This window comes from Brevundimonas sp. EAKA, from assembly GCF_000698025.1.
GTDB lineage: Bacteria > Pseudomonadota > Alphaproteobacteria > Caulobacterales > Caulobacteraceae > Brevundimonas > Brevundimonas mediterranea_A.
In genome coordinates, this window is the sequence record NZ_JMQR01000011.1 from 1 (window position 1) to 45,440 (window position 45,440).

At 67.2% G+C, this 45,440-nt stretch carries 38 protein-coding genes; 21 read left to right on the plus strand and 17 right to left on the minus strand.

The genetic code is table 11. The features are described from left to right. The first annotated feature begins 112 nt into the window (after nucleotides 1-112). The 3 genes from ER13_RS03040 to ER13_RS03050 all read left to right on the plus strand — a co-directional run bounded on the left by ER13_RS03040 (nucleotide 113) and on the right by ER13_RS03050 (nucleotide 2,802). Entirely contained in the window at nucleotides 113-1,651 is a 1,539-nt protein-coding gene (locus ER13_RS03040) for a von Willebrand factor type A domain-containing protein (RefSeq protein WP_231492457.1), read from the plus strand. An 89-nt stretch (nucleotides 1,652-1,740) separates the two neighbouring features. Next, entirely contained in the window at nucleotides 1,741-2,148 is a 408-nt protein-coding gene (locus ER13_RS03045) for a CBS domain-containing protein (RefSeq protein ID WP_008259009.1), read from the plus strand. Between the two features lie 66 nt (nucleotides 2,149-2,214). Next, nucleotides 2,215-2,802: a hypothetical protein gene (locus ER13_RS03050; RefSeq protein WP_008261883.1), complete on the plus strand. Its 588-nt coding sequence runs from the start codon at nucleotides 2,215-2,217 to the stop codon at nucleotides 2,800-2,802. Between the two features lie 179 nt (nucleotides 2,803-2,981). Here ER13_RS03050 and ER13_RS03055 read toward each other — a convergent pair whose 3' ends face one another. The 8 genes from ER13_RS03055 to ER13_RS03090 form a co-directional block, all read right to left on the minus strand. Then, the gene (locus ER13_RS03055; RefSeq protein WP_035306338.1) at nucleotides 2,982-4,166 is read right to left on the minus strand and encodes an acetyl-CoA C-acyltransferase; all 1,185 of its coding nucleotides are present in this window, start codon (nucleotides 4,164-4,166) and stop codon (nucleotides 2,982-2,984) included. 74 nt (nucleotides 4,167-4,240) lie between these two features. After that, entirely contained in the window at nucleotides 4,241-5,197 is a 957-nt protein-coding gene (locus tag ER13_RS17880; protein ID WP_081836105.1) for a flavin reductase family protein, read from the minus strand. Between the two features lie 94 nt (nucleotides 5,198-5,291). Further along, nucleotides 5,292-6,194: a 3-hydroxyisobutyrate dehydrogenase gene (gene mmsB / locus ER13_RS03065; RefSeq protein ID WP_035306397.1), complete on the minus strand. Its 903-nt coding sequence runs from the start codon at nucleotides 6,192-6,194 to the stop codon at nucleotides 5,292-5,294. 29 nt (nucleotides 6,195-6,223) lie between these two features. Further along, on the minus strand, nucleotides 6,224-7,279 hold the full coding sequence (locus tag ER13_RS03070; protein WP_035306340.1) for an enoyl-CoA hydratase/isomerase family protein: 1,056 nt from the start codon (nucleotides 7,277-7,279) through the stop codon (nucleotides 6,224-6,226). Beyond that, complete coding sequence (locus ER13_RS03075) at nucleotides 7,276-7,704, minus strand: PIN domain-containing protein (protein ID WP_035306343.1); 429 nt, start codon at nucleotides 7,702-7,704, stop codon at nucleotides 7,276-7,278. Before ER13_RS03075 ends, ER13_RS03070 begins: the two co-directional genes overlap by 4 nt. After that, nucleotides 7,685-7,954: a type II toxin-antitoxin system Phd/YefM family antitoxin gene (locus ER13_RS03080; protein WP_035306346.1), complete on the minus strand. Its 270-nt coding sequence runs from the start codon at nucleotides 7,952-7,954 to the stop codon at nucleotides 7,685-7,687. The genes ER13_RS03075 and ER13_RS03080 overlap by 20 nt, the downstream gene beginning before the upstream one ends. Nucleotides 7,955-8,011: 57 nt before the next feature. Further along, nucleotides 8,012-9,151, minus strand: a complete 1,140-nt coding sequence (locus tag ER13_RS03085; RefSeq protein ID WP_008264099.1) for an isobutyryl-CoA dehydrogenase — start codon at nucleotides 9,149-9,151, stop codon at nucleotides 8,012-8,014. 7 nt (nucleotides 9,152-9,158) lie between these two features. Then, nucleotides 9,159-10,661, minus strand: a complete 1,503-nt coding sequence (locus ER13_RS03090; protein ID WP_035306400.1) for a CoA-acylating methylmalonate-semialdehyde dehydrogenase — start codon at nucleotides 10,659-10,661, stop codon at nucleotides 9,159-9,161. Between the two features lie 712 nt (nucleotides 10,662-11,373). On the opposite strand from ER13_RS03090, the gene ER13_RS03095 reads away from it, so the two are divergent. The 3 genes from ER13_RS03095 to ER13_RS03105 all read left to right on the plus strand — a co-directional run bounded on the left by ER13_RS03095 (nucleotide 11,374) and on the right by ER13_RS03105 (nucleotide 14,627). Further along, the gene (locus ER13_RS03095; protein ID WP_231492459.1) at nucleotides 11,374-12,270 is read left to right on the plus strand and encodes a sensor histidine kinase; all 897 of its coding nucleotides are present in this window, start codon (nucleotides 11,374-11,376) and stop codon (nucleotides 12,268-12,270) included. A 162-nt stretch (nucleotides 12,271-12,432) separates the two neighbouring features. Then, nucleotides 12,433-12,921, plus strand: coding sequence for a MarR family winged helix-turn-helix transcriptional regulator (locus tag ER13_RS03100; RefSeq protein WP_008260756.1), 489 nt, complete (start codon nucleotides 12,433-12,435; stop codon nucleotides 12,919-12,921). A gap of 110 nt (nucleotides 12,922-13,031) precedes the next feature. Beyond that, nucleotides 13,032-14,627: a methyl-accepting chemotaxis protein gene (locus ER13_RS03105; protein WP_008264158.1), complete on the plus strand. Its 1,596-nt coding sequence runs from the start codon at nucleotides 13,032-13,034 to the stop codon at nucleotides 14,625-14,627. Between the two features lie 30 nt (nucleotides 14,628-14,657). Here ER13_RS03105 and ER13_RS03110 read toward each other — a convergent pair whose 3' ends face one another. Beyond that, nucleotides 14,658-17,264, minus strand: coding sequence for a PAS domain-containing protein (locus ER13_RS03110; protein WP_035306351.1), 2,607 nt, complete (start codon nucleotides 17,262-17,264; stop codon nucleotides 14,658-14,660). A 373-nt stretch (nucleotides 17,265-17,637) separates the two neighbouring features. Between ER13_RS03110 and ER13_RS03115 the strand changes: the two genes are divergently transcribed. The 5 genes from ER13_RS03115 (at nucleotide 17,638) to ER13_RS03135 (ending at nucleotide 23,202) form a co-directional block, all read left to right on the plus strand. Beyond that, the gene (locus tag ER13_RS03115; RefSeq protein ID WP_035306402.1) at nucleotides 17,638-18,753 is read left to right on the plus strand and encodes a glycosyltransferase family 4 protein; all 1,116 of its coding nucleotides are present in this window, start codon (nucleotides 17,638-17,640) and stop codon (nucleotides 18,751-18,753) included. A gap of 148 nt (nucleotides 18,754-18,901) precedes the next feature. After that, nucleotides 18,902-21,049: an amylo-alpha-1,6-glucosidase gene (locus tag ER13_RS03120; protein ID WP_008264242.1), complete on the plus strand. Its 2,148-nt coding sequence runs from the start codon at nucleotides 18,902-18,904 to the stop codon at nucleotides 21,047-21,049. 7 nt (nucleotides 21,050-21,056) lie between these two features. Continuing rightward, nucleotides 21,057-21,884 (plus strand): TIGR02587 family membrane protein, encoded by an 828-nt coding sequence (locus ER13_RS03125; protein WP_035306354.1) that lies wholly within the window; start codon nucleotides 21,057-21,059, stop codon nucleotides 21,882-21,884. Nucleotides 21,885-21,887: 3 nt separating this feature from the next. Then, complete coding sequence (locus tag ER13_RS03130; RefSeq protein ID WP_231492461.1) at nucleotides 21,888-22,259, plus strand: hypothetical protein; 372 nt, start codon at nucleotides 21,888-21,890, stop codon at nucleotides 22,257-22,259. Nucleotides 22,260-22,344: 85 nt separating this feature from the next. After that, complete coding sequence (locus ER13_RS03135; RefSeq protein ID WP_035306359.1) at nucleotides 22,345-23,202, plus strand: Ku protein; 858 nt, start codon at nucleotides 22,345-22,347, stop codon at nucleotides 23,200-23,202. Nucleotides 23,203-23,211: 9 nt separating this feature from the next. Here the strand turns inward: ER13_RS03135 and ligD are convergent, their stop codons facing one another. From ligD to ER13_RS03155, 4 genes are all read right to left on the minus strand, one after another. Next, nucleotides 23,212-25,767, minus strand: coding sequence for a DNA ligase D (gene ligD / locus ER13_RS03140; protein ID WP_035306362.1), 2,556 nt, complete (start codon nucleotides 25,765-25,767; stop codon nucleotides 23,212-23,214). Between the two features lie 22 nt (nucleotides 25,768-25,789). Next, nucleotides 25,790-27,082 carry a sorbosone dehydrogenase family protein gene (locus ER13_RS03145; protein ID WP_008262358.1) on the minus strand — a complete coding sequence of 431 codons (1,293 nt, stop codon included), beginning with the start codon at nucleotides 27,080-27,082 and terminating at the stop codon, nucleotides 25,790-25,792. After that, complete coding sequence (locus ER13_RS03150) at nucleotides 27,082-27,513, minus strand: DUF2231 domain-containing protein (protein WP_035306365.1); 432 nt, start codon at nucleotides 27,511-27,513, stop codon at nucleotides 27,082-27,084. Before ER13_RS03150 ends, ER13_RS03145 begins: the two co-directional genes overlap by 1 nt. Before the next feature lie 140 nt (nucleotides 27,514-27,653). Beyond that, entirely contained in the window at nucleotides 27,654-29,891 is a 2,238-nt protein-coding gene (locus tag ER13_RS03155; RefSeq protein WP_035306368.1) for a TonB-dependent receptor, read from the minus strand. A gap of 250 nt (nucleotides 29,892-30,141) precedes the next feature. On the opposite strand from ER13_RS03155, the gene ER13_RS03160 reads away from it, so the two are divergent. Next, a complete protein-coding gene (locus ER13_RS03160; protein WP_035306370.1) occupies nucleotides 30,142-31,527 on the plus strand; it encodes a metallophosphoesterase in 1,386 nt (461 codons plus the stop codon). Between the two features lie 49 nt (nucleotides 31,528-31,576). Here the strand turns inward: ER13_RS03160 and ER13_RS03165 are convergent, their stop codons facing one another. Further along, entirely contained in the window at nucleotides 31,577-31,894 is a 318-nt protein-coding gene (locus ER13_RS03165; protein ID WP_035306373.1) for a hypothetical protein, read from the minus strand. Between the two features lie 165 nt (nucleotides 31,895-32,059). Between ER13_RS03165 and ER13_RS03170 the strand changes: the two genes are divergently transcribed. The 6 genes from ER13_RS03170 to ER13_RS03190 all read left to right on the plus strand — a co-directional run bounded on the left by ER13_RS03170 (nucleotide 32,060) and on the right by ER13_RS03190 (nucleotide 36,523). Beyond that, the gene (locus ER13_RS03170) at nucleotides 32,060-33,100 is read left to right on the plus strand and encodes a sensor histidine kinase (RefSeq protein WP_035306376.1); all 1,041 of its coding nucleotides are present in this window, start codon (nucleotides 32,060-32,062) and stop codon (nucleotides 33,098-33,100) included. Between the two features lie 11 nt (nucleotides 33,101-33,111). Beyond that, nucleotides 33,112-33,831: an alternative oxidase gene (locus tag ER13_RS03175; RefSeq protein ID WP_008263938.1), complete on the plus strand. Its 720-nt coding sequence runs from the start codon at nucleotides 33,112-33,114 to the stop codon at nucleotides 33,829-33,831. A 146-nt stretch (nucleotides 33,832-33,977) separates the two neighbouring features. Further along, nucleotides 33,978-34,142 carry a hypothetical protein gene (locus tag ER13_RS18245; RefSeq protein ID WP_154725741.1) on the plus strand — a complete coding sequence of 55 codons (165 nt, stop codon included), beginning with the start codon at nucleotides 33,978-33,980 and terminating at the stop codon, nucleotides 34,140-34,142. Then, a complete protein-coding gene (locus ER13_RS03180; RefSeq protein WP_035306406.1) occupies nucleotides 34,123-34,800 on the plus strand; it encodes a response regulator transcription factor in 678 nt (225 codons plus the stop codon). Before ER13_RS18245 ends, ER13_RS03180 begins: the two co-directional genes overlap by 20 nt. 47 nt (nucleotides 34,801-34,847) lie before the next feature. Next, a complete protein-coding gene (locus ER13_RS03185) occupies nucleotides 34,848-35,825 on the plus strand; it encodes a HAMP domain-containing sensor histidine kinase (protein ID WP_197019708.1) in 978 nt (325 codons plus the stop codon). After that, complete coding sequence (locus tag ER13_RS03190; RefSeq protein WP_008258991.1) at nucleotides 35,822-36,523, plus strand: VIT family protein; 702 nt, start codon at nucleotides 35,822-35,824, stop codon at nucleotides 36,521-36,523. The genes ER13_RS03185 and ER13_RS03190 overlap by 4 nt, the downstream gene beginning before the upstream one ends. 28 nt (nucleotides 36,524-36,551) lie before the next feature. Here ER13_RS03190 and ER13_RS03195 read toward each other — a convergent pair whose 3' ends face one another. Next, on the minus strand, nucleotides 36,552-37,280 hold the full coding sequence (locus tag ER13_RS03195) for a cytochrome b/b6 domain-containing protein (protein ID WP_081836106.1): 729 nt from the start codon (nucleotides 37,278-37,280) through the stop codon (nucleotides 36,552-36,554). Between the two features lie 292 nt (nucleotides 37,281-37,572). Here ER13_RS03195 and ER13_RS03200 point away from each other — a divergent pair, with 292 nt between their 5' ends. Together ER13_RS03200 and ER13_RS17610 are read left to right on the plus strand one after the other, a co-directional pair. Continuing rightward, entirely contained in the window at nucleotides 37,573-40,287 is a 2,715-nt protein-coding gene (locus ER13_RS03200; RefSeq protein WP_230307578.1) for a TonB-dependent receptor, read from the plus strand. A gap of 63 nt (nucleotides 40,288-40,350) precedes the next feature. After that, nucleotides 40,351-41,373, plus strand: a complete 1,023-nt coding sequence (locus tag ER13_RS17610) for a hypothetical protein (protein WP_008262380.1) — start codon at nucleotides 40,351-40,353, stop codon at nucleotides 41,371-41,373. Here ER13_RS17610 and ER13_RS03210 read toward each other — a convergent pair. Both ER13_RS03210 and ER13_RS03215 read right to left on the minus strand, forming a co-directional pair. Then, a complete protein-coding gene (locus tag ER13_RS03210; RefSeq protein ID WP_035306384.1) occupies nucleotides 41,370-42,368 on the minus strand; it encodes a TonB-dependent receptor in 999 nt (332 codons plus the stop codon). The two genes, ER13_RS17610 and ER13_RS03210, sit on opposite strands and share 4 nt — an antisense overlap. Continuing rightward, the gene (locus ER13_RS03215) at nucleotides 42,365-43,699 is read right to left on the minus strand and encodes a nitrogen regulation protein NR(II) (protein ID WP_008259907.1); all 1,335 of its coding nucleotides are present in this window, start codon (nucleotides 43,697-43,699) and stop codon (nucleotides 42,365-42,367) included. Before ER13_RS03215 ends, ER13_RS03210 begins: the two co-directional genes overlap by 4 nt. 562 nt (nucleotides 43,700-44,261) lie before the next feature. On the opposite strand from ER13_RS03215, the gene ER13_RS19230 reads away from it, so the two are divergent. After that, the coding region (locus tag ER13_RS19230) for a methyl-accepting chemotaxis protein (RefSeq protein WP_304412773.1) at nucleotides 44,262-45,440 on the plus strand (1,179 nt) is incomplete at its 3' end.

Sequence of the window (45,440 nt, forward strand, 5' to 3'; positions counted from 1 at the left end):
CCCAAGTTTTGTTAGCAGGGTTAAGCGCCTCGCTACGCCCAAAGTGAGAGTAAGCCGCGGGCCGCGTCGAAGGGGAATAAGAACCACCCCCCCACCGGCCCCGCCGGCACCCATGCGTCCGGCGTTGGTCGCCGCCGCCCCGGGGCAGGCTCCGCTCAACGCCGTGGTCGTGACCGGATCGCGCATCATGCCCGGCGCCCCAGCCCCGTCCGACACCGAAACCTATCCCGACGCCACGCCCAATCCGGTCAAGCGGACGGCGGACCAGCCGGTCTCCACCTTCTCGATCGACGTGGACACGGCCGCCTATTCCAATGTCCGCCGCTTCATCGACGAGGGCCGCAGCCCTCCGGCGGACGCGGTGCGGGTCGAGGAACTGATCAACGCCTTCGACTATGGCTACGCCCGCCCGACGTCCCTGGCCCGCCCGTTTGCGATCACCACGGCCGTCGTCGCCTCGCCCTGGGCGCCCCGAACCGAAAGAGGGGGCCGCCAGATCGTCCACATCGGCTTGCAGGGTTATGAGCTCCCGCAGGGCGAGCAGCGGCCGCTGAACCTGACCTTCCTGGTTGATGTCTCGGGCTCGATGCGCAGCCCGGACAAGCTGGACCTGGCCAAACAGGCGATGAACCTGGCCATCGACCGGTTGCGGCCACAGGACACCCTGTCGGTCACCTATTACGCCGAGGGTGCGGGCACGACCCTGCAGCCCACGCCCGGCGACCAGAAGCTGAAAATGCGCTGCGCCGTCGCCAGCCTTCGCGCCTCGGGCGGCACGGCCGGCGCGACCGGCATGACCAACGCCTATGACCAGGCCCAGGCCAGTTTCGCCCGTGACAAGGTCAACCGCATCCTGATGTTCACCGACGGCGACTTCAACGTCGGCGTCACCGACAACAAGCGGCTGGAAGACTATGTCGCCGAAAAGCGCGGAACCGGCGTCTATCTGTCGGTCTATGGCTTCGGACGCGGCAACTACCAGGACGCCCGGATGCAGACCATCGCCCAGGCGGGCAACGGCGTGGCGGCCTATGTGGGCGACCTGCGCGACGCGCGGCGCCTGTTCGGCCCGATGTTCGACAAGGGCGCCTTCCCCATCGCCGACGACGTCAAGATCCAGGTCGAGTTCAATCCCGCCCGCGTCGCCGAATGGCGGTTGATCGGCTATGAGACCCGGCTGCTGAACGAGGCGGACTTCGCCAACGACCGCATCGACGCGGGCGAGGTCGGATCGGGCGCCAGCGTCACGGCCCTGTACGAGATCACCCCGGTCGGCGGACCGACCCAGGTTCCCGAGCGCCGCTATCCGGACAACCGGATCGGCGTGGGCGGCGGCGATCCGAACGGTGAGATCGGCTTCATTCAGGTCCGCTACAAACAGCCGGGCGGCAGCCGGTCGGACCTAATCCAGCAGCCTCTGACCAGCCGCGCCGCCGGCGCCCAGCCGCCCGAGGCCACGCGCTGGGCCCTGGCCGTCGCCGCGTTCGGCCAGAAGCTCCGCAACGACCCGTGGATGAGCGCCGACTACGGCTGGGATCAGGTGCTGGCCCAGGCCCAGGGCGCGCGCGGCGAGGATCCCTGGGGCGACCGGGCCGAGTTCGTCCAGTTGGTGCGCGCGGCCAGGGACCTGCCTGAACGTCGCGCGCCTTAAGGCCGAGCGGCGCCAAGCGGGCGCACGGCGGCGGAACCCCGCCGTGCGCGGCGGGTTTTCACGGTGACGCTACACCCCAGGAGACCGCCATGAAGATCCGCGACGTCATGACCAAGGATGTCCACCTCGCCCGCCCCGGCGACACGCTTCAGGAGGTCGCCGCCCGGATGGCCAAGGGGGATTTCGGCTTCGTGCCCGTGGCGGACGGCGACCAGTTGATCGGCGCCATCACCGACCGCGACATCGTCGTGCGCGCCCTGGCGGCCGGCGCCGCCCCGTCCGCGCCCGTGGTCGAATACATCACCCGCGACCCGCAGACGGTGCTGGACACCGACGACCTGAAATCCGTGCTGGATCTGATGGGGTCGCGCCAGATTCGCCGCGCCCCGGTGGTGGACAAGCATGGCCGCATCGTCGGGGTCATCTCGCTGGGCGACCTGTCGACCCGGGTGAAGGAGAAATACGCCGGCGAGACGCTGGAGAGCATCTCGCGTTAACCCTCCCCCCTCACCACGCGCTAACCGGCGCCTGCCATTCTGCACCCTGAACGGTGGGAGATCAGAATGGCGCGCGCGCAGTTCCAGAAGGGTCAGAAAGTCTGGGTCGAGTGCGTGGGCGCCTGGGCCACCATCGAGAAGGTTCAGCCGGTCTGGGCCAAGGGTTTCGACGAGCCGGTGCGCGTCACCTACGACGTCGGCCTGGGACGTGAGTTCGCCGCCGCCGAACTGATGATGGCCGCCGCGGACGCCGCCGGGGCCGAGGTCGGCGACTGGCGCGTGCTGCGGGCCCGCAACAAGTGGCAGGCGGAAGAGGACTGCCTGCACCACCCCCAGCCCGGCACCTATCCCGTCGTCGTCACTGACACGGCCGACTGGGGCGGCTGGCGCGTGCCCGGCGCGGAATATGACCGCGACCCCCAGCGCATTGAATTCCAGTCCCGGCTGATCGCCGCCGCGCCGCGTCTGATGCAGTTGGCTGAAAGCCTGATGGACCTCGTGGCCGAGAGCCCCGACGACGCGCCGCCCGCCGTTCTGGCCCTGGCGCGCCAGGCCCGCGACACGCTTCAACCTGTGACGGAAATTCTGGAAGCGGCGCCGGCCCGGGCGAGCGGCGTCATGCCGGGTGCGGACGCCAGCCTGGCGGAACGCTGAACAGGCGGAGCCGCGCAACTTTCAAGTCGCGCGGCGGGTCGGCCTGCTGCGGTCAGGCTCGCGGCATAGGCTCAGGATAGGGCAGCCGAGCGTGGAGTGACGGCGGCTGTCGCTGTCGTCGTCCGTCCACGTCGATGACTTCTGACGCGCGTGACCGAGATCGAAAAACAGGTTTCGCCTCAGATCAGTTCGACGCCCATGGCGGTGGCCTCGCCACCGCCGATGCACAGGGCGGCCATGCCCCTGGTCTTGCCGCGCGCCTTGAGCGCGGACAGCAGGGTGGTCAGCACACGCGCGCCCGAGGCGCCCAGCGGGTGTCCCAGGGCGCAGGCGCCGCCGTTGACGTTGATCTTGTCATGGGGGACGCCCAGCTCCTGCATGGCGATCATCGGCACGATGGCGAAGGCCTCGTTGACCTCCCACAGATCGACGTCGTCGGCGGTCCAGCCCGCCCTGGCCAGGGCCTTCTTCAGGGCGAAGACCGGCGCGGTGGTGAACAGGCTGGGCTCATGGGCGTGGGCGGCCTGGGCGACGACGCGGGCGACCGGGGTCAGGCCCAGGGCCTGGGCCGTCGATTGGCGCATCATGACCAAGGCGGCGGCGCCGTCCGAGATCGAGGCGGCCGAGGCGGCGGTGATGGTGCCGTCCTTGCCGAAGGCGGGCTTCAGATTGGGGATCTTGGACGGGTCGGACTTGGTCGGCTGTTCGTCGCGATCGACCACAACCACGCCCTTGCGGGTCTTGACCTCGACCGGCGTGATCTCGGCGTCGAAGGCGCCGCTGTCCTGGGCGCGTTTGGCGCGACCGGCGCTTTCGGTCGCATAGGCGTCCTGCTGCTCGCGGGTGAACTGATAGGCCTTGGCCGTGTCCTCGGCGAACTGCCCCATCAATTTGCCGGGCTCATAGGCGTCTTCCAGACCGTCCAGATACATGCTGTCGGAGATGACGTCGTGGCCGATCCGGGCGCCGCCCCGGTGCTTCTGCATCAGATAGGGCGCATTGGTCATGGACTCCATGCCGCCCGCCACGATCACCTCGGCCGAACCGGCCAGCAGGGCGTCATGCGCCATCATCGCGGCCTGCATGCCCGAGCCGCACATCTTGTTGATCGTGGTCGCCTCGGTCGAGATCGGCAGGCCCGCGCCCATCCCGGCCTGACGGGCCGGGGCCTGGCCCAGGCCGGCGGGCAGGACGCAGCCCATGATGATCTGTTCGACCTTGTTGGGGTCCAGGCCGGCTCGCTCGAGCGCCGCCTTCACCGCCGTCGCGCCCAGGGCGGTGGACTTGGCGTCGGACAGCGCGCCCTGGAAACCGCCCATCGGCGTGCGGGCGTAGGAGACGATGACGACGGGATCGGCGGACATGGCGGGTTTCCTCTTGCTTTGGGCTCTGAGATAGCGATCCGACCGCCCGATGTGAACCGGGCGCCCTGCTGCAATCAGGCGAAGTGAAGTCGACGGTAGCGGCCTCGGAAATAGAGCAGCGGGTCGCGGCGCGGCTCGAACCGGGCGCGCGTGACCCGGCCGATGAAGACCAGATGGTCCCCGGCCTCGACCACCTGATGGGTCGCGCATTCGAAACTGGCCAGCGAGCCGGACAGGATCGGCGCGCCGGTGTCCCAGGTCTCCCAGGCCACGCCGTCGAACCGTTCGGCCGAGGACCGGGCGAAGGCGCCCGACATCGGCTGCTGGCCGATGTGCAGCACATTGATGGCGAAATGCGCCGCCCGCTGGAACCGCTCCAGATTGGACGAACTGCGGGCCAGGCAGAACAGGATCAGCGGCGGATCGAGTGACACCGAGGAGAACGAGTTGGCCGTCAGGCCCACCGGCTGCCCCGCCTCGTCCTGGGTCGTCACCACCGTCACCCCAGTGGCGAAACAGCCCAGGGCGTCGCGCAGGGTGCGGGGATCGGAACCGGCCTGGTAATACAGGGCCTCGCGCGGGGCCTGGCGTTCCAGGAAGGCCAGGATGACGGCGTCGGCCGTCTCGCCCGGATCGGCGGGAGCGTCGGGATCCAGCGTCAGGATCGGCAGGCCGTCCAGCGGCGCGGTCGCCTCGACCGGCGCCTCGCCCGCCACGATCAGGCAACTGGCCAGGGCCGGGCCGGTGACGACCAGAGCCGGGACGGCGGCGGCCAGGGTCTGGGCCGAACACAGGATGGCGGGCCGCGACGAGATATCGGTCAGCAGGCGGCGCAGGCCGGCCGCTTCGTCGCCCGCTTCCAGAGCGTCGGCCAGCAGGACGTGCCGCCCGGCCTCGACCAGGGCCCGCACCCACCGCCGCCAATCGGGCGACAGGCCCTGGGGCGCGCCGATCAGCAGGACGACCGGATCCTGGGGATCGCCCCAGCTCTGGACGTCCAGACCTCCGATCCGGGGCGGCGATGCGATCATGAGGCGGGACGGTCCAGTGCGGAGGGGAAGAGGCGTCTCATAGAGGAAGTCCGCCCCTTGAGACCATGGCTTACGATCTCGGGGCGGCGTCGGATCATCCGGCGTCCAGATCCGCCAGCCGTCCGCGCAGCATCTGGAGCATGGCGGAAAAGTCCCGGCCCCCGTGGCCCAGACCGTCGAACAGCGCGTACATCGCCTCGGCCTGGGCGCCCAGAGGAGTGGAGGCGCCCGATTTGGCCGCCGCCTCCTGGGCCAGTTTCAGGTCCTTCAGCATCATGGCCGTGGCGAAGCCGCCCTGATAGTCGCGGTTCGACGGCGCAGTCGGCACCAGGCCGGGCCAGGGATAATAGCTGGTCACGCTCCAGCACTGGCCCGAGGATTTGGACGCGATCTCGAAGAAACGCTCCGGCTCCAGACCCAGTTTCTCGGCCAAGGCGATGGCTTCGCACGTGCCCAGCATGGAGACGCCCAGCAGCATGTTGTTGCAGATCTTGGCCGCCTGCCCCGCCCCGTGGTCGCCGGCGCGGATGGTGATGCGGCTCATGGGTTCCAGCGCGGCCTCGACACGGGCGAAGTCGCCTTCGTCGCAACCGACCATGAAGGCCAGGGTTCCGGCATCGGCCGCCGCCGTCCCGCCCGAGACCGGTGCGTCGGCAAAGGCGTAGCCGGCGTCCCGCGCCAGCCCCGCCACCTTGCGCGCCGTCTCCACGTCGATGGTCGAACAGTCCAGCAGCAAGGCGTTGGACGGCGCCGCGCCGATGATCTGCTCGGCATAGACCTTGTGCACATGGGGGCCGGCGGGCAGCATGGTGATCACCACCTCGGCGTCGCGCACCGCCTCGGCGACCGAGGTCGAGGGCGCGCAGCCCGCCGCCGACGCGCGCTCCAGCGCCGCGGCGCTCAGATCGAAAGCGGCGACCGAATGGCCGGCCTTCGCCTGGTTCGCGGCCATGCCGCCGCCCATATTGCCCAGGCCGATGAAGGCGATCTTGGTCATGGTCTCTCTCCCTTTGGTCGGCGTCGCTGTCAGGGCAGCGGCGTCCATTTTTCATTGTCCGGCAGCGGCGCGAACAGCGCGTCCAGCGTCGCCTCCGTAACGCCCGACAGGTCCGCAGGGGACCATTGGGGCGCATTATCCTTGTCGACGATCACGGCCCGCACCCCTTCCTGGAAGTCATGGGTCCGCACCACCCGTCCCCCCAGGGCGTATTCCATGGCCATATTGTCGGCGAAGGACGTCAGGGCGGCGCCGGCGCGCAACTGGCGCAGCGTGACCTTCAGCGACTGCGGCGACTTGGTCTTCAGGATCGCCAGCTGCGCCGACGCCCAGCCGGAGCCTTCGGCGTACAGCGCCGCGAAGATTTGCTCGACCGTGTCGAAGGCGAACAGCCGGTCGATGGCCTCGCGGTGAGGGTTCAGCGGCGCCGCTTCCGGCTCGGTCGGGCAGACCCAGCGGTTCGCCTCCTCCAGCGGGTTCCCGGGGTTCGCCAGCAGCGCCGCCTTGAAACCTTCGATGTCGATGGCCGGAACGTAGTGGGTATGTATCCCAAGCGCCACCGTATCCGCCGCCTTCAGCCGCGCGCCCGTCAGCGCCAGCCAGACGCCGGTCTGGCCCGGCAGGCGCGGCAGGAACCAGCCGCCGCCGACATCCGGGAACAGGCCGATCCCCGTCTCCGGCATGGCGTAGGTCGTCCGCTCCGTGGCGATGCGAATGGCGGCCGGCTCCGAGATCCCGACGCCGCCGCCCATGACGATCCCGTCCACGATGGCCGTGATCGGCTTGGGATAGCCGAACATCAGATGGTTCAGCCGGTATTCCGCCAGGAAGAAGGCCTTGGCCTCTGACGCGTCGCCCGCTCCGCTCTCGGCGATCATGCGGATGTCGCCCCCGGCGCAGAAGCCGCGCTCGCCCGCATGGTCGATCAGCACCGACTGCACCGCAGCGTCCTCACGCCAGGCCAGCAGGGCCTCGGTCATCGCCTCGCACATCGCCCGGTTCAGGGCGTGTATCGCCTTGGGCCGGTTCAGGCTGATACGGCCGACGCCGTTTTCGACGCGGGCGATGATTTCGGGTTCGGTCATGAAAGGTCCTTCTCCCTGAGATCAACAACATCCTGCCCGGCGGCCGCTGCAGCCTTCAGCAGGTCGGCGTCGCGCGACGCCAGGCCGGCGTCCCGTTCGAGCGTCAGCCACAGATAGACCGCGTCGAACAGGCTCAAACCCCGCCCCTGGGCCAGAAGGGCGATCCGACGCACCTCGCGAGCGGACAGGGCCGGGGCAAGACCGATCTCGTACTCGTCCAACCGCACAAAAGCTTCAGACAGGTCGAAACCCGCGTCGCGTCGCGCCTGGCGCACCAACAGATTGGCCACCTCCCACTGGAAGACATCGGGCGCGATCAGTTCATAGTCGTCGAGCGCCGCCAACAGACGACGCGCGGGAGCCGTGGATTGGCTGGCCAGCAGCCAGGACGCCGCCGCCGAGGCGTCAACGACCAGGGTCTTCATCGCGCGCAATCGCCTTCAGCTCGTCCCAGCTCATTCGCGCCCAATCGGCATCCGCCGCCTGCCCGGCCATAAAGGCCTGAGACCGTGCGGCCAGTTCGGCGCCGGACAGTCGGCGACGACGCGGCTCGGGCGTCAGACGCGCCACCGGTCGCCCGTGCCGGGTGATGACGATGGTCTCGCCCGAGGTCTGGACCTCGTCCAGCAAGGACGACAGCGACGTCTTGGCTTCGAGAACTCCGATGGAACGCATGGCCGAAATCCTGATCAGAATTCTGGTCAGAATAACAGATCGCGGCGCCGACCGCCATCATCCCCGCGCCATCTCACGCGCGATGATCACCCGCATGATCTCGTTGGTCCCCTCCAGGATGCGGTGGACCCGCAGGTCGCGCACGATCCGCTCCAGCGGATAGTCCTTCAGATAGCCGTAGCCGCCGTGCAACTGCAGGGCCTCGTCGGCGATCTGGAAACAGGCGTCGGTAGCCAGCCGCTTGGCCATGGCGCACCACTTCGTCTTTTCCGGATGGTCGGTGTCGATGGCCCAGGCGCCGCGCAGCACCATCAGGCGCGCCGCCTCCAGATCCGTCGCCATGTCCGCCAGGCGGAACTGAAGGGCCTGGAACTCGCCGATCGGACGACCGAACTGTTTGCGGGTGGCGACGTAATCCTGCGCCGTTTCCAGCGCCAGACGCGCGCCGCCCAGAGAACAGGCGGCGATGTTCAGCCGCCCGCCGTCCAGGCCTGCCATGGCGTAGCGGAAGCCCGCCCCCTCCTCGCCCAGCAGATTGGCGGCCGGCACGCGGCAGTCGTCGAACTGGACGATGGCGGTCGGCTGGGCGTTCCAGCCCATCTTCCTCTCCTGGGCGCCGAAGGACAGGCCGGGCGTCCCGGCCTCGACGACAAGGGCGGAAACTCCCTTTGCCCCCTCCCCGCCCGTGCGGACCATGACGACATAGAGGTCGCTCGTCCCCGCACCGGAAATGAAGGCCTTGGAGCCGTTCAGCACATAGTGGTCGCCGTCGCGCACCGCCGTGGTCCGCAGCGCCGCCGCGTCGGAGCCGGAGCCCGGCTCGGTCAGGCAATAGGAGGCGATCTTCTCCATGCCGACCAGATCGGGCACGAACCGGGCGCGCAGAGCGTCCGATCCGAACCGGTCGATCATCCAGGTCGCCATATTGTGGATCGAGATGAAGGCCGCCGTCGCCACGTCGCCGCGCGACAGCTCCTCGAAGATCACGGCCGCCTCGACCCGGCCCAGCGCCATGCCGCCGTGTTCCTCTCCGGTGTAGATGCCGCAGAAGCCCATCTCGGCCGCCTGTTTCATCACATCGACGGGGAAGTGCTTCTCCTCGTCCCAACGGGCGGAGTGGGGCGCCAGCTCGGCGTCGGCGAAGGCGCGTGCCGCGTCCTGAATAGCGCGCTGGTCGTCGGTAAGGGCGAAATCCATGGCGGCCTCAGCGCATCGTCGGAATGACGAACGAACTGTCGGAATGCTCCAGCGCCGAATCCGGCCACCGCGCCGTCACGGTCTTGGTCTTGGTCCAGAAGCGGACGCCCTCCATGCCGTGCTGGTTGATGTCGCCGAAGGCCGAGCGCTTCCAGCCGCCGAAGGTGTGATAGGCGACCGGCACCGGGATCGGCACATTGATGCCGACCATGCCGACATTGACCCGGGCGGCGAAGTCGCGGGCCGCGCGGCCGTTCTGGGTGAAGATGGCGACGCCGTTGCCGTACTGGTGGTTCGACGGCAGGGCCAGCGCCTCCTCGAAGGTCTCGGCGCGGACGATCTGAAGCACCGGGCCGAAGATTTCCTCGCGATAGGCCGACATGTCCGCCGTCACGTGGTCGAACAGCGACGGGCCGATGAAATAGCCCTTCTCGTGCCCCTGCAGGCTGAAGTCGCGGCCATCGACGACCAGTTCGGCGCCTTCCTGCACGCCTTTTTCGATCCAGCCCAGAACGCGGTCCTTGTGGGTCTGGGTGACGACGGGACCGTAGTGGGCCTCGCTATCGGTGGAGACGCCGACCTTCAGGCTGGGGATTTCGGCGACCAGTCGCTCGCGCAGTTCGTCGGCGGTCTTCTTGCCGACCGGCACGACCACCGGCAGGGCCATGCACCGTTCTCCGGCCGAGCCGAAGGCGGCGCCGGTCAGGTCCTTGACCACCTGGGCCATGTCGGCGTCGGGCAGGACGATGCCGTGGTTCTTGGCCCCGCCCATGGCCTGGACCCGCTTATGATTGGCGGCGCCGGTCTGATAGACATAGTGGGCGATGTCGGACGAGCCGACGAAGCTGACAGCATGGACCAGCGGATGGGTCAGGATGGCGTCGACCGCCGTCTTGTCGCCATGCACCACGTTCAGCACCCCATTGGGCGCCCCGGCCTCCAGCATCAGTTCGGCCAGCCGCACCGGCAGTGACGGATCCCGTTCCGACGGCTTCAGCACGAAGGTGTTGCCGACCGCGATGGCCACGCCGAACATCCACATCGGGATCATGCCGGGGAAGTTGAACGGCGTGATGCCCGCCACCACGCCCAGCGGCTGGCGCATCGAATAGACGTCGATGCCGGGGCCGGCGCCTTGGGTGTATTCGCCCTTCAGCGCGTGGGGGATGCCGCAGGCGAACTCGATCACCTCCAGCCCGCGCTGGATGTCGCCCCTGGAGTCGGCGATGACCTTGCCGTGCTCGCTGCTGAGCAGTTCGGCCAGTTCGTCCATCCGCGCCTCGACCAGGCGTTTGAAGTCGAACATGACGCGGGCGCGGCGCTGGGGATTGGTGCTGGCCCAGCCGTCGAAGGCGTTCTGAGCGGCCTGGACGGCGCGATCGACCTCGGCCGTCGTGGCCAGTTGGACGCGGGCCTGAACCTGACCCGTATTGGGGTCGAAGACGTCGCCGAAACGGCCGGACGCGCCGTCGAAAGCCGCGCCGTCGATGAAGTGGCGAATGTCGCGCACCATACCTGAGATTCCCTATGTGCTTATTGCTATTGCCCCCGTCATAGCAGGCAGGATCGGCCTCTTGCAGCCCCAAAGACGAAATGAAAGCCCTTGACGGAGCCACCCCAGCCTCACCGCTTCGGGACCCGAAATGTTCGAATCCGGACACAGTCATTAATAATCGAAATCAGGTTGTACATAATAACAATCACGCCCGTCGCAGTGCTATTGACTGTCAAGTCATCAGCCCAGGCTAATACTAAGGTCTTATTTTTGCTTTCCCTGACCAATTTGAGTAGACTTAATTATGTCAAATTCGCCACAAGAGACGTGAAACTCCCCACAGAGGCGAGGCGTCAACGGCGAACGGGGTGGGAGACGACCAGTGGAGGCCTTTGCTGAGAGCATATTGTCGGATGCGCCCATGGCGATCATCGCGCTGGACGAGGCGGGTTTCGTCTGTTGCGCGAACGCGACGGCGGATCGGTTTTTCGGCCGCCCTCTGTCCCCGCCGAACGCGGCCGCCATCAGCGATCTGATCGAGGGTTTCGACAGGGCGGCTCTGCAGTCCCCGACATGGGTCGAAGACCTCAATGCGCGCGCCCGAAACGCCGGGGAGGATCCTCTGTGGCGGGCGCGGCGGCATGACGGCGTTCACGCCTTCGTCGACGTCCAGGCCGCGCGGTTCTCCGCCCGCAACGGCAAGTTCGTGACTCTCTTCATTCAGGACATGACCACCGCCGTCACGGCGGAAACCGCACTTCTGGAAGTGAGGCTCCAGATCATTCACAACTGGCGACTGAGTTCGTTGGGGGAAATGGCCTCCATGGTGGCGCACGAGGTCAATCAGCCCCTGTCTGCGGCCATCAACTATCTGGCCGCCGCAGAGACGGCCGTGAAAAAGCCGGGTCCGAACACGGCGAACGCCCCCGAGCTCATGGCGGCGGCGCGAGCCCAGGTGAAACGCGCGGCCGACATTATCCTGCGTCTTCGCGCGTTGATGATCCACGAGAAGCGCTATCAGGCGCGCGAGCGGGTCGCCGAGGTGATCGAAGAGATCATGCCCATTCTCGTCAGCCATGCCCGCGAAACGAAGGCGGAAATCTCCAGCCGGATCGACCCGGCCGCCTATACCTACTGCGACCGCGTTCAGCTTCAGCAAGTCATCCTCAATCTGGCCCGAAACGCCATGGAGGCGCCCCCGAACGGCGTCCCGCGCAGGGTGGAGATCTCAGGACGGCAGACGTCGCAGGGCTATCAGATTCTCGTCAGCGACAACGGTCCCGGCGTGCCGGCGGACATGGCCGGCAAGCTTTTCGACCCCCTCGTCAGCAGCAAGTCCGGCGGAATGGGACTGGGCCTCTCGATCTGCCGCACGATCGTAGAGGCGCATGGCGGCGTCATAGAACTTGTCCCGAGCGCGCTTGGGGGCGCGGGCTTCGCGTTCACACTGAACGCCAATGTCCACGACCTTTCCACGCAAGGCGGCGCGTCCGGGGCGCGCAAACGCCCCAAGTTGAACCCGGGCGTCGCCGAAACTGACGACTGGGACAGAGTCCGCGCTCAGTTCGTCAACGCGGATGAATACGGATGCGACAGTCTAGAGGCCAATCGACATCGCGGTTGATCGTATCAAACCCCGTGCAAGGCTCGATCGCACGACGATCCGACGCTCAGATTTTCAGAAATCTTCGGTATTCGTGGGAGCGCCATTCAATCTCAGAGCGTGCGCCGCAATAGGGACTTTCAGTCCTATTGAAAGTTGGATCAGCAGGATTAGAACAGATCCATGGGCCATCGTGGAATCATCACAGCGGAACGTTTGACTACGGTCGATGAGAACGCAGTCGCACTGATCGGTCTGGACGCCCGGATCCAGCAGATGGACCAGATGCTTGATCGTCTTCTGAGCGACGACGACTTGGCCGGACCGGCTGTTCAGGCGCTGCAGATCGTCGAGGCCGCCGGACGTCGAGGTTTGCGGCAATGCGCTCTGGCCGATTCGGTCAGCCTGCCGGCGGGCACGGTCTCGCGCCTGGTCGACACACTCGTCAAAGGCGATCTGGTCAGCCGGAGGCCGCACCCGACCGATCGGCGCGTGACAATGCTGGCGCTCACGGCGGCGGGCGGCCGACGACTGGACCGTCGGCGGGCGGATTACGGCCGGCTCGCCGAAGCCCTCACGCCCCAGGCCGCCGAAGCCCTGCGGGTCGTAAACCCGCTTCTCGAAGTCATAGCTGAAACCCTCGCCCGATCCGCAAAATCAAAGGCTGCCTGAGCGTCCCGCAGGGGTTGTTGTTGCAGCGCGGAACTGTTCCAACCCCCAACAATGTTCAACCATGGCTTAGGGTTAATGCAAGACTGTGCTCCCAGGTCTGGAGTACCAAGATGTCGGAAAATATGGATCTTCAGGAACGGCTTGCGTTCCTGAAGCTGGATGATGAGGCGCGCGCCGCTTTGGCCGACACGCGTCCGGTCGTTGAGGCCGCCCTGTCCCAGACCCTCGACGCCTTCTACGATCAGGTGCGCGCGACGCCCGATGTCGCGCATTTCTTCAACAGCGAGACCCATATCTCCGGGGCCAAGAGCGCCCAGGCAAAACACTGGTCCCTGATCGCATCGGGGGACTTCACCCCTGACTATGTCGAGGGCGTCCGACGAATCGGCCGGACCCACGCCCGGATCGGCCTGGAGCCGCGCTGGTACATCGGCGGCTACGCCCTGGTGCTGGAGGGGCTGATCAAGGCCATCGTCAAGGCGGACGCCGGCAAGCGCAGCCTATTCGGCCGCAAGGACAAAGGCGACGCCCTGGGCGCCGCCCTGGCCAGCGTGGTCAAGGCGGCCCTGCTGGACATGGATTTCGTCATCTCGCTTTACCTCGAGGCCGCCGAGGACGGACGGCGGGAGGCGGACGAGAAACGCGCCCTGGCCGAGGCCGAACAGATCCGGGTCGTTCAGGCCACCGCCGAGGCCCTGACCGCCCTGGCCGAGGGGGATCTGACGACACGCATCCATGCGGATTTCCCCGGCAGCTACGCCCGGCTGAAGGCCGACTTCAATACGGCCATGACGCAACTGGACGCAGCCATGGCGGAAATTTCCGGCAATACCGAAGCCATGCAGGCCGGCGCCGGAGAGATCAGCGAGGCCGCCGACGACCTGTCGCGCCGCACCGAGCAGCAGGCGGCCACTCTGGAAGAAACCGCCGCCGCCCTGGATCAGATAACCGCCACGGTGAAGAAGACCGCCGAGGGCGCGACCCAGGCGGCGACCGTCGTCGAGACCTCGCGGGTCGCCGCGGAAAAGTCGAAGGACATCGTCGAACGCGCCGTCAAAGCCATGAGCGCGATCGAAACCTCCGCCGAAAAGATCAGCCTGATCATCGGCGTGATCGACGAGATCGCCTTCCAGACCAATCTTCTGGCCCTGAACGCCGGCGTCGAGGCCGCTCGCGCCGGGGAGGCCGGTCGTGGCTTTGCGGTCGTCGCTTCGGAAGTGCGCGCCTTGGCCCAGCGTTCTGCGGACGCGGCCAAGGAGATCAAGTCCCTGATCACCGCCTCCTCGGTCCAGGTGAAGTCCGGGGTCGATCTGGTCGGCGAGACGGGCGACGCCCTGTCTTCCATCGTCAGCCGCGTGATGGAGATCGACCAACTGATGGTCGAGATCACGGCCTCCACCCAGGAGCAGTCGACCGCCCTTCACCAGGTCAATACGGCGGTGAATCAGATGGACCAGGTCACGCAACAGAACGCGGCCATGGTCGAGGAGTCGACGGCCGCCAGTCATAATCTGACCCAGGAAGGGCAAAGGCTGGCGTCTCTGGTCACCCGGTTCCGGGTCACGCAGGACGGCGGCCGGAGAACGGAGCAGACGGAAAGCCGGGTGGAACGTCCCGCACCCCGCGCCCCGGCACGCGCCTTCCGTCAGGTCGGTTCAGCCGCCCTGGCGACTTCGGCCCCGGCGAACGAATGGGAAGAATTCTGACGCAGGGGACCATGCCGCGTCCCGCGCGGGTCAGTCCTCCGAGAGGATCGTCTCCACGCGCTGCGCCAGTTGCTTCAGTTCGAACGGCTTGGTCAGGATCCGCATGCCGGCCTCCAGATCGCCTCCGCTGAGGACCGACGTCTCGGCATAGCCGGTGATGAACAACACCTTGAGCCCCGGCTGCCGCGCCCGCGCGGCGTCCGCGAGCTGGCGGCCGTTCATCCCGCCCGGCAAGCCGACGTCGGTGATCAGGAGATCGATCACCCGCCCCGAACCCAGGACCGCCAGTCCCGCCCGCGCGTCCTCGGCTTCGATGAAATCATAGCCGAGTTCGGACAGGCCTTCCGACACCAGCATGCGGATCGTGGCCTCGTCATCGACGATCAGCACGGTGTAGCGCCGTCGCGGCGCGCCCGACGGCGCGGGTTCGTCGACCGTCTGACCGAGCTCGACCTGGCCATGGTGGCGCGGCAGATAGAGGCCGATGGCGGCGCCCTGCCCCGGCGCGGACCGAATCCGGACCTGGCCGCCGGACTGCTGGACGAAGCCATAGATCATCGACAGCCCCAGGCCCGTGCCCTGACCGATCGGCTTGGTGGTGAAGAAGGGATCGAAGGCCCGGGCGATGACCTCCTCGTTCATGCCGACGCCGGTATCGGTGACGCTGAGGCGGACATAGTCTCCGCTGGGCAGGCCGAAGTCCGGAGCCTCTGCGCGATCCAGCACGAAATTGTCCGTCTCGATGGTCAGCCGCCCTCCGTCGGGCATGGCGTCGCGGGCGTTGATGCACAGGTTGAGAAGCGCATTCTCCAGCTGTCCCGGATCGACCAGCACCGGCCATGTCCCGGCCTGATATCGGGTTTCCAGCCGAATGGCCGGGCCCATGGTCTGTCGGATCAGATCCTCCATGCCGCGCGCCAGGCTCTCGACGTCCGTGGCCTTGGGCTCCAGCGTCTGACGCCGTGAAAAGGCCAGGAGACGATGGGTCAGGGCTGTCGCCCGCTGGGCGGCCGCCTGGGCCGCCGCGATGAACCGTCCCACCTCGGAGCCGCGCCCCTCGGCCAGACGCTTGGCGACGATCTCCAGACTGCCGCTGACGCCGGTCAGCAGGTTGTTGAAGTCGTGGGCTATACCGCCGGTCAGCTGGCCGACGGCCTCCATCTTCTGCGACTGGCGAAGCGCGGCCTCGCTGGCCATCAGTTCGGCGGTGCGCTGCTCCACCGTCCGCTCCAGCGACGCCGCCAGCCTGGCCAGATGCCGCTCGGCCCGACGACGCTCCCGCGCCGCCAGAGTGCGTTCGCCGACGTCCCGGAGGAACCGGATCTCGTCCTCCTGCCAGGCGCGCACGGAGGCGTGGTTCAGATAGGCCAGGGCGACCATGCCTCCCTGTTCCGTCAGGGGCATGTTGATAACGGCGCGGGCGGCGATGGTTTCCAGCACGGCCGCAGTCTCGCGTGTGCGCGGATCCTCGCGCGCGTCGGCGAAGGCGACGGTGTCGCCCCGCTTCAGATCCTCGACGTAGGAACCATAGTCCCGGAAGTTCAGGACGCCCGCGATGGTCTCGACGCCCGGCGCGTTCCAGTCGCGGCTTATGGTGATGGTTTCCCCGTCCTGGTCCACAATGCCGAAGCCGGCGCGGCTGACCTCGAGCGTCCGGCCCAGAATCTCGGCGGCGGCATAGGTGATGTCCTCGGGATCCTCGAGATCGCGCAGGACGTCCGACAGTTCCACCATGGCCGAACTCAGGCGTTCGGACCGCACCCGATCGGTGATGTCGGTCGTGACCCCCGAGATGCGCAGCGGAGCGCCCTCGGCGTCCGACACCAGTATCCCCCGGGCCTCCATCCAGCGCACGCCGCCCAGGGGCGTGATGACGCGGTGGGTGATATGATAGTCCGCGCCGTCCTGGATCGTCGCATCGCTCTGCGCGCGCACCGCCTCCCGGTCGTCGGGATGGATCATCTTCTGGCGATCTTCGTAGGTGAAGGGCGTCTCGACAGGCCAGCCCATCAGGGTCTTGTAGGCGTCGGAGGCCATAAGGGTCCGGGTTCGGACATCGACGCTCCAGGCTCCCAGCCCGCCGGCCCGCATGGCCAGATCCAGTTCCCGGTCGCGTTCGTAATCCACGCGCTCACGCGCATCCAGTTCGGCCTTCAGCGCGGCCTTGTCCGTCTGAAGTCCTGCGAGCCGCTCGCGTTCGATCGTGACATCGACCTGGCTGGCGAAGAAATAGGCCAGCACGCCGTTCCCGTCGAACACCGGCGCCATAAGGAGGCGATTCCAGAACGGCGCGCCGTCCTTGCGGTGATTGCGGATGTCGATCTCGATCGGCCGGACCGCATCGACGGCGGCGCGAATGCGGCTGACCGCTTCGGGATCGGTCTCCGGCCCCTGCAGGAAGCGGCAGTTGCGTCCGAGGATCTCCTCGCGGGCGTAGCCGGTCAGGCGGCAGAAGGCCTCGTTCGCAAACACGACCGGATTGTCGGGCCGGCGCGGATTGGTGATGACCATGGGCATGCGGGTCGCGCGGACCGCATTGACGAAGGGGTCGGAGCTGTCGTCGAGCCCCAGCACCTCCGCCTCGATCCGCTCGGCGTCCAGGCTGACCCGATCAGGGCCCCGATCAGGGCGATGCACGCCGTCGGATCCTGATCCAGTCAATCGCATACCTTTCCTGCCTCCCGACCTTGGGGGGCGGCGTAATCAACACGCGAGCCGCTTTCCGGTTCATCGCCGAGGGGGACGCTTCGCAGAGCCCCCGTCAGCGACACGAAAGGCCGTCGCGCCCCCGCTATAAAGGCGCGCTGCCGGTGACGAAACCCGCAGATGGGGATTGGATCCGATGGCCGTGCGGACAGGCGGCGCAACTGAGCGAATTCGTACATAACCAGGGCCGCCTCCTGATCATAAGCCACCGGAACCTCTAAAGAATTTCCATCCAGGAAAGGAACTGGAACCTTCTCGGCACATTGATGTGTTCGGCCCGGCTGAACGGGTCGGAGCAAACATCATGAAGATCGCGCAGGTCACCCCGCTTTACGAGGCCGTTCCTCCGAAGCTCTACGGCGGAACCGAGCGCGTCGTGGCGCATCTGACCGACGCGCTGATGGACCTGGGCCACGACGTCACCCTGTTCGCCAGCGCCGACGCCCAGACCAAGGCGCGACTGGTGCCGGTGCGCGACCAGGCCATCCGCCTGGACCCGGCGTCCCTGAAATCCGACCTCGCCGCCCACCTGTCCATGCTGGGCGAAGTGCTGGACCGGGTGGACGAGTTCGACGTCATCCACTTCCACACCGACATGATCCATTTTCCGCTGTTCCGGCCCTATGCAGACAAGACCGTGACCACCCTGCACGGGCGTCTGGACATGAAGGATCTGCCCGGCGTCTATGCGCGGTGGAACGAGTTCGGCCTGATTTCGATATCGGACGACCAGCGCAAACCGCTCCAGTTCGCCAACTGGACGGCCACAGTCCACCACGGCATGCCGGGCGAGCAGTATCTGTTCTCGCCGAAGTCCGAGGGCTATCTGGCCTTCCTGGGCCGCATCTCGCCCGAGAAGCGGCCGGATCGCGCCATCGAGATCGCGACCCGACTGGGCAAACGCCTGAAGATGGCCGCCAAGGTGGACGCCGCCGACAAACGGTATTGGGAAGAGACCATCCGCCCGCTGATCGAGGGCAATCCCCTGATCGAATTCATCGGCGAGATCGGCGACCATCAGAAGTCCGCCTTCCTGGGCGGGGCCGACGCTTTGCTGTTCCCCATCGACTGGCCCGAACCCTTCGGCCTGGTGATGATCGAGGCCATGGCCTGCGGTACGCCTGTCGTCGCCTTCCGCTGCGGCTCGACGCCCGAGATCATCGAGGACGGGGCGACCGGCTTCCTGGTGGACACCCTGGAACAGGCCGTCGCCGCCGCCGGCCGGGCGCATCTGCTGGACCGCGAAACCGTGCGGGCGCGGTTCGACCTGCGCTTCTCGGCCACGGCCATGGCGCGCCGCTATCTGGACGTCTACGGCGACCTCCTGGCGCGCCGTCCCTTCGCCGAGGCCGCCTCCAACGACGCGATGAAGCCGCTGCGGCCGCTTGGAGAGGATCGCAGCTTCGCCGCCCTCGCCTGAAAGCGCTCCACTGATTTCCGAGGAAACAGGGCGGCGGAGGTGAACCCTCCGCCGTCTGCGCCATTTGATCCTGCAAGCGGCTCCTCAAGGCCGCATTCGGGTGGGATAGGTTCGGAACAAGCCTCACGACCGACGGGGAAGAGACTGTATGGACGACGCCTACACCACCCAGCTGACGGCGGGCGATTCCGTCGAGGCTTCCGGTCTCGAACAGTTGATGGCGCTCAAGGAAGGCGACACCTTCCTGGTCGCCGACGGGTGGGGCGACATGAGGGGCGGCGCCGACGGCCTGTTCGCAGGAGACACCCGCGTCCTGTCGCGCTGGACCATGACGGTGGGGCTGCTGAAGCCGTCGCGACTGTCGTCCGGCGTCAGTCAGGACAATGTCTTCTTCTCCTGCCACACCACCAACCGTCCCCTGCCCCCGATGGGCGGGCGTTCGGCGCCGGCCGGGGTGCTGCACATCGAACGGCGCCGCTTCCTGTGGGGGCGGCGAATGTTCGAACGCATCCGGATGGTCAATCACGGGATCGAAGACATCCTGCTGCCGCTGGCCTTCGACTTCGGCGCGGATTTCCACGACATCTTCCAGGTGCGCGGCACGCACCGGGCCAAACGCGGGACCGTCCACACGCCGACCACCGACGGCCGTCGCGTCACCTTCCGCTATGTCGGCCTGGACAAGGTCGAACGCTCCAGCTGCCTGGCCTTTTCCGAGCCGCCGGCCCGCCTGACCCACCAGCGCGCCGAGTTCATGTTCAGTCTGCCCAAGGGCCGGTCCATGGACCTGTTCATCGAATGCGGCGTCGATTCCTGCGAGACCCCGGACGCGCGGCGCTGGCGCGAGAACGCCGTCCAGGCCCGTCTGGGCATGCGCGCCAAACGTCGGCGCGGCGCCTCGGTGCGGGGGCCGCGCAGCCCGCGGTTCAATGACTGGCTGGACCAGTCGCGCGCGGACATGGCCCTGTTGACCACCGACCTGCCGACCGGCCCCTATCCCTATGCGGGCACGCCCTGGTTCTCGACCCCGTTCGGTCGCGACGGCATCATCGCCGCCTGGCAGATGCTGTGGCTGGACCCGTCCCTGGCCAAGGGCGTCCTGACCTATCTGGCCTCGCGCCAGGCGACCGAGACCTCGCTGTTCCAGGACAGCCAGCCCGGCAAGATCATGCACGAGACGCGCGGCGGCGAGATGAGCGCCCTGCACGAGGTGCCGTTCGGCCTCTATTACGGCGGCGTCGATACGACCTGCCTGTTCATCGCCCTGGCCGGCGCCTACGCCAGCCGCACTGGCGACCTGAATCTGATCCGCGCGCTGTGGCCGAACCTGATCGCCGCCGCCGACTGGATGCGCGACTCTGGCGACAGCAATGACGACGGGCTGATCGACTATCAGCGCGGGGCCGAGACCGGCCTGTCGAACCAGGGCTGGAAGGATTCCGAGGACGCCATCTTCCACGCCGACGGCCGTTTCCCCAAGGGCCCCATCGCCCTGCTGGAGGTCCAGGGTTACGCCTTCGCCGCCTGGCGCGCGCTGGGCGATCTGGGCGAACGGCTGGGCGACGATCGCGCGCCCGGATGGCGTGACCGGGCCGAACAGGTCCGCGCCCTGGTCGAGGACAAGTACTGGATGGAGGACGAGGGCTTCTACGCCGTCGCCCTGGACGGCGACGGGGAACAGTGCCGCGCCATCGCCTCGAACGCCGGCCATCTGTTGTTCACCGGCCTGCCGTCGGTCGAGCGGGCGCGACGGGTGACGAAACGCCTGTTGTCGGCCGAGTTCCGCACCGGCTGGGGCATCCGCACCCTGGAGCTGGGCCAGGCCCGGTTCAATCCGATGAGCTATCACAACGGTTCGGTCTGGCCGCACGACACCGCCATGGCCGCCGCCGGCATGGCCAATTACGGAGAGCGCGAGGCGGTCGCCCAGATCCTGGCCGAAATCTACGCCGCCGCCGCCCATTTCCATCTGCGCCTGCCGGAACTGTTCTGCGGCTTCCCGCGCGAGCCGGGCGAACCGCCCATCGCCTATCCGGTCGCCTGCCTGCCCCAGGCCTGGGCGGCGGGGTCGGTCTTCCTGATGCTGCAGGCCTCGCTGGGCCTGTCCATCGACGCCTGGACCGGAACCATAGACATTGCGGACCCCTTCCTGCCCACCGGGCTTGAGCGGTTGAAGATCACCGGGTTGAAGGTCGGCGACGCCCTGGTCGATCTTTCGATCCGGCATGTCGACGGCCGCGCCGTGGTCATCCCCAACCACCGCCAGGGCAGGCTCGCCGTCCGGACCCTGCGTTGACCGTCCGATGATCCTCGCCGCCCTCATCAATCCCGGTCTCGAGCGCCGCTACCTCCGGGACCTCGGACGGGCGTTCGCCGGGGCCCTCGTGTTCAGCATTCCCCTGCTGATGACGATGGAGATGTGGGAGGCGGGGACAGCGATGGACCGGTGGCGACTGCTGCTGTTCGTCGGCGCCGGTCTGCCGCTGCTTTACGGCCTGGCCCACTACGCCGGATTTTCAGACCGGCGGGGGCTGCGCAACGACCTGCTGGACACGGCCGTCGCCCTGGCGGTCGGGTTCATCACCGCCTCGGTGCTTTTGATCCTGTTCGGCGTGGCGGACTGGAAGGCATCGCCGCGCGAAGCCCTGGGCATGGTCACGCTCCAGGCCCTGCCGGGCGCCATGGGCGCCCTCCTGGCTCGCAAGCAACTCAGCGGCGACGGAAAGGGCGATACGAAGGAGGCGCAGGCCTCCTATGTCGGCGAACTGTTCCTGATGGCGGCAGGGGCCCTGTTCTTCGCCCTCAATGTCGCGCCGACCGAAGAGATGATCCTGATCGCCTACAAGACCACCACCGTCCATGCGCTGGGCCTGATCGCCCTGTCCGTCCTGCTGCTGCACCTGATCGTCTTCAAGGCCGGTTTCGCGGGACAGGAAGAAGCGGATCGCCCCGTCGAGGCCTTCCTGTATTTCACCCTGCCCGGCTACGCCGTCGCCCTGGGGGTCAGTCTGTTTGTCCTGTTCGTCTTTGGCCGAACGGACGGACATGCGCTCGGCGGGGTTCTGCACATCATGATCGTCCTGGGCTTTCCAGCCTCCATCGGCGCGGCTGCGGCCCGCCTGTTGGTCTGAGCCATGAACGCGAATTCGACCCACCCGAAGCGACCCGTGTTGCAGTGGAGCATGGCCGCCCTGGGCGGAGCCGTGACGGTTGCGGCCATCAGCGTCATGGTCTGGGAGGGTTTGCAGCCCAGCGCGCCGCCCATGCTCAGAGCTCGCATCGTCGAGATCGAGGCCACGGCGGCGGGCCATGTCGCCATGGTCCAGGTGACGAACGACGGAGACGAGACCGCCGCAGCCGTGAAAATCGAGGCGGTGCTGGGCGATCAGACCGCCACGGCGACGTTGGACTATGTGCCCGGCCACGGCGAGGCCAAGGCCTATTTTCGTTTCGACGCGAACCCCCGCACGGCCATCGTCAGGGTCCAGGGCTGGTCCGCCCCCTAGCAAGATCGCGTCCGGGCCGCCCTGGCCGGGAAACTGTAGCGACCGTGCGGCGTTAGGCCCAACGAAACGATGCAGGGAGACGACCATGGCCGCACGCCCCACCTGGCAGGGACATCTGAAACTGTCGCTGGTGACCTGCCCGGTCGCCCTCTACACCGCCACCTCGTCCAGCGCCCATGTCAGTTTCCACCTGATCAATCCGGACACCAACAACCGCATCCGCATGGTCGCCACCGACCCGGACACCGGCCCCATCGAACGCTCGGACCTGGTCAAGGGCTATGAGGTGTCCAAGGACGAATATGTCCTGTTCGACGACGCCGACTTCGACAAGGTCAAGCTGGAGACGACCCGAACCATCTGCATCGACAGCTTCGTGGACGAGGACGAGATCGATCGTCTGTACTGGGACGATCCCTTCTATGTGGTCCCCGAGAAGGGCGTCGGGGCCGAGGCCTTCGCCGTCATCCGCGACGCCATGAAGGCCGCGGGCAAGATCGCCATCGGAACCCTGGTTCTGCGGGGTCGTGAGCGCCAGCTGGCGCTGGAGGTGCGGGGCAAGGGGCTGGTGGCCTATTCGCTGCGGGCGCATGACGAGGTGCGCGACGCCGACGACTATTTCGACGACATCCCGGCGGTGAAGCCCGACAAGGACATGGTCGATATCGCCAGCCGGATCATCGCCCAGAAACAGACCGACTTCGATCCGACCACCTTCAAGGACCGCTATGACGACGCCCTGCGCGAGATGATCCAGGCCAAGCAGAAGGGCGGCAAGGACGTGATCGAGGCGCCCGAACCCGACGACACCAATGTGATCGACCTGATGGAGGCCCTGCGCAACAGCCTGAAGGGCGCTGCGAGCGGGACCAAGCCGGCGGCGAAAAAGACTGGCAAGGCGCCGGCGAAGAAGAAGCCGGCCTCGCGCAAGAAGGCCGCCTGACGGGGCCGCCTACAGCCCCATCGCCTTCAGCACCGGGCGCAGGCTGACCTCGCCGGCGCGGAAATCCTTCCACGGGTCGGGCTTCTTCAGCAGGGCGGGCGCGTCGTGCAGGGTGAAGGCCTTGGGGTCCAGCCCCGCCCGGACCTGGCCCCAGGACAGGGGAAAGGCGATCCCCGCGCCGGGCCGGGCGCGCACGGACCAGGGGGCCACCGCCGTGGCCATGCGGCCGTTGCGCAGATAGTCGATGAAGATCTTCCCGCCCCGCGCCTTCTTGGCCAGGGTGGTGGTGAACCGGTCGGGCTCGGCGCGGCGCACCTCTTCCGCGATCACCTTGGCGAAGGCCTTGCACTGGTCCCATTCGATGCGGCTGCGGCCGTCGGAACGGATCGGCACGACGACATGCAGCCCCTTGCCCCCCGTCGTCTTGACGAAGGCATGCAGGCCCCGTTTTTCCAGCTGGGCCTCGACGGTCTTGGCCGCAGCGATGACGGCCGCGAAATCCAGACCCTCGTCGGGATCGAGGTCGAAGGTGACCTGCTCCGGCGTCTCAGGATCGCCCGGTCGACAGCCCCAGGGGTGCAGTTCCAGTCCCCCCGACTGGGCCACGGCGACCAGGCCGCCGACATCGGTCACGGCCACATAGGGATGGCGCGCCTTCACATCGATCAGCTTGAGGCGCGGATTGGACCCCGCCATCGCGTGGCGCTGAAAGAAGGTCTCGCCGCCGATGCCGTCCGGAGCGCGGATGATCGAGACGGGGCGGTCGGCGATATGGGGCAATATCCGCTCGGCCGCCGCCTCGTAATAGCGCGCCAGATCCGCCTTGGTGATGGCGGGGCGACCATCCAGCGCCGGCCACAGGATCTTGTCGGGATGGGACAGGGTGACGCCGGCGACGACCACCTTGCCCGACGCGCTGCCTGAGCCGGTCTTCTTGCGACCGGCCGGATTGGCGGGCGCAGGCGGTTGCGGATCGTCCGTGACGTCACGCGCCGACTTGTCCTCGCGCAGCCCCTTGAAGGCCGCGTGGCGCAACGAACCGCCCTCCGTCATCCCGCCGTGTTCCAGCTCGGCGACCAGGATCGGCCGGACCCAGTGAATCTCCTTGCCGCCGCGCGGCGCCCCCTTGCCGATGAAGGGAGAGACGTCGGCCGCCGCATCCTTCAGGGCCGGCAGCAGGGTCTTCAGCAAGGGGGCGGCGTAGCCCGTGCCGACCCGGCCGAGGTAGCGCAGCCCGTCGTCCTCGGCCACGCCGACCAACAGCGAGCGGAACCGCGTCCCGCCTTCGGACGACCAACCGCCGATCACCACCTCGTCGCGGCCCCGGCATTTGGACTTGACCCAGGTCGTGGACCGACCCGCCTGATAGGGGGCGTCCAGCTTCTTGGAGATCACGCCTTCCAGGTCCATGCGGCAGGCGCTGTCCAGCACCGCCTGCCCGGTCGAGGCGAAGTGATCGACATAGCGCAGCCGTTTGCGCGCCTTGGCCGGAACGCGGTCGATGTGAGCCTGAAGCCGCGCCTTGCGGTGCGACAGGGGCAGGTCCCGCAGATCGTCCTCACCCTCGCGCAGCAGGTCGAAGGCGAAATAGACCAGGCCGGCGGTCTTGCCGTCCGATATGGCCGCCTGAAGGGCGGAGAAGTCGGGGGTGTGATCCTCGCTCAGGGCGCACAGTTCACCGTCCACCACCCCGTCGGGCCAGGTCGCCGCATCCGCCGCCAGTTCCGGGAAACGGTCGGTCCAGTCGTGGCCGCGGCGGGTGTAGAGCCGCGCCTCCCCGCCCCCGGTCGCCACCTGGATGCGGTAGCCGTCGAACTTGATCTCATGCACCCAGCCGGCGCCGCCCGGCGGATGGTCGGCGACCTTGCACAGCTGGATCGGCACGAAGGCCGGCGGTTTCGACAGCGTCGCCTCGCTCGCCCTGGCCTTGGGTTTGGCCGGTCCCTTGCGCGCGACCGGACGAGAGGCGGTCCATTCCTTCTTCCCCTCGGATATCTCCGCCAGGCTGCGGCCCGTGGCGATGGAGGCGTCGATCTCCATATTGGCGTCGCCCTCGCCCGGCACGGCCGCCTCGTCCTTCTCCTTGATCAACAGCCAGTTGTTGCGTTTGGACGGCTTGCCGCGATCCGACTTCAGCCGCACCAAGGCCCAGCCGCCCCTCAGACGTTCGCCGTGCAGGGTCATCTTCAGCGAGCCGCGCTTCAGCGCCGCCTCGACATCCGGCTCCTGCGGCTCCCATTCGCCGCGATCCCACAGCTGGACCGTGCCCGCGCCATAGTTGCCGGACGGAATGGTCCCCTCGAAGCTTCCATAGTCGAGCGGGTGATCCTCGACCTCGACCGCCAGGCGCTTGACGGCCGGATCGCGCGACGGGGCCTTTGTCACGGCCCACGACTTCAGCACTCCATCATGCTCGATGCGGAAGTCGTAGTGCAGCCGTGTCGCGGCGTGCCGCTGGATCAGATAGGTCAGCCGGCCCTTGCGCGCCGCCGTGGCGGCGCCCGCGGGTTCCGGCGTGCGGGTGAAGTCCCGCTTGGCCTTATAGGCATCCAGTCCGTTCGCCATGCCGCCCTCGTTCGACACCCGATCAGCGGCGCGGCGCGATCCGCCAGACTGTATTGGACAGGTCGTCCGCGACCAGCAGGATGCGCCGCTGGGCGTCGAAAGTCACGCCGACCGGACGCCCGCGCGCCTCGCCGTCCTTGATGAAGCCGGTGACGAAATCGACCGGCGGACCGGCGGGACGACCGCCTGAGAAGGGCACCCAAGCGACCTTGTAGCCCGACAGGTCCTGACGGTTCCAACTGCCGTGTTCGCCGATGAAGGCGCCCTGGCTGAAGCCGCCGCCGAAGCCGCCGGCCGTCGCGAAGCTGAGCCCCAGGGCGGCGACGTGCGAGCCCAGCGCATAGTCCGGGGCGATGGCGCTCTGGACCAGATCCGGGTTTTGCGGACGGACGCGCGGATCGATGTTCTGGCCCCAGTAGCTGTAGGGCCATCCGTAGAAGGCCCCTTCGCGGACCGAGGTCAGATAGTCGGGCACCAGTTGCGGACCCAGTTCGTCGCGTTCGTTGACGACGGCCCACAGGGCGCTGGTGGTCGGTTCGATGGCCAGGGCGGTCGGATTGCGAATGCCGGTGGCGAAGGTGCGGTGCGCGCCGGTCTGGCGGTCGATGGCCCAGACGACGGCGCGGTCCTGTTCCACGGCCAGGCCGCGCTCGCCGATATTGCTGTTCGAGCCGATGCCGACATACAGGGTCTGGCCGTCCGCGCTGGCGGTCAGCGACTTGGTCCAGTGGTGGTTGATCGCCGACGGCAGCTTGGTCACTTCCTGGCGTGACGCGGTGATCCGCGTCTGGCCCGGCTGATAGTCGAACCGCACCAGGGCGCCCTGTTCGGCGACATAGAGGGCGCCGTCCACAAAGGCCATGCCGTAGGGCGCGTCCAGATTATCGATGAAGGTGGTGCGCACCTCGGGCTGACCGTCGCCGTTGGCGTCGCGCAACAGGGTGATGCGGTTGCCGCCTTTAACAGACGTCTTGCCCTTGGCCTTGATGACGCCGGCGATGATGTCCTTGGGCCGGAGCTTGGGGGCGTGGCCGCCCGAGCCCTCGGCGATCAGGATGTCGCCGTTGGGCAGGACCAGGATCTGACGCGGGATCTGCAGATCGGTGGCCATCGGGGTGACGACGAAGCCGTCCGGCACGGTGGGCGTTTCGCCGTCCCAGCCGATCGGCGTGGCGATCTTCATCGGCGGCACCAGGGTCTGGTTCAGGCCGGGAAGGTCGGGATTGGCGCCGGTCTGGTTCAGGTTGGGGTCGCTGCGGCTGCACCCGGCCAGGGCCAGGACGACGGCGGTCGTGCAAAGGAGCTTGTTGATCATCACGCGATCTCCCGCACGGTCGAGTTGGAATAGGCCAGCCAGCCGGCGATCAGGATCAGGACGGTCGACAGGATCGACAGGGTCAGGCCGAAGGCGCCGACGGAGCTCCAGGCGTCCTGGCTGTGCTTGAAGGCGTTGATCAGGCCCAAGACCCAGGCCAGGGCCAGGGCGGCCAGATGGATCACGGCGGCCCGTCGCGCCGGGGTGCGCCAGGCCAGGGCCAGGTCGATGAGAGCCCACAGGCCGGCCAGGCCGCCGAACACCAGGGCCCCGACGATCAGCCAGGCCGAGAAGTTCGACCACTGCATCTGGGCCGTCTTCAGATAGGCGATGTCGCTGATCAGGGCGGAACTGAACAGGGCGATGGGAAAGGCCATCAGAATTCCGCGGAACGGATTCAACCTCTCACGGAAGGCGGCGACAGCGGGCATGTGAGGGTTTCCTGCGGCGTCGCCACGATACGGCGACGTCGAACCCAACACGCGGCCCGGTCTTTGGTTCATCCGATCAGGTGCGACCGGGGAGCAGAAGAACAGGCCGCCGGCGAGAACGCCGGCTGCCTGTCATCGTCTTAGAAGCGCTTGGTCAGTTGAACGCCGTAGGTGCGGGGTTCGTTGACGAAGGCGGTCAGGTTGTTGAAGTCGATGGCGCCGATGACATTCTCTTCGTCGGTGATGTTGCGAACATAGGCGGCCGCTTCCAGCCCCTTGTTCAGATCACGCCAGCCGGCGCGCAGGCCGCCTTCGAAGTTGGTGTCCACCTTGAACTCGACCGATTCATACAGGAACAGGTTGAAGTCCTTCTGCATGGCCCAGTCGGTCGAGGCGAAGAACTCGGTGTCGTCGCCCAGAGGCAGGACATAGTTCAGCGTCAGGTTGGCGGTGTATTCCGGCGCCTGCGGGAAGGGGTTGCCGTCGACATTGGCGCGACGGGTCGTGCCCACGGTGACGATGGGGTCGGTGACGGTGCAGTTCGAGCCGCAGATGGCGACCAGCAGGTTGCTGTCCTTGATCTCGGTGTGGTTCCAGGCGGCGCCGGCCGACAGGCTGAAGCCCGCGCCCAGATCGATGTCGCCGTCCAGCTCCAGACCGTAGCCTTCACCCTTGTCGGCGTTGATCAGGCGGTTGGAGTTGTCCGCGCCGCCGATGGCGGTGAACTGCATGTCGCTGACTTCGTAATAGTAGGCCGTGGCGTTGAAGCGGGCGCGACCTTCCCACAGGCGGGCCTTCAGGCCCGTCTCATAGGACATGACCGTCTCGGACTCGGCCGTGGTCAGGACCGGCAGGTTGCGGCCCTGGATCGACGGGCCGCGATAACCCTTGGCCACGCGAGCGAACAGGTTGAGGCTGTCATTGACGTCGTACAGGGCGCTGACGTCCCAGCTGACCTGCTCGTCGCCGACCGAAACGGCGCCGGTGCCGCCCGCGCCCGCGCCGGTGACGATCCGGCCCTGATAATCGCGGCTGTCGTCGGTGTAGCGCAGGCCGCCCGTCACCTTCAGGGCCTCGGTCAGCTGATAGTGCGCCTGACCGAACACCGACCAGGAGTCGGACTTCTGGGTGATGTCGGTGACCTTGGTCGGTTGAAGACCGCCGACGCCGTTGAAGGTGCCCGAGACCAGGTTGATGCGCTCATCCCAGTAGAAGGCGCCGACCTGCCAGCCGAGGCGGCCGTCGCCGTTCGAGGAGAGGCGCAGTTCATAGGTGTTCTGGCGCAGGTCGCTGGACAGGGTGCCGGTCTCGGAATTGAACGGCGTCTTGTAGGAGGCCGTCGCCGCGGCGCTGGCCACGCCGCCGTCGATGTCGCCGTCGCCCTGGGACGAACCCTGATAGGCACCGACGATGCCGGTCAGGGTGGCGGGACCGAAGTCATAGGCGACCTGCAGCGACTCGGAAGTGGTCTTCTGCTTCTGGAAGTTGTTGCGGCCGCCGTCGTAATAGACGGTGTCGCGGTCGAAGTTGCCGTTCAGTTCGTTCGAGCCCTTGGTCAGGGCGTTGGCGCGGTTCATCGTGCCCGTGCCGTCATAGTCGCGGGCCTGCAGGGTCAGCAGGGTCGACAGGCGGTCGGTGGGCTGCCAGGCGACGTGGACGCGGGCGGCGACGTCGTCGAACCCGCCCAGGTCGTCACCGTTCGCATCGGCGAAGGACGGGTTGTAGGCGTTGTTGACCCAGTCGTCGCGGTGGTTCCACAGGAAGGCGCCGCGCACCTGCAGGGTCTCGGAGGCCGGCAGGGTGACGGCCGCCTCGGTGCGGGTCGAACCCAGGTTGCCGTAGGTCAGCGAACCGAAGCCGGTGAATTCGTCCGACGGCTTGACGGTGTCGATCTTGATCACGCCGGCCGGGGTGTTGCGACCGAACAGGGTGCCCTGGGGGCCGCGCAGCACTTCCAGCTGCTGCACGTCGAACAGGGGGAAGCCCTTCAGATAGACGCTTTCCAGCACCACGTCGTCCAGCACCACCGAGACCGGCTGCGAGGCGGTGAAGTCGAAGTCCACGTTGCCCAGGCCGCGGATATAGAAGCGCGGAGCGTAACGGCCGTTCGAGCTTTCGACCTGAAGGCTGGGCACGCGGCCCGACAGCGACAGGATGTCGGCGCCGCCGGCCGAAATGTCCTGCAGCGTCTGGGGCGTCAGGGCCGTGACGGCGAAGGGCACGTCGCGGATGTTCTCGCTGCGGCGCTGGGCGGTGACGATGATGTCGTCGACGCCGGTCGCTTCAGCGGCGGCGTCAGCGGTTTGGGCGAAGGCGGCGCCTGCGGTCAGCAGGGCGAGACCGCTGACGGTGGCGGCGAGGAGGGCTTGGCGAAGCATGCGCGTGTATCCTTGGCGACATGGGGAGGAAGCTGTCGCGCGAGCCCCTAAGGCCTCCGAAGGCGCGGCGCCAGTCGAGACCTGCGCCTGAATCTTGAACCTTTGACGACGCGGACACAGGAGCGTGACAATCGTGTCCCGAACGACGCATCCGACCGAACGCGCCATTGTGCAGCTTGGCTGTGGGTGCGAAAATGAAGGCGTGCGTGACTCGGTTCCGCAACCGTATCGACACCGTTAGTATCCCCCCATGTCCTTCGTCACGCCCTCCCGCCGCCGGCTGCTTCACCTCGCTGGAGCGGCGGCCCTGACGTCCAGCCTAGCGCCCCGTCTGTCGGCCGCGACACGAAGCCCCGTCGTCGGTCGGGTGCTGGCCATAGCGGACATGCACTCCGCCTATGAACGGACCGCCCGACTTCTGGCCGCGTTCGAGGCCGAGGTCCGGTCCCAGCCGGTTCCGCATGTGATCGCCATCGACGGCGACATCTTCGAACACGGCAACGTCGTGTCCGTGCGGTCGGGCGGCGCCGTCGACTGGGCCTTTCTGGCCGAGGCGGTCCGGATCGCGCCGACCGTGGTCAATCTGGGCAATCATGACAACGACCTGACGCCGGACCTGGCCGAGGTCGTCGGCCGGTTGCGCGGCCTGGGCGTGATCGTGGTCAGCAACATCGTCGATGCGCGGACCGGCGCCGGCTATGCCCCCCCGACGGCGACGGCGCCGTTCGGGAGCCGCACGCTGCGGATCGTCGGCCTGGCGACCAATGCGCTGAACACCTATCCCAAGGCGTCGCGCGACCAGTTGTCCATTCCAGCGCCGGCCGAATGGGCGAACGCCCGTCTGGCCGATCTGACGCGCGGCGCCGATCCGGTGCTGGTGTTGAGCCACGCCGGGGTCGTCGCCGACCGCAACATCCTGCCCCTGCTGCCGGACGGATCCCTGATGATCGGCGGCCATGACCATCTGCTGTTCCAGCATCGCCAGGGACGCAGCGCCTACGCCCACACCGGCTCCTGGACCAACGCCTATACGGCGGCGGAGTTCCATGCCGACGGATCGGTCAGCGTCGTGTCCCATCCCATCGCCGCCGACGCCCCATCGTCGTCCCGGCTGCAGGCGCTGATCGACGCGACCCTGGCGGAGACCCTGACGGACGAGGACCGGGCCGTTCTGGGACAAGGGGTCGAGGCCCTGTCGCTGGGCGACACCGGCCGCCGCATCGCCGCCGGTTTCGCCCAGGCGGCCGACGCCGACGCCGGTTTCATCGGCCACACCACCCTGGGCACGGGCGCGCCGGCGGGGCCGATCACCCGATACATGTTCGATTCCATCGTCCGGTTCGACGGCCGGCTGATGACGGCCGAGGTGTCGCGCGCCCAGTTGGCCGGCTTCATGGCCCGCGCCAACCAGGACCGCCCCATCCCGCTGGAGCAGCGCACCGGCGACTTCCTGTACGGGGCGGTCGCCGCCGGTTCACAGGGAGCCACGGCGCGTATCGTCACGACCGACTGGTGCGCGACCAATCAGGCGGAATATTTCGGGACGACGTCGCTGGCGTTCACGCAGGTGGCGGACCTGAAGGTCAAGCCGGTCGCCCTGTCCGCCCTCATCGAAACCCCGTCGACTCCAGGCTAGAGTCTGACCAGCGACAGACCAATCCTAGAGCGGCCGATGGCGCCGGGGCTCAGGACTGCGAAAGCCGGATCAGGGCGAAGGTCGCCGCCAGGGCGACGACCGCGCTGGTGACCATGCTGACGATGACGCTGGCGGCGGCCGGATGCGCCTCGACAGTATCGACAATCTTGTCACGGCCCATTTCGGCCGCCGCTTCGGCTTCCTCGCGCAGACGGGCGGCCGCCCGGGCGATGGCGTGCGTCGATCGGGTCACGGCCTCGGTCGCGTCCGCGCCGGTCTTCAAGGCTGCGTCCTTGAGGTGATCGCTGGCTTCGTCGGCGAGGGCCTGAAGGTCCTCGCTCAGGGTCTTGAAGGCGGACTTCGGCATGGGGAGGCTCCTTGGGTGTATGCGCCACTAAAGCCTGTTCTGCGGACGACGTCGGTGATCTGGATCAAGGTGGACGGCGTCGAGCCGGCCTAGTATGCAAATGCAGCCAAGAGATCGGACCCGCTGGGTCGGACCGGCGCCAGGCCCCCTTTGGAGAGGGCCTTCATGTCGACGACCCCGCTCGCCACATCTTCGGACATCGCGCTGAACCTGGCGCTTTCGCTCATCTCCGCGTCGGTCGCGCCGGTGTTGTTGCTGGACGGCGACCTGTCCGTCGTGGCCGCCAGCCAGAGCTTCCTCGAAACCTTCGACATCGGAACCGACCGGGTCGCCGGCGTGAAGATGGCCGATCTGGGCGGCGGCGAGTGGAACACGCCCTCGCTCTGGGCCCTGCTCAAGGCCACAGCCTATGGGCAGGCCGCGATCCCGGCCTACGAGATGGATCTGGCGTCGCCTTCAGGATCCCGACGTCTGGTCCTGAACGCCCAGCGCCTGGTTTACGGAGACGGACAGGGCGTTCGATTGCTTCTGTCCATCCAGGACGTCACGGAACAGCGCGACCGTGCGCAGCAGAAGGACGACCTGATCCGGGACAAGGCGGTCCTGATCGAGGAAATGCGCCACCGGATCGCCAACAGCCTGCAGATCATCGCCAGCATACTGCTTCAGGGGGTGCGCAAGCTCAGTTCCGACGAGAGCCGGGACTATCTGCGCGACGCCCATCAGCGGATCATGTCTGTCGCCGCCGTCCAGCGTCAGCTCTCGGGCGCCGAACTGGGCGACGTCGATCTGCGGGATTATCTGACCGATCTGTGCCGCAGCATCGGCGACTCGATGATCCGCGACCATGACCGGCTGACGCTGTCGGCCACGATCGACGACACCCTCGTTTCATCCGGCAAGGCCGTCAGCCTGGGGCTGATCGTCACCGAACTCCTGATCAATGCGATCAAACACGCCTTCCCCAGGCAGCGGCCAGGGCGGATCACCCTGGATTATCGCGCGCAGGGCGAGGGCTGGACCCTGACGGTCCGCGACGACGGCGTCGGCCTGCCGCCGGACCCTTCGATCGCCAAGCCCGGCCTGGGCGCCGGCATCATCCGGGCCCTGGCTCAACAACTCGGCGCGGTCATCGTCATCACGGACGCCGAACCCGGCGTGCGGGTATCGATCGTCTGCGCGCCTCCCCCCCTTCACACGTCCTGAAAGGACATCTCATGGTCAACAAGATCCTATCCCCAGACCGACAGGGCCTGGCGGAAGAACGGCTGGCGGCGCCGGACGTCCATCATGAACCGCACGGTTTCTCCGACAGGTTCGCCCTGGGCTTCACCAAGCTGCTGCGCTTCTCCGCCGACACCTTCTTCGCCAAACGCTACGGCCACCGCGCCATCGTGCTGGAGACGGTCGCGGCCGTGCCCGGCATGGTCGGGGCGACGATCCAGCACCTGACCTGCCTGCGCCGGATGAAGGACGACGACGGCTGGATCCGCACCCTGATGGAAGAGGCCGAAAACGAGCGCATGCACCTGATGACCTTCATCGAGGTGGCCAAGCCGACCTATTTCGAGCGACTGGTGATCCAGATCGCCCAGGCCGTCTTCTATGTGGGCTTCTTCCTGCTCTATCTCGTGTCGGCCCGCACCGCCCACCGGGTCGTCGGCTATTTCGAGGAAGAGGCCGTGATCAGCTACACCCTCTATCTCAAGGAGATCGACGAGGGCCGCTCGCCCAATGTCCCGGCCCCTGAGATCGCCAAACACTATTGGAAGATGGCGCCTGACGCGACGCTGCGCGACGTCGTGCTTGTCGTCCGAGCCGATGAGGCCCACCATCGCGACGTCAACCACGGCTTCGCCAGCTCGCTGAACGGCGAAGTCATCGATCATGGCCTCGCCGCCCCCTACCCCGCCCACGCGACCGAGATCCGCGCCTGAAGAAAGGGGTGATGGAGGGGGCGCGACGACCCGCCCCCTCGGTCGCCCGGCTGTAAAGGGCGTCAGGTTGATGTCAGGTTCGATGGCCAGTCTGACGCCGCCGCGCGCCTGCGCCCGGCCCGTGCCACCCCCTTCCCGGAGCGCCCATGAAGAAGATCCTGCTCCCTTCATGGCTCCCGGCGACCTTGCAGGCGCCGGCCACCTGCGTTGAGCGCTGGCGTCGGCGGAAAAATCCGGTCATGTCGATGACTGTCGGCAGGATGCGGATCGCCGGTGGAACGGATGTCGATCATGCGTCTCCTTCTCGTTGAAGACACAGCGCGGCTGGGCGACCTGCTGAGGGAAGGTCTGTCCCGCGACGGCTTCGTGGTGGACTGGCGCCGGGACATCGCAGGCGCGACGGACGCGGTCGCCAGCGCCGCCTATGATCTCATCCTGCTCGACCTGGGCCTGCCGGACGGCGACGGCCTGGACTGGGTGCGGGCGCTTCGGCGGGCCGCCGACCTGACGCCGATCCTGGTCCTGACCGCGCGCGGCGGGCTGGAGGATCGGGTCACCGGCCTGGACGCCGGGGCGGACGACTATCTGGTCAAGCCTTTCGACGCAGCGGAGCTGTCGGCGCGGTGCCGGGCGATCCTGCGTCGGCCGGGCCGTCGCATGGCGCCGGTTCTTCAAGTGGGCGGGCTGCGGTTCGATGTCGCCGCTCGCCAGGCGGCGCATGGCGACGTCCCCATCGACCTGTCGCGCCGCGAGGGCGATCTGCTGGAGACCCTGATGCGTCGGGCGGGTTCGGTCGTCACACGGGGCTCCCTGGAAGAGTCGCTGTATGCTTTCAACGAACCGGTCACGCCCAACGCCGTCGAGATGGCCGTCTCGCGGTTGCGGCGCAAGCTGGACGACGCCGGCTGCACCGGGGTGCTGCATACGGTCCGGGGCCTGGGCTATCTGATGCGGGACGCCGTCGCTTGAGCCGGCCGCCGTCCATTTTTCAGCGATTGACGCTCGGCTTCGCCCTGATGAGCCTGATCGGGGGCTGCGTCCTGTTGCTGTTCGTCGGGTTGGAATACGGCCTGTCTTCCCGCGCCCGGCGCGACGAAATCCGGTTCGTCGGCATTGCAAACGAGGTGGCTGATCACGTCGTGACGCCCCTGCTGGTGCTGATCGTCCCCATGGGCCTGGCGACCCTGTGGGTGATCCGTTCGTCTCTGCGTCCCCTCGCCTTGGCGGGAGAACGCATCGAGGCCGCCCAGGCGGCGGACAAGGGGTTTCGGGTCGAGGCTCACGACTTTCCGGCCGAAGCCACCGGGTTCGCGGACGCGGTCAACGGCCTGCTGGCGCGGCTCGACGAGGCGGCGACGCGCCAGGAGGCCTTCGCCGCCGACGTCGCCCATGAACTGAGGACGCCGCTGGCGGTTCTGGCCCTGGAACTCGACAGACTGGATTCCCCGGACGGGCAGAGACTGAAGCGGGATGTTTCGGCCCTGTCTCGCCTGGTCGATCAGCTGCTGATCCTGGCGCAACTGGATGCCCAGGCGGCCGCGCCGGCGGCGGCGGCGGCGGTCGATCTGAGCGAGATCGCGACGGAAGTCGTCTCGCAATACGCCGCGCTCGCCATCGACGAAGACAAGGCCCTGGCCTTGGAGATCAATGACGCCGCAGTCGTCGAGGGCCGTCGCGAGGCAGTCGCCGCCGCGCTGCGGAATCTGGTCGAGAACGGGTTGCGGGTCACCCCGCCCGGGGGCGTGGTCACGGTGACGGCGGGTCCCGGCGCACGGCTTGCGGTGATCGACGGCGGGTCCGGGCTCGCGCCGGAACGGCTCGCCGCGCTGAGCCAGAGATATCGCCGGGGCGATCACGCCAGCCCCAGCGGCGCGGGACTGGGACTGGCCATTGTCGCACGCATAATGGCGGCCCATGGTGGCCGTATCGCGACGCGGCCGAACCAGGCTGAGCTGATCCTCGCCTTTCCTTCTGCAGACAGGAACCGACCATGAGCAGACTTGAACGCCACGCCGAACGCCATCTGGTCGCGCGCATCGGCTGGCTGCGCGCCGCCGTGCTGGGCGCCAATGACGGCCTGGTCTCGACCGCCAGCCTGATCGTCGGCGTGGCCGCCGCACAGACCGGCAAGACCGGAATCCTGGTCGCCGGCGTCGCCGGCCTGGTCGCCGGCGCCATGTCCATGGCGGCCGGCGAATATGTCTCCGTCAGCTCCCAGTCCGACACCGAGAACGCCGATCTGGCGCGTGAAACAGCCGAACTGGCGGCGGACCCGGAGGCCGAAACCCGCGAACTGGCCGGCATCTATCGCAGCCGGGGCGTCGATGAGGCGGTGTCGCTGGAGGTCGCCCGGCAGCTGATGGCTCACGACGCCCTGGGCGCCCACGCCAGGGACGAGCTGGGCATTTCGGAACAAACCACCGCCCGTCCGATCCAGGCGGCCCTGACCTCGGCGGCCACCTTCTCGCTCGGCGCCATTCTGCCGCTCGCGGTCGTGCTGGTCTCGCCCCGTTCTCTGCTGGTCGCCCTGGTGTCCGGCTCCGCCCTGATCGGCCTGGCGCTGCTGGGGGGGCTCGGCGCCCAGGCCGGGGGCGCGGGCGTCGGCAAGGCGGTCATGCGCGTCACCTTCTGGGGCGCCCTGGCCATGGCGGTGACCGCAGGGATCGGCCACCTGTTCGGAACTGTGGTCTGAAAAACAGGAGGGCGCGGGCGGGACGTCCTCAGTCCTCGTCCGCTTCCCCCGCCCCGTCGCCCTCGCCCCTTTCACGCTTCTGATCGGCCTCTCCCGTTTCACCCGCTTCAACGCGCGCGCCCGGCGTAAAGGCGCCCGGGTCCATCCGGGTGGCGGCATAGGCGGACCCCGCGACGACCAGAACCGCCAGGGGCACAGCCACGCGGGCGGGCGGCGCGGCGTCCTGGGCGTCGGGGAAATGGACAGTCGTCTTTCGGCCGGTGACCATCGCGCGGATCAGATTGTCACGCGACAGGATCGACATTACGACCACCGCCACGACGTGCAGGGCGATCATCGCCAGCAAGACGTAGCCGATGACCTCATGCGTATCCTCGCCGCCCGTCGCCCCGGTGAAGACGGTCGCGGCCGTCAGGGCCAGCAACCCCAGGACCGCGATCCCGCCCAGCGGATTATGGCCCATGGACGCATGGACCCGGCCTGCAAACAGACCCTTGACGTGCCCCGCCATCCTGGACGGCCGGATCAGGTTCGAGAACCGCGCATGTTCGCCGCCGACAGCTCCCCAGACCAGTCTGAAAGCGATCAGGACAGCTGCCACCCATCCTGCCGGAACATGCCAGGCGGACAGCGCGCTGTCCTCTTCCGAGGACAGGAAGGCCAAGGCGACCGAGGCGACCAGCGTCCAATGGAACAGGCGCACGCCCGGATCCCAGACTTTTACGGTTCTTATCGAAGGCGTGGGGTGGGCTGACATGGCGGATCTCCGTTCGGACGGAAATCTGCAGGTCGAAACTGACGACGCCCTGACACCCGGCCCCCGTTTTCGCCGTCGTCACTGCACGCAGTGGCGCGCCCCCACGACCGGGTTGCAACGAACCGCCGCCGCCAAGATCAGCCTGGGCGTGTTCATTGTGAAGCATTCATAAAGTTTCGGCGCGTCGTGCGGCCGACCGCGTCTCTCAGCTTGGGGGCATATCTCAGCTCCGGTTCAGGGACTGCGGTCGATGAAAAATCTTTCATTCAAAACAAGACTTCTCGCGTCATCGATGGCGCTATTCTCCATGGTCGCAGCGGCGCAGGCCGCCGCTCAGGACCGGACAGCCGCCACGAGCGAAACCGCCGAGGTCGGCGAAATCGTCGTCGTCGGCACGCGCAACGACGCCATGCGCACCCAGATGCGCAGCGACAACGCCGTCAGCGTGATGTCGGCCGAAGACCTGGAACATACGGCGGTTCACAACGTCGCCGAGGCCCTGGCCCTGCTGCCGGGCGTCAGCGTCCAGAACACCGGAAACTCCTTCTTCGGCGGCGTCGACGGCGCCTCGCGCGGCGAAGGCATGTTCGTCGGCGTCCGGGGCATGAACTCCGAATTCACCCTGGCCCTGATCAACGGCGTCAACGCCGCCCAGGGCATGCCCTATTCGCGTCAGGTGCAGCTGTCGCTGCTGCCGCCGTCGGGCCTGAAGACCATCGTGGTCAACAAGAATTCCACCGCTGACATGGACGGCGACGCCATCGGCGGCACGATCAACTTCGTCACGCCCTCGGCCTTCAGCATGGCCGACGACTACGCGTCCTTGTCCGTTTCCGGCCGGGTCGAAAGCCGCGCCCGCGACTATGACGAAGACGGTCTGGGCGGCGGCGTCAGCGGCGAGATCGCCCGCCGCTTCGGCCAGAACGACCAGTTCAGCCTGTATGTCAGCGCCTTCTACGACAAGCGCAACTTCGCCAACTCCATGATCGCGGGCCTGATGGCGGCCCAGAACGACGGCGGCTGGGCCTATCTGCATTCGACGACGGACTCGGCCGCAGGCGTCAATCCGGACGGCATGGGCCAGGAGGCTAACCTGGCGCTGACCGGCATGAACGTCGGCGTCTCGACCGGTTACACCGAGCGTTTCGGCGGCAATTTCTCGCTGGACTGGCGCGCGGACGACAGCCTGGACGTCTATCTGCGCGGCTCCTACGCCTTTGCGGAAACCCAGCAGAACTCGACGTTGAACCAGTTCATCCAGAACCGCGCCCGCGTCTTCAACACCGCGACGGGTCTGTATGATCTGAACCTGACCAACTCTTCGGTGCGGGTCTGGTACACGACCAATCCCGAAGACGCGGACCTGAGCACCCTGACCTTCGGGGCCGTGAAGCGCTACGGCGCCTGGACCCTGTCGCCGTCGCTCTTCTACTCCTACGGCGGCAACGACCGCCCGGACCATATCGAAGCCTCGATGCGCAACAACCAGTCGGACAAGTACAACACCGGCTCGCTGCTGCCCTACAGCGGCCTGTTCGCCGGCTATGACGCCGACGGCTATCCGATGCCGCTGCTGACCGCGGCGCAGCAGAACCTGGTCAACAACGCCGGGTCCGCCCTTCTGGCTCGCCGCGCCGGACAGCGCACCGAGCAGTTCTCGAACCAGCAGAAGGTCGGCGCCCGTTTCGACGCCCAGTACGATTTCGGCGGCGCCCTGTCCTACGTCAAGACCGGGGTGAAGTACGTCGAGAGCCACCGCCGCGTCAGCAGCCACGACTGGACCAACGATCATTTCGCCAACCTGCTGGGCCGCGCCGGCGTGACCTGGGATGAACTGGGCCTGGTCGAGGGCTATTTCGACTCGGCCTATCCGGGCCTCTACAATATCCGCGCGCCGAAGGTGAACCACGACCGTCTGGTCGAACTGTTCAACCAGTATTTCGACGCCGAGGCCGCAGCGGCCGACCTTTGCTACCTGAACTGCAACACGCTGAAGGGCGACGAGAACGTCGCCGCCGCCTATGTGACCGGCAAATGGAATCTGGGCGCGGTCGAAGTTCTTCCGGGCCTGCGCTACGAGCATACCCAGATCGAGAACACCTACTGGAACAACGACGAAGCGGCGCAGCGGTTCGAATCCAACTCGACCGAATATAACGAATGGCTGCCCAGCCTGTTCGTCAACTATCGACCGACCGATCAAACCGTGTACCGGGCCTCGATCACGCGCGCCTATATGCGCCCGGCCCTGGTTCAACTGGGCGGGTCGGAGACGACCGAGCGCGGCGACAACTCGATCACCGTCACGCGCGGCAACCCCGACCTGAAGACGCTGAAGTCCTGGAACTTCGACACCTCCGCCGAGTGGAGCAACGACTTCGGCGGCTACGCCATGGTGGGCGGCTACTACAAGCAGCTGTCGGACTACATGTACGACAACGGCTCGACGACCGTGAACGGCGGCGAGAACGGCGGCGGGACCGAGTACAACGGCGAGATCTTTGATCGCGTGACCATCGTCTCGCCGACCAACGGCGGCGACGGCTACGTCAAGGGCGTCGAGATCCAGCTGTACCAGGCCTTCGACATGTTGCCCGGCTGGCTTTCGGGCCTCGGCGCCGGGGTCAACTACACCCGTCAGTGGACCGAGGTGGACATCGGCGGCGGCGAGAAGCACCGGATGCAGAACGCGCCGGACGAACTGGCCAACGTCAAGCTGAACTACGCCTGGCGCAACCTGACGCTCGACCTGAACTGGAACTACTCGGGCGAGACGGTCACGGCCTACAATCGCGTCGCCGGCCTGGACTACTGGACCCGGCCGATCCGCCGGACCGACCTGCACGCCGGCTATGCCTTCGACAACGGGGTGATGCTGGACCTGTCGGTGTCCAACCTGTTCGAAGACTACAGCTACTGGGCTCACGTCGGGCGGAACAGCCTGGCGCTTTCGGACGTGGTCAACTCCGGCCGCACCACCCTGCTGACGCTGAAGTACGACTTCTGACGTCGGCTCGGGGGCCCGGCGCGTTTTCCCCAGCGCGCCGGGCCTTCTTTCCTTGAGATTTTCATGATCCGCCCGCTCGCCGCCGCCCTGCTCATCGTCCTGATCGGGGCCGAAAGCGCCGCCGCCCAGACGCCGCGCACCCTCGCGGCCCTGGACGAATTGCGGGCGGCGGCGGGCGGACTGAGCGATGCGCATCTGCGCGAAGAGACTTTGGCGGGGCTGCAGTCCCGGCCCTGCGTCCGCCACCGGGCGGGTCTGACGGCGGCCGACGAAGACGTGATCTTGGCTGCGCTTCGGGCGGACGGATTGATGCCCGCGTCCGCCGATGGGGTGCAGGCTGAGGTTCAGCGCCTGACGGTCTTTCCGCCGCTGGCGGACGGCGCGGCCTGTCCCGCCCTGCCCCAGCCTTTGGAATCGGCGCCGGGCGGAAACGCCGGCTCTCATCACGACTGGCCCGGCGGACTAGTCGATCACGAAGTCTTCAACCTGCGCCTGGGCCTGGCCCTGGCCGATCTGTATGAGGCCGAGGACGGCCTGCCGGTGGATCGCGACGCGGTGATCGCCGCCGTCCTGTGGCACGACTGGGCCAAGGCCCTGGTCCTGGTGTGGAACGATGACGGAAGCCTGCCGCCGGAACGGCCGATCGCCGGGGCGGGCGCCCATCATGTGCTGGGCCTGGCCGAGGCGATGGCGCGCGGCCTGCCCGAAGCGGAGATTCTGGCCCAGGCCTGCGCCCATGCCGCACCGATCGGCGATGACCAACGGACGGTGCAGAACTGGCTGCGAGCGGCGGCGATCATTTCGCGCACCGCCTGGACCGTCCCTGCCGTCCCGACCCGCGAATGCCTGATCAGCAACGCCGCCGACGACAACTGGGTTCATGCCGAGGCGGCGGTCCATGCCGCCGACGCCGCCCTGGCGCGGCTGGCGCCCCGCTTCGGCTATCCGGCCGCCGACGGTCCCGCTTACCGGACGCGCCTGCGCAATCCGATGCTGGAAACCCTGGGCGCGGACCGGATCAAGGCCCTGTCGGATGTCGAGGGCGACGCCGGGGTCGAGCGCGCCCTGCGGGCCGCCGGCTTCTAGAACACGCTGCGCAGACTGACGACGACGCGCCGACCGGAATCCACCACGTCCGACAGGGCGGCGCCGTCACGTCCGACATGGGCCCAATAGCTGTACGCCCCGGTGAGGTTGGTGACGATCACGTCCAGCCGCGTCCGCTCGTCGAACCGCCACCGGGCGCGCGCATCCAGCCGCGCCACGGACCGGACCCACAGATTGTCCCAGTCGCCCTCTGCCTTCAGGACGTCATAGGCCGACAGATAGGCGCCGGTGTAGTTCAAGCTCAGATAGGCGGCGGCGCGCCCCTGGGCGTAGGCCAGTTCCGCATTGCCCAACCATTCGGGGGCGTTCAGCATCGGCTGGGACCGCCCCAGAATCTGCCCCAGATCGACACGGGACCACTGCCTGCTGAGATTGAGGTCCAGGCTGGCCTGACCGCCCAGGTCGAACGGGTCGCCGAGCGGCTGAAACCACTCCATTTCCAGGCCGCGTGTGTCGCCGCGCCCGCCGTTACGGGGCATGACCACTCGGACGGCGGCCTCATCAGGAACCACGCCGACGTCCAGGCTGGAGCCGCTTTCGTACAGATAGTGATCGATCTGTTTGGCGTAGGCGGACAGGCTGAGCGCCCCGCCGCCCGGCAGCCAGGTCTGATGCGACAGGTCCAGGTTCCAGGCGTCGGCGCTCTTCAGGTCCGGATTTCCCCGCGTCACGGTCGTCACCCCGTCCAGGGTCTCGGTCCTGACGCCGCCGCCCAATTGCATGAAGGCGGGGCGGCTGTACGACCGCCAGGCGGCCGCCCATCGAGACAGATGACGGATCAACTCGGCGCCTTCCATCTGCGGCATGCGCAGATCGGTGATGACGCAGGCCGTCCTTTCTTCGGGCAGGGCGTCCAGGAAGGCGGTGGCGCTGGGGAAGCCGCGGGCGCGAATGCCCTCGCCCCGCAGGAGCATCAACAGCGAATCCCGCAAGGCCTGATCGTCGTCGATCACGAAGACGGAGTGTTGAGTCATGCGGCTTCGAGCTCCAAGACGGGAGAAAGACAGAAGGAGAAGGCCGCGCCGCCCAGCGGACTGCGGCCGACGGTCAGGACGGAGTCATGGCTCTCGATGATTGAGCGGGTGACGGACAGGCCCAGGCCCATTCCGCTCGCCTTGGTCGTGGTCATCGGCTGGAAGATCCGGTCCATCTGGTCCTCCGGAATTCCAGGACCATCGTCTTCTACGATGATCTCGTAACCTTGGTTTCCAAGACTGCGGCCGGTGATGCGCACCAGGCCGAGTTCGCGCCCCGCGACGGCGTCGACGGCGTTGCGGACCAGATTGTTGATCGCTTGCTGGAACTGGATGCGATCCGCCAGCACATGATCGCCAACGTCGCGCACATCGACGCGAATCACCACCCCTGTGTCCATGCGGATCAGGTCGAAGAGGGGGCGCAGGTCTTCGATCATCGAGGAGACGCGCTGGTCCGTGAGTTCGCGGGCGCCGGTCGAGACGAATTCGCGCATGCGGCGAATGATGTCGCCGGCCCGAATGAGCTGGGTCTTGGCCAGATCCAGGGCGCGGCCGGCGCTGTCGCCCAGCGGCCCCGCCCGGGCGATGTCGGTCTGGCCTGCATGCAGATAGACCGTGGCGGCCGTCAGGGGCTGGTTCAGTTCGTGCGCCAGAGTCGCCGCCATTTCGCCCATGGAGTTCAGCCGCCAGCTCTTGCTGAGCTGGTTCATCAGGTCGCGCATGCGCTCATTGGCGGCCGTGGTTTGCCGCTGGTCGCCGAGGGACAGCACCATCCGCTCGGGATCCACGCTCGGGGAAAGAAGGCTGGCGTGGATCGTCATGGGGACGATCTCTCCGTCCGGCCGCCGCGCCAACCAGGATCCGGTCGCCGGAAGGGACAGCGGGGCGCCCTCGATCACGGCGGCGAGCGCGGTCGTGTCAAAATCGGTGGCGAAGGTGCTGAAGGGGCGGGAGAGGGCCTCTTCAGGCGTGACGCCGAGCAGATCGGCGGCGGCCGGGGTGATTCGCAGAATGCGGCCCTCGCCGTTCAAGGTCACGACCGGAACGGAGGCCAGTATGCTGTCCAACAGGGCGCTGCGGCTGGCCAGACGGTGACAGACCTCCGCCATCACAAGGGCCACGGCGACGAACAGGGCGGCGTGGACGACGGCGTTCGCAATCCCCTGTCGAGGCAGGATCAGCATGTCGGCGATGACGGACAGGACGATCGCCGTGAAGGTCGCCGGGCGCTGGGCCACCAGGGCGGTCGCCATCACCGCCGCCAGCATGGGCAGATAGTGGACGTGGCCGACAGTCTGGATAGTCAGGCGGAAAGCCGATCCAACCAATACGCACCCGGCGGCAAGCAAAAAGCCGCCCCAATACGTCCGGGCAAATCGAACCATAAGCCGGGGCAGAGCAGGTCTAGTAGAAGCCGCCGGTCGTGCTTGCATCATGCGATATTTCGCATCTGCGAAACCATTGTCGTCACGTCCCTGCCGCTTTTTTGACCCAATCTCTATATCATTCCTGAAGTTAGGGAAAAGCACGCATAATTAATTTTTGCGATCAGGTTCGCCTGATGGGCGAAAATTCCCGTCGGCGCGGAGTGGGCCGCCACGCTTACGCATTCCTACCTAGGGTGCGGTTCAGAAATCATATTAATCATCATCTCATGGTTCCCGGGCAGAATGCAGATGCTCCGAGGTCGTTGATGTTCCCCGAAATCCTTCTCCAAAGCCCGTCGACGTCCAGGCGTTCGACCGATCCGCGCCAAGCGCAGGTCGGCGGATGTCCGGCGGTCGCGGCGGCTGCAGGCGGATCGGGATGCGACCTTGGGAGACTCCACTCGGACGGGTTCGCCGTCTCTGCGGATTCGATCTGATTTTTGCGATACCGAGGAGAGTACGCGTGAAGTTTACTGAAAACATGCCGGTTGGGCGCAAGCTGTTCAGCGCGTTTGCGCTGGTGCTGGTCGCCATCGCCGTCATGGGCGCCGTGGTCGTGACGAATCTTTTGGCCCTCCAGAGCGCGGGCGAGGCCCGCAGCACTGAAAACGCCATGACGCAGGCCACGGGCCAGGCGGAATTCTACCTCGCCAGGCAGGAGAACGCCTATCGGGGCTACCTGCTGTCGCAAGATCCCTACTACATTGAGCGACTTGACGCCCACCGCGCCAAATTCATCGCCGCCCTGGAAGAAGAGCGCGCTGGACTGTCTGCGGATCGCACGGCTCCGATAGACCGAGCGATCAAGGCCAACGCCGAATGGTACAAGAACGTCGTTCAGGTCGGACAGGTCCTGGTTCGCGAAGGCCGCCTGGAGGAAGCCGAGAACATGGTCGGGCGCGAAGGCGTCGCGGACACCTATATCGCGCCCGCGGAAGAGGCGGTCGATGAACTGAAGGCCGCAAACGACGCGGCGCTGGTGGTCACGCGCGACGCGCAGGAGAGGGCGACCAAACACGCCATGCTGGCGGTGATGATCGGTCTGGTCTCCGTTCTGCTGCTGTCCCTGGCCGTCGGTTTCGGCGTGACACGCGCCATCGTGCGGCCGACCCTGAGCATGATCGGCTATATGCAGAAGTTGATGGCGGGCGACACCTCGATCCAGATCGTCGGCGCCGACCGCAAGGACGAGTTCGGCAAGATGGGCCAGGCGATCGTCGCCTTCCGCGACGCCGCCGTCGAAAAGATACGCATCGAGGCCGAGGCCGCCTCGACCCGCTCGATGAGCGAGACCGAGCGTCTGGCCAATGAAGCCGAGAAGGCGCGCATCGCCGAAGAGGATCGTGTCGCCATGACGGCCCTGGCCGACGGCCTGGCCGCCATGTCGAACGGTGATCTGACCCACCGGTTCACCGCCGAGGTCGCCCCGCGCGCCGAACAGCTGAAGACCGACTTCAACACCGCCATCGCCCAGTTGCAGCAGGCCATGGGCGTGATCTTGGGCAATGTGGCGGGCATCCGCTCGGGCGCCGGCGAGATTTCGCAGGCCGCCGACGACCTGTCGCGCCGCACCGAACAGCAGGCGGCCTCTCTGGAGGAAACCGCCGCCGCCCTGGACGAGATCACGGCCACGGTGAACAAG

What these genes read in the sequence shown, in the direction of transcription:
- ER13_RS03040 (WP_231492457.1), top strand. Translation starts at nt 113, where the DNA reads ATGCGTCCGGCGTTGGTCGCCGCCGCCCCGGGGCAGGCTCCGCTCAAC.
- ER13_RS03045 (WP_008259009.1), top strand. Translation starts at nt 1,741, where the DNA reads ATGAAGATCCGCGACGTCATGACCAAGGATGTCCACCTCGCCCGCCCC.
- ER13_RS03050 (WP_008261883.1), top strand. Translation starts at nt 2,215, where the DNA reads ATGGCGCGCGCGCAGTTCCAGAAGGGTCAGAAAGTCTGGGTCGAGTGC.
- ER13_RS03055 (WP_035306338.1), bottom strand. Translation starts at nt 4,166, where the DNA reads ATGTCCGCCGATCCCGTCGTCATCGTCTCCTACGCCCGCACGCCGATG.
- ER13_RS17880 (WP_081836105.1), bottom strand. Translation starts at nt 5,197, where the DNA reads ATGATCGCATCGCCGCCCCGGATCGGAGGTCTGGACGTCCAGAGCTGG.
- mmsB (WP_035306397.1), bottom strand. Translation starts at nt 6,194, where the DNA reads ATGACCAAGATCGCCTTCATCGGCCTGGGCAATATGGGCGGCGGCATG.
- ER13_RS03070 (WP_035306340.1), bottom strand. Translation starts at nt 7,279, where the DNA reads ATGACCGAACCCGAAATCATCGCCCGCGTCGAAAACGGCGTCGGCCGT.
- ER13_RS03075 (WP_035306343.1), bottom strand. Translation starts at nt 7,704, where the DNA reads ATGAAGACCCTGGTCGTTGACGCCTCGGCGGCGGCGTCCTGGCTGCTG.
- ER13_RS03080 (WP_035306346.1), bottom strand. Translation starts at nt 7,954, where the DNA reads ATGCGTTCCATCGGAGTTCTCGAAGCCAAGACGTCGCTGTCGTCCTTG.
- ER13_RS03085 (WP_008264099.1), bottom strand. Translation starts at nt 9,151, where the DNA reads ATGGATTTCGCCCTTACCGACGACCAGCGCGCTATTCAGGACGCGGCA.
- ER13_RS03095 (WP_231492459.1), top strand. Translation starts at nt 11,374, where the DNA reads ATGACCACCGCCGTCACGGCGGAAACCGCACTTCTGGAAGTGAGGCTC.
- ER13_RS03100 (WP_008260756.1), top strand. Translation starts at nt 12,433, where the DNA reads ATGGGCCATCGTGGAATCATCACAGCGGAACGTTTGACTACGGTCGAT.
- ER13_RS03105 (WP_008264158.1), top strand. Translation starts at nt 13,032, where the DNA reads ATGTCGGAAAATATGGATCTTCAGGAACGGCTTGCGTTCCTGAAGCTG.
- ER13_RS03115 (WP_035306402.1), top strand. Translation starts at nt 17,638, where the DNA reads ATGAAGATCGCGCAGGTCACCCCGCTTTACGAGGCCGTTCCTCCGAAG.
- ER13_RS03120 (WP_008264242.1), top strand. Translation starts at nt 18,902, where the DNA reads ATGGACGACGCCTACACCACCCAGCTGACGGCGGGCGATTCCGTCGAG.
- ER13_RS03125 (WP_035306354.1), top strand. Translation starts at nt 21,057, where the DNA reads ATGATCCTCGCCGCCCTCATCAATCCCGGTCTCGAGCGCCGCTACCTC.
- ER13_RS03130 (WP_231492461.1), top strand. Translation starts at nt 21,888, where the DNA reads ATGAACGCGAATTCGACCCACCCGAAGCGACCCGTGTTGCAGTGGAGC.
- ER13_RS03135 (WP_035306359.1), top strand. Translation starts at nt 22,345, where the DNA reads ATGGCCGCACGCCCCACCTGGCAGGGACATCTGAAACTGTCGCTGGTG.
- ligD (WP_035306362.1), bottom strand. Translation starts at nt 25,767, where the DNA reads ATGGCGAACGGACTGGATGCCTATAAGGCCAAGCGGGACTTCACCCGC.
- ER13_RS03145 (WP_008262358.1), bottom strand. Translation starts at nt 27,082, where the DNA reads ATGATCAACAAGCTCCTTTGCACGACCGCCGTCGTCCTGGCCCTGGCC.
- ER13_RS03150 (WP_035306365.1), bottom strand. Translation starts at nt 27,513, where the DNA reads ATGCCCGCTGTCGCCGCCTTCCGTGAGAGGTTGAATCCGTTCCGCGGA.
- ER13_RS03155 (WP_035306368.1), bottom strand. Translation starts at nt 29,891, where the DNA reads ATGCTTCGCCAAGCCCTCCTCGCCGCCACCGTCAGCGGTCTCGCCCTG.
- ER13_RS03160 (WP_035306370.1), top strand. Translation starts at nt 30,142, where the DNA reads ATGTCCTTCGTCACGCCCTCCCGCCGCCGGCTGCTTCACCTCGCTGGA.
- ER13_RS03165 (WP_035306373.1), bottom strand. Translation starts at nt 31,894, where the DNA reads ATGCCGAAGTCCGCCTTCAAGACCCTGAGCGAGGACCTTCAGGCCCTC.
- ER13_RS03170 (WP_035306376.1), top strand. Translation starts at nt 32,060, where the DNA reads ATGTCGACGACCCCGCTCGCCACATCTTCGGACATCGCGCTGAACCTG.
- ER13_RS03175 (WP_008263938.1), top strand. Translation starts at nt 33,112, where the DNA reads ATGGTCAACAAGATCCTATCCCCAGACCGACAGGGCCTGGCGGAAGAA.
- ER13_RS18245 (WP_154725741.1), top strand. Translation starts at nt 33,978, where the DNA reads ATGAAGAAGATCCTGCTCCCTTCATGGCTCCCGGCGACCTTGCAGGCG.
- ER13_RS03180 (WP_035306406.1), top strand. Translation starts at nt 34,123, where the DNA reads ATGCGTCTCCTTCTCGTTGAAGACACAGCGCGGCTGGGCGACCTGCTG.
- ER13_RS03185 (WP_197019708.1), top strand. Translation starts at nt 34,848, where the DNA reads ATGAGCCTGATCGGGGGCTGCGTCCTGTTGCTGTTCGTCGGGTTGGAA.
- ER13_RS03190 (WP_008258991.1), top strand. Translation starts at nt 35,822, where the DNA reads ATGAGCAGACTTGAACGCCACGCCGAACGCCATCTGGTCGCGCGCATC.
- ER13_RS03195 (WP_081836106.1), bottom strand. Translation starts at nt 37,280, where the DNA reads ATGTCAGCCCACCCCACGCCTTCGATAAGAACCGTAAAAGTCTGGGAT.
- ER13_RS03200 (WP_230307578.1), top strand. Translation starts at nt 37,573, where the DNA reads ATGGCGCTATTCTCCATGGTCGCAGCGGCGCAGGCCGCCGCTCAGGAC.
- ER13_RS17610 (WP_008262380.1), top strand. Translation starts at nt 40,351, where the DNA reads ATGATCCGCCCGCTCGCCGCCGCCCTGCTCATCGTCCTGATCGGGGCC.
- ER13_RS03210 (WP_035306384.1), bottom strand. Translation starts at nt 42,368, where the DNA reads ATGACTCAACACTCCGTCTTCGTGATCGACGACGATCAGGCCTTGCGG.